The following is a 56,736-nucleotide window of genomic DNA, read 5'->3' as shown; positions in this document are numbered from 1 at the left end:
CCCTGCGGAGGCCGTGCCGGTGCTGCCCGGCGAGGCGGTGTCCACTGGGGCCGACGACGATGCCGAGGGTCCGGCTGAGCTGCTGCTGGGCTGCGGCTGGGAGGGGGTGCAGGCCGCCAGGGACAGCCCTGTGGCCAGGGACAGCCCCGTGGCCAGGACCAGCGTGACGGCCCGCGCCGGCGCCGCGGTGCGTCCGGCAGCGCGGGCCGGCCTGTACAACGGGTCCACGATCATGACTACTCCACGTCTCGGTGGTCCGCCCCCCAGCGTGCGGCCAGTATAGGCAGACGGGTCCGCGCCAGCAGATGGCCCGCGCAGCCGGATGCGGCGCAGGCCGCTCGGCTACCCTGAAGGCATGAAGACCGCGCGTGTCACTGCCGTGTGCCGTGTCCACCAGCTGCTCTCCGACCCGGGTGCGGTGGGGGTCACCGCGATCGACAAGCGGCCCGTCGAGGGACCCGTGCGCGTGCGCCGGCTGGGCCTCCACGGGGACGTGCAGGCCGACCGCGCCAACCACGGCGGCGAGGACAAGGCCGTCTACGCGTACTCCGAGGACGACGCCGCGCTCTGGTCCCGCGAGCTCGGCCGCGACATCCCGCCAGGCCTCTTCGGCGAGAACCTGCGCGTCGAGGGCATCACCGCGAGCAATGCCGTCATCGGCGAGCGCTGGCGGTTCGCCTCGGGGGCGGTGCTGGAGGTGACGATGCCGCGGATCCCGTGCGCGACCTTCGCCCGGCGCATGGGCCAGGACGGCTGGGTGGCCTGGTTCACTCGGGCTGGGCTTTCGGGCGCCTACCTGCGCGCCGTGACCCCCGGCGACGTCGAGGCGGGCGCGCAGTTCACCGTCGAGCATGTCCCCGACCACGGGGTGCGAGTCGGCCAGTGGCTGGCCGAGCCGACCCGCGAGCGCGCCGAGGCGCTCCTCGACGCCGAGGCCGACGGGCAGATCCGCCTCGCGGCGGCGCTCCGCCGCTACGTCGACAGCGCCGCCTCCCGCCCCGCCGTCTGAGGGTCACCTCCTGGGGGTCACGTTCTGAGGGTCACGTTCTGGGAGTCACCTTCTGGGAGTCACCTCGGGTGACCCCCGGAATCTGACCCCCAGACGGGGCGCGGCGAGGGAGGCCGGGAGCGCTCGACGGCGCCCGTGCCTGACCCCTGTGTGCAACCTCACCGCCGCCCGGACGACGGCGGTGACCCGGCGGCGTCGTGCGTGCCGTATGATGGATGTATCCCCCACTTTCCGGAACTCCCTTTTTCTGCCCAATTCTTGAGGCAGGACAGTACGCGTGTTGGGGCCCGCCGAGCGGGCAATCGCATAGGGGACACTCCGGCTGAAGGAAACGCTGTACGGGTGCATGTGGTGCCGAACGCAGCGAGAAGCCATGCCACGGGATTGAGACAGTGCTGGGCTTCGTCCCTGACCGCAGAGCCGGCACGGCTCGCCAGACCCGGAGGACACACGCATGTCTGAAACCGCCATCGCCCCCGACACCACCAACGAAGCCCAGGCCCCCGAGGTCTCCGAGGCCGTTGAGGCGCCCCAGCCCGCTGAGGCCATCGAGCAGCAGCAGCCCGCCGAGACCGAGCCGGCTGCCGAGACGCAGCAGCCCGCCGAGAAGCCCGCGCAGGACGACGAGAAGACCGTCCGCTTCGCCGATCTCGGCATCGACGGCCGCGTGCTCGCGGCGCTCGCAGAGGTCGGCTACGAGAAGCCCTCGCCCATCCAGGCCGCCACGATCCCGCTCCTGCTCGAGGGCCGCGACGTCGTCGGCCTCGCCCAGACGGGCACCGGCAAGACCGCCGCCTTCGCGGTCCCCGCCCTCTCACGCCTTGCCGAGCTGCACGACCTCAACGGCCCGTCCCGCCAGACGCAGGCGCTTGTCCTCGCCCCGACCCGCGAGCTCGCGCTCCAGGTCGCGGAGGCGTTCACGTCCTACGCGAAGCACCTCGACGACTTCACTGTCCTTCCCGTCTACGGCGGCTCCGCCTACGGCCCCCAGCTCGCGGGCCTGCGCCGCGGCGCGCAGGTCGTCGTCGGCACCCCCGGCCGCGTGATCGACCACATCGAGAAGGGCTCCCTGGACCTCTCCGAGCTCCAGTACCTCGTCCTCGACGAGGCCGACGAGATGCTCCGCATGGGCTTCGCCGACGACGTCGAGCGGATCTTCCAGGAGACCCCGGACGGCCGCCAGGTCGCCCTCTTCTCCGCCACGATGCCCTCGCAGATCCGCCGGATGTCCAAGCAGTACCTCAACCAGCCGGAAGAGGTCACGGTCAAGGCCAAGACGGCGACCGCCCAGAACATCCGCCAGCGCTACGTCCAGGTCATGGGCCCGCACAAGCTCGACGCCCTGACCCGCATCCTCGAGGTCGAGGACTTCGACGGGGTCATCGCGTTCGTGCGCACCAAGATGGCCACCGAGGACCTCGCCGAGAAGCTCAAGGCCCGCGGCTTCCAGGCCGCCGCCATCAACGGCGACATCGCCCAGGCGCAGCGCGAGCGCACCGTCGAGGCGCTGCGCGAGGGCAAGATCGACATCCTGGTCGCCACAGACGTCGCCGCGCGCGGCCTGGACGTCGAGCGCATCAGCCACGTCGTCAACTACGACATCCCGCACGACACCGAGAGCTACGTGCACCGCATCGGCCGCACGGGCCGCGCCGGCCGCAAGGGCGACGCCATCCTGTTCATGACGCCGCGGGAGAAGTACCTCCTGCGCGCCATCGAGAAGGCCACCCGCCAGGCCGTCGAGCAGATGCACCTGCCCACCGCGGAGACGGTCAACTCGCTGCGCATGAGCAAGTTCGCGGACCAGATCACGGAGACCCTCGAGTCCGAGGACGTCGCCATGTTCCGCGACCTCATCGCCTCCTACGAGGAGGAGCACAAGGTCCCGGCAGCGGAGATCGCCGCGGCGCTCGCCGTGATGGTCCAGGGCGACCAGCCGTTCTTCGTCAAGGAGCTGCCCGCGACGCCCGAGTTCCAGAAGCGCGACCGGAACAAGGACGGCTTCGGCTCCCGTGGCCCGTCCCGCGGCGTGACCGAGGGGAACGCGACCTACCGGATCGCCGTCGGCCGCCGCCAGCGCGTGATGCCCGGCTCGATCGTCGGGGCCCTCGCGAACGAGGGCGGATTCCACTCGAGCCAGATCGGCGGGATCGACATCCGCGCCGACCACTCGCTGGTCGAGCTGCCGGCCGAGCTCAGCTCCGAGCAGTGGAGGGCGCTGTCCAAGACCCGGATCGGCGGAGAGCTCATCAAGCTCGAGCTGGACACGGGCCGCCGCCCCAACCGCGAGCGCGACGGCGAGCGGTCCGACCGCGGCTTCGGCGGGCGCTCCGACCGTGGCGGCTTCTCCGGCCGCTCCGACCGCGGTGACCGTGGCGGGCGCGGGTTCGGCCGCGACGACCGCGGCTTCGGCGGGCGCTCCGACCGCGGTGACCGTGGCGGCTTCGGCGGCCGCAGCTTCGGCGAGCGGAAGCCCCGCCAGGCGAAGGACGGCGCCCACGGCCGCAAGTGGTGACGCCCAGGCTGTCCTGAGCGACGCGTGACTCGCGAGCCCGCCCCCGGATTCTCCGGGGGCGGGCTCCGCGCTTCCCGGGGCACTCCACGGGATGCGTTTCAATCCTCCGGCTGCGGATAGGGGGCAGGGACATTTCGACGCCGGCTCCCGGCCGGCCCAACACGAAAGGTTCCCCATGGGCTTCCTGGATGATGTGCGCAAGAACATCGAGAACGCGGCCGAGGACGTCAAGGGCCACCTCGACGACGCCCTTCACCGCGACCGGAACGACGCCGGCCGCAACGACACCGAACGGGACGACGCCGGCCGCAACGACACCGAATCCCCGGAGTCGGTCGGGGCGCCGGCCGACCCGACCACCGGATCCCCCGCGGACCCGAGCGTCTCCGAGGCTCCGGTCCAGGCCCCGGAGCCTGCCGCCACGGAGCCTGCTGCCCCCGAGCCTGCCGCCGCCGAGCCGGCTGCCGCCGCGGAACCGGCTGCCGCCGCGGAACCGGCTGCCGCCGCGGAACCGGCTGCCGCCCCTTCCGGCGCGGCTCCGACCGACTCCGCTTCGACCGACTCCGCTTCGACCGGCACGCGCGAGGTCGTGGTCGAGCCCGGGGACACGCTCTCGGGCATCGCCGAGCAGTTCGGCGTGGACCTCGGAGCCCTCATCGCGGCCAACGCGGACACCGTTCCGGACCCGGACCTGATCCACCCCGGGCAGGTTCTCCGCCTGCCCTGACGGCGGGGGAGGGGCGGCGCGGACAGGGGTGCGGCCCGATTTGTTCGCGCGGCCACCCTTCCGGTAAAGTATCTGTCTGTTGCCCCCCTAGCTCAGTGGTAGAGCGCCATCTTGGTAAGATGGAGGTCACGGGATCGATTCCCGTGGGGGGCTCTGTGGCGGTGTAGCTCAGCTGGTTAGAGCGCACGACTCATAATCGTGAGGTCCCGGGATCGAGTCCCGGCACCGCTACGTCAAGGGGTCCGTCGGAAGACGGGCCCCTTACTCGTACCCCGGGTCCATCACGCAGCCAGCCAGGAGCCGCCATGTCCGCGCGAGAACCCGCCTCCCGCTCACGCCTCGTCTACGGCTGCATGGGCCTGGGCGGTCCGTGGGGTTCCTCGCACTACGGCCCGGCCGAGGTGGACCACGCGGCCGCCGCGATCGAGGCGGCCCGCAGCATCGGCATCGACCGCTTCGACCACGCCGACATCTACCGGGGCGGCACCTCGGAGTCGGTCTTCGGCGAGGTCATCGCGCGCAGCGCCGGCCTCCGCGGGCAGCTGTGGATCCAGAGCAAGGTCGGCATCCGCCTCGGCGAGGACGGGCTCGACGCCTACTACGACCTGAGCGCCGCCGCGATCCGGTCCCGCGTCGAGGGCATCCTCGCGCGCCTGCGGACGGACTACCTCGACCTGCTGCTCCTCCACCGCCCGGACCCGCTGCTGGACCCCGCCGAGGTGGGCGCCGCCGTCGTGCGCCTGCTCGAGGAGGGGACGATCCGCGCGATCGGCGTGTCCAACTTCTCCGCCGCCCAGATGCAGGCCCTCGCCGACCACCTGCCCGCGCCGCTCGCCGCCAACCAGCTCGAGCTGAGCCTCGGCCGGCCGGACTTCGTCGAGAGCGGCATCCTCGTCAACCATCCCGAGGGAGCCGCGGTCAGCTTCCCGCACGGGACGCTCGAGCACTGCGCCCGGACCGGCGCCGAGGTGCAGGCGTGGTCGCCCCTCGCGGGCGGCCGCTTCACCGGGCGCACGACGCCGGCCAGCGGCTCCGCTGACGACCGCACCCGGGCGGACCTCGCCACCGCCGATCTTGTGCGCAGGATGGCCGAGGAACGGGGCACTACGCCGGAGGCGGTGGTGCTGGGATGGCTCATGCGCCACCCCGCCCGGATCGCGCCGGTCATCGGCTCGGCCACGCCGGAGCGCATCCGCGCGTGCGCAGGCGCGGAGGACGTCGCGCAGTCGATGAGCCGCCCCGAGTGGTACGCCCTCCTCGCCGCAGCCCGGGGCCGTCGCGTCCCCTGACCCCACCGTGCTGACCCTGCCGCGACGCCGTTCTAGGGTCGTCCGGGCAGCGCCAGCTCGAGGGCGTGCTCGTTGACGTGGTCCAAGGCCCGCCGCACCGCGCCGAGCGCCACGGCGTCTCCGCCGAGCTCGGAGACCTCGACCTGGGCGGGCGTGTCGGTCAGGGACGGCAGCTCGGCCCGGATGCCGGGCAGCAGGGCCGCCGAGGCCCCTGCGACGGCGCCGCCGAGGACCACCAGCTCCGGGTTGAGCAGCGTCGAGAGCACGGCGACGACGCGCGCCATGCGCCCCGCGAGGCGGTCGAGCACGCGCACGGCCGCCGGGTCGCCGTCGTGCGCGGCTGCGAAGACAGCCTCGGCCGTGACGTCCGACGCCGCGAGCCCGCCGAGCCCTCCGCTCGCCGCCGCCTCCTCCGCGCCCCACTCGCGTGCGAGCTGGGCGATGCCGTGCGGCCCCGCGACACCGTCGACGAGGCTCAGGAACGCGAGCTCGCCGGCGCCGCCGCTGCGGCCGCGCAGGAGCCTGCCGGACTCGATCAGCCCTGCGCCGAGACGCTCGCCGGCAAGCAGGACGGCGGCGTCGTCGACACCGCGGGCCGCGCCCCTCCAGTGCTCGGCGAGGGCGGCGAGGTTCGCATCGTTCTCGAGCAGGACGTCCCAGCCGTGGCGCTCGCGCAGGCGCGCCGCCAGCCCCACGTCGAACTGCTCCCAGAATCCACGCGGGGTGGCGATCCGCCCCTCGCGGTCCACGGGGGCGGGCAGGCCCGCGCCGACGGCCAGGACCCGCTCGGGGCCGGTGTCCGCCGCTGCGAGCGCAGCCGCTGCCGTCGTGCTGACGACGTCGATCCTCGCCTCGCCGCGAGCGCCGTCGGGGAATGCCCCGGTCGCCGAGCCGAGGGCCGTGCCGCGCAGGTCGGCGACGAGCGCGGTGGCCTTGTGGGCTCCCATGTCGAGGCCGATCACGACCCCGGCGTCGGACCGGAAGGCGAAGGTGCGCGGCGGGCGGCCGCGGGCAGGGCCCGAGCGCTCGGGCTCGAGCTCGGTGGCCCAGCCGCGCTGGACCAGGTCCTCGCAGACCGCGATCACGGTGGCCCTGGTGAGACCCGTTGCGGCGACGAGTTCGGTCGCGGTCAGCGCGGACGCGCCGGCGCCGCGGAGGCGGCGCAGGACGGCGTCGGCGTTCGCGAGGCGCACGATATGGGGTCCCGCAACGGGGCCGGTCCGCATGCCTTGACCTCCTTCCCGGCCGCGCGAATAATGGACTGCGGCTTTGATTTAGAGTCTAAATATAAATCCCCCGCATGGAACAACCCCCTGTGAACAGGAGGCACGGTGCCCGCCACCGCCCACGAGCACGACCGCACGAACCCCGCCGCCGACTGGTGGCGCCAGGCCGTCGTCTACCAGGTGTACCCCCGCAGCTTCGCCGACTCGAACGCGGACGGGATCGGCGACATCGCCGGCATCACCTCCCGCGTGGACTACCTCGCCCGCTTGGGCGTCGACGCCGTGTGGCTGAGCCCCTTCTACACCTCGGCCCTCGCCGACGGCGGCTACGACGTGGACGACTACCGCAACGTCGACCCCCGCCTCGGCACCCTCGAGGACTTCGACGCCATGGTCGCCGCGCTCCACGGCGCCGGCATCAAGGTCATCGCCGACATCGTCCCCAACCACACCTCAGACCGCCACGAGTGGTTCGCGGAGGCCCTCGCCTCCCCCCGCGGCTCCGCAGCGCGCGAACGCTACATCTTCCGCGACGGGCTCGGCGAGAACGGCGAGCTTCCCCCGAACGGCTGGACCTCGATCTTCGGCGGCCCCGCCTGGGAGCGCGTGACCGAGCCGGACGGGACCCCTGGCCAGTGGTACTTCCACCTCTTCGCCAAGGAGCAGCCGGACCTCAACTGGGACAACCCCGAGGTCCACGAGGACTTCCTGACGACCCTGCGCTTCTGGTCGGACCGCGGCGTCGACGGCTTCCGCGTGGACGTGGCCCACGGCCTCAAGAAGGACATGGACGCGGTCCACGACGACCTCGAGACCATCCACCGCGCGGACCTCTTCTCCTTGGGCGAGCACCCGCTCTGGGACCGCGACGAGGTGCATTCGGTCTACGCCGAGTGGCGGAAGGTGTTCAACGAGTACACGCCGCCGCGCACCGCTGTCGCCGAGGCATGGGTGCACGCCGACCGGCGCGCCAGGTACGCATCCCCCGAGGGCCTCGGCCAGGCCTTCAACTTCGACCTCCTCCAGGCCGACTTCGACGCCGAGCAGTACCGGGCCATCATCGCCAAGAACCTCGCCGAGGCCGCGGCCACCGGAACGTCCTCGACATGGGTCTTCTCGAACCACGACGTGGTGCGGCACGCCACCCGCTATGGGCTGCCGAAGGGCAGCGGCCGCGCCGGCCACGGCGCCGACGGCAAGGACTGGCTGCTCGACGGCGGCGACCCGGCCGAGGTGGACGCGCAGCTCGGGCTCCGCCGGGCGAAGGCCGCCACGGCGCTGATGCTCGCCCTGCCCGGCTCCGCCTACCTGTACCAGGGCGAGGAGCTGGGCCTCCAGGAGGTCGGGCGGATCCCCGAGAAGGACCGGCAGGACCCCACGTACTTCCGCAACCGCGGGGTGGAAGTGGGACGCGACGGCTGCCGCGTGCCGCTCCCGTGGGATGCTGCTCCCGCTGAGGGGTCCTCCTACGGCTTCGGCGGCGACGGCGCGCACCTGCCGCAGCCCGCGTGGTTCGAGGACTACGCCGTGAGCCTCCAGGAGGCGGACCCGGGCTCTACCCTCGCCTTCTACCGCAAGGCGCTGGGCCTGCGCCGCGAGCTCCAGGGCGAGGAGCGCCTCGTCTGGGCCCAGACGGAGGACGACGACGTGCTCGCCTTCGAGCGTCCGGGCGGCTGGCACGTGATCACCAACTTCGGTCCGGCCCCGATTGCGCTGCCCGAGGGCGAGGTGCTCCTCGCGAGCGCCGAGCTCGACGGCGGCAAGCTCCCTGGCGACACCACCGTCTGGATCCGCGTGACGTCATAGGCACTGTTGCCCTTCCGTCCCCGCGCGGCGCGTGCAAGTCTGAAGGCAGCAATGCCCGCGCGGGGAATGGAGGAGCCATGTCTGACCTGAACGTGAGCTACGGGCTCGGTGCCCGCCACGAGGACCACGAGCTCGCCGAGGAACGCTGCTGGGCCCTCCTGGGCGCCTCTGGCGTGGGCCGCTTCGGGTTCGTGCACGAAGGGCGCGTCGCGGTCTACCCGATCGGCTACATCGTCCTGCACGGGTCGATCTTCTTCAGGACCAGCCGCGAGGGTTCGATCGCGAAGAGCCTTCCGCAGGCCGGCGTGTCGATCCAGACCGATTCCACCCAGCCCTCGGTCCAGGCCGGCTGGTCCGTCCTGATCAGCGGAGAGGCCGCAGTCGTCGAGGACAGCGAGGAGCTCACGCGGCTCCACGGCCACATGCAGAACGAGCCGTGGGCGGGAGGGATCCGGGACCTGTTCGTGCGGCTCGACCCGCAGCAGGTCTCGGGCCGTCAGGTGTACCTCGCGAAGTAGCCGTTTCCGACTCGCGAGTAGTTAGTAAATTCGCTTGACATATTAGCGCCGACGGCGTGGACTGGACCTGTCGAGCCTGGCTGGGGAGCCCGATTCTTCGACTGAACGCACGTCAGGAGAGTCACAATGGCTGATGAGGAGTCCTCTGGAGCGGCACGTCCTGCCGAGGCCACGACCGGCGACGAGCGGAAGCTTCCCGAGGGCCGGCGGGACGCAGTGGGACTGCCCGCCGGGATCCGATGGTGGGAGACCTGCGGAGGGTGGTCGTCGCGCTACGCGCTCGGCACCTTCTGAGACCGCCCGACCGGCCGAAGCGGGGGTGGACCGATGTGCCCAGCGGGGCCCGGGCGGGATACCGTTGACCCATGACGTCAACCACTGCCGCCGATCAGACCCGCCAGGCCCGCGAGGGTCGGATCATCAGCCCCGAGATCGCCCGCTCGTGGCTTCTCGTGAACGCGATGAAGACGGAGCTCTTCGACGAATCCGCGGCCTCGCGCGCTGATGCGATCATCCTGGACATCGAGGATGCCGTGGACCCGTCGCAGAAGGACGCCGCGCGCGAGAACGTCTCGCAGTGGCTCGCGGGCGGCGGGCGCGCCTGGGTGCGCGTCAACGATGCGACGAGCCCCTTCTGGGCCGACGACCTCGCGGGGCTCCGCGGGAACCCGGGCCTGCTCGGCGTCATGCTCGCCAAGACCGAGTCTGCGGACCAGGTGACCGAGAGCTTCCACCGGATGGACGGCAAGACCCCCGTCATCCCGCTCGTCGAGTCCGCCGTGGGCATCGAGGAGGCCAACCACATCGCGAAGGCGCAGGGCGCGTTCCGTCTGGCCTTCGGCTCAGGCGACTTCCGCCGCGACACCGGCATGGCCGCCACCCAGGAGGCCATGGCCTACCCGCGCGCCAAGCTCGTGGTCGCCTCCCGCGTGGGCAACCTGCCCGGCCCGATCGACGGCCCCACGGTCGGGACCAACCACCCGATCCTCCGCGAGCAGAGCGCCATCACCGTCATGATGGGCATGACCGGCAAGCTCTGCCTCGCCGTCGACCAGACCACGATCATCAACGAGGTCATCTCGCCGACCCCGAGCGATGTCGCCTGGGCCACGGACTTCATGCACGACTTCGAGGCCAACGGCCGCGTGATCCGCGACGGCTCCGACCTGCCGCGACTCGGCCGCGCGGAGAAGATCATGAAGCTCGCGACCGCCTTCGGCGTCCGGCCGGCGCTGTAGCAGGCCCGGCAGAGAACGTGCTCAACAGCTTCTGGGAGACCGCGTCCCCGCTGTACCGGAAGGTCGTGCTCTCGGGCATGGCCTTCCTCGGCGTGGGCATCGTCCTGAGCATCATCGCGAACCTCGGCCACATCATGTGGCTCCTCTACGCCTCGATGGCGATCATCGGCGTCGGACTCGTCACCCATCTCGTGGGGCTCGGGATCCGCGCCCGTGACGCCCGCCGCCGGATGCAGCGCTGACCCACCCTCTGAAGGTCACCTCCTGGGGTTCACCTCCTGCGGGTGGGCGCGTCACGTGACCCTCAGGAGGTGACCCCCAGAGGGTTCTGGGGTGTGCGAGCCCGGCGGACGTGGCTCCTGGCATGCTCGACCGCTTCCTCGAGCATGTCGAAGAGGTGCCGGTGGTGCCGCAGCTCCGCGATGACCCCCACCTTGCGCACCAGTTCGAGGTGCTGCTCCTGCACTCCCTTGAGCAGGACGGTGATCCCGCGCGCCTCGAGTGTGCGGATCACTTCGACGAGCGCCTGCGCCCCGGTCGCGTCCAGGTAGCGCAGCTGGGACAGCCTCAGCACCACCACCTCGACGCCCTGCGCCGCGGCCAGGCCCGTGACGTCCTCCAGGATCCGGTCGGCTGCGCCGAAGAACATCAGGCCGTCCAGGCGGAAGACGGCGATGTGCTCGTCGCCGTCGTGCGCCGGCCCCGCGATGGGCTCCCGCCTCACGGTGCCGAGCTTCGCGAACTGGCGCAGCGTCAGCAGCGCGGCGGCGACGAGGCCGATCTGGATGGCCACGATGAGGTCGAACGAGACGGTGATGACGGCCGTCAGCACGAACGCGATCGCGTCGTGGCGCGTCGATCCCAGGATGCTCCTGGCCGTCCGCACCGAGACCATGCGCGCCGCCGTGACCATGAGCACGCCCGCGAGCGCCGCGAGCGGGATCTGCCCCACGAGCTGCGCCGCGAGGTACACGACCCCGAGCAGCACGAGCGCGTGCACCACGGCGGCGAGCCGGGTCCGGGCTCCCGAGCGGACATTGACGGCGGTGCGGGCGATCGCCCCGGTGGCGGGCATGCCGCCGAAGAGACCTGCGGCGATCGATGCCAGCCCCTGGCCCACGAGCTCGCGGTCCGGGTTGTAGGTCCCGGTCGTGCGCCCGTCGGGGCCCGCAAGCCCCGACGCGACGCGCGCCGACAGCAGCGACTCGATGGCCGCGAGCGCCGCGATGGCGAGGGTCGGTCCCGCCAGCCCGGGCAGGTCCCCGAGGCCGAGCCCGGGCAGCGACGGGGCGGGGAGCGACGTCGGCAGCTCGCCGATGCGCTCGACGTCCAGGCCCAGCAGCGCGACGGCGACCGCGGAGACCAGGATCGCGATCAGGCTCGCTGGGAGCGCCCGGTGGAGGCGCGGCACGAGGAGCATGACCGCCGCGACGAGCACGACGACGCCGACGCTCGCCCACGCGCGCGGCCACGGCGCCGTCGTGATCGCCTCGGCGGCGGCGACGGCGGTGTTCTGGCCCGGTGCGACGTGCGAGGACACGGCGAGCGGGACCTGCTGGAGGAAGATGATCACGCCGATGCCGAGCGTGAACCCCTCCACGACCGGCCAGGGGATGTACGCGACCGCCCGCCCGAGCCGGGAGGCGCCGAGCGCCACGAGCACGACGCCGGCCGCGAGGCTCAGGAGCGCGACCGCGCCGACGCCGTGGGTCGCCACGATGGGGGCGAGGACCACGACCATCGCCCCGGTCGGGCCCGAGACCTGCACGTGCGACCCGCCGAACACGGCGGCGACGAACCCCGCGACGATGGCGGTCACGATGCCCGCCTCGGCCCCGACTCCGGAGCTCACCCCGAAGGCCAGCGCGAGCGGCAGGGCGACGATGCCCACGGTCAGGCCCGCGACGAGGTCCTGCCGCCACGACCGCCCCAGCTGCGCGTAGTCCGAGCGGCGGGGGAGGAGGGCGGCGGCACCGGCGGCGGCCCGGGCCACGGTGCCGGTCCGTGCGGGCGGCGGGACGACGGCGCTCACCGGGCACCGCCGTCATGCGCGGTGGTGGATGCGGCGGCGGGTGCGGTGCTGGACGCGGCGGCGCCGAGCGCCGGCAGGGCGGAGGCGGCCTCAAGCTGGGCGCGCGTGTCGGCGAGGGTGTCGAGGAGGAAGGTGCGGGCGATCGCGAGGAGCTCGGCGATCGTGGGGTGGGCGAGGGAGTAGGTCACCGTGTTGGCCGTGCGGACGCTCGTGACGACCCGGTGGCGCCGGAGGGTCGCGAGGTGCTGGGACAGGTGGGAGGCTTCGAGCCCGGTGCCCTCGAGGAGCTCGCTGACCGGGCAGGACTGGCCGGGCGAGTCCGCGAGGATCTCGAGGATGCGGATGCGTGCCGGGTGCGCGAGGCCCTTGAACAGATTTGCCTTGATCTCGTACAGCGGCGTCTCGCGGGCAGTGAGCATAAACCCTCCAGATGATGGATTGATGAATCCATCATACCGTCATCTAGGCTCTTCCGGCCACCCGATAGGCTTTCCCCATGGCCATCAACCCCGACCTCGCCGGTCGCGTCTACCCGCCCGCGGAGGCGTACGATGTCGCGCGCGAGAAGATCCGCGAGTTCGCCCGCGCCGTCAAGGCAGAGCACCCCGCCCACTACGAGGTCGCCGCGGCGCGCGCCCTCGGCCACGCCGACCTCGTCGCGCCTCCGACCTTCGCGATCATCGTCGCGCAGCGGGCCGACGCCCAGCTCATCGCCGACCCGGAGTCCGGGATCGACTTCTCGCGGGTGGTCCACGCCGAGCAGCGGTTCACCCACCACCGGCCGATCGTCGCGGGGGACCGGCTCACCGCGGAGCTCCACGTCGACCAGGTCCGCGCGATGGGCGGCGGCGCGATGATCACGACGCGCGCCGAGATCACCGCCGACGGCGCCGCGGGTGCCGTCGAGAAGGTGGCCACCACCGTGTCGTCCATTCTCGTGAGGGGAGAAGGCCAGTGAGCGCCGAGAACGCTGCCGCCGGGAGCGCCGCCGTCATGCCCGTCTTCGACCAGCTCGAGAAGGGCATGGAGATCGGCCGCCGCGAGATCGCCGTGACCCGCGCCGACCTCGTGAAGTACGCGGGCGCGTCGGGAGACTTCAACCCGATCCACTGGAACAACGACTTCGCGACCTCGGTCGAGCTTCCGGGCGTGATCGCGCACGGCATGTTCACCATGGGCGCCGCCGTGCAGCTCGTCACCGACTGGGCCGGGGACCCGGGCGGAGTCGTGGACTACCAGACCCGCTTCACCAAGCCGGTCCCCGTGGCCGACACCACCGGCACCGACGAGCCCGGCGCCGTCCTCGAGGTCGTCGGGACCGTCGGCGCGCTCGACGCCGAGGCCCGCACCGCCCGGATCGACCTCACCGTCACCGCGGGAGGGCAGCGGGTCCTGACCAAGGCCCAGGCCGTCGTCCGGCTCGCCTGAGCAGCCCCACGTGCTCCGGCCACCCGCCGTCCGGGCAGTGCCCACCGAGGTCCGACACTGGCACCTCGCCGTCGTGGCAGCCTACGCCGCGAGCGGCATCGCGTTCTCGAGCTGGGTGTCGCGGGTCCCCGCGCTCGCCCAGGACCTCGTCCTCACTCCCGGCGGCGTCGGGCTGCTCCTGCTGTGCATGACGCTGGCCTCGTTCGCATCGGTCTCGGCGTCGGGCCTCATCGTGATCCGGCTCGGCTCGGCGCGAACCATCCAGACCGGGGCCGCCCTCGTCGGAGCGGGCCTGACGCTGCTCGGCCTCGGGGCGAGCGTGCTGCGCTCGCCCGTGGCGGCCGCGATCGGCTTCGCCGTGGTCGGCCTCGGGACCGCGAGCTGGAACACGGCCTCGAACGTCGAGGGCGCCGCCGTCGAGCGGGCCCTGAGGCGGTTCATCATGCCGCGGCTGCACGGGTCGTTCAGCCTCGGCACCGTGGCGGGCGCCGTCGTGGGCGCGTGGGCGGCGGCCGCCGCCGTGCCCCTCGTGTGGCACCTCGGCGCGGCCGGCGTGGTGGTCGCCGCCACCGTGGTCACCGCGGGGTTCTTCCTCCGCGCCGATGCCGACCGCCGGCCCTCCGCGGCGCACGACGCCGCTTCCTCGCCTGCCGCAGACGGCTCGCCGGACGGGGCTCCCGCTGAGGCTCCGGCCCCGGCGGCACCCGGGGGCCGCGCGCAGGTCGCCGCGGCCTGGAAGGACCGCCGCACGGTGCTGCTCGGCGTCATGGTGCTCGGCCTTGCCCTGGCCGAGGGGGCGGCGGGGGACTGGGTCGCACTCGCGCTCGCGGACGGCTACGGAGTCTCGCACGCTGTCGGAGCCGCAGGCTACTCGTGCTTCGTGGCGGCGATGGCCGCGGGCCGCTTCCTCGGCACGCCCGTGCTCAACCGGCACGGCCGCGTCGTGTCGCTGCGAGCGTGCGCGGTGCTGGCCATCCTCGGCCTGGCGCTGTTCGTGCTCGCCCCGGCCCTGTGGCTCGCGTTCGTGGGCCTCGTGGTCTGGGGCCTCGGAGCGTCCCTCGGCTTCCCCGTGGGCATGTCTGCCGCCGCAGACGACCCCGTCCACGCCGCGGCCCGCGTCTCGGTCGTCTCCACCATCGGCTATGGCGCGTTCCTGTGCGGGCCGCCCCTGCTGGGCTTCGTGGCCGAGTTCACGGGCGTGCGGTACTCGCTGCTGACCGTGCTGCTGTTCGTCGTCCTCAGCCTCGTCCTGGCCGGCCAGGCAGCCCAGCGCACGGTGGCGCGCCTCGCGGGGTGAGTCCCCGGCGTCGTGCGCGGCTGTCGCGGCCCTCGCCTAAGCTGGACGGGTGAGCCAGACCCTGCTGTCCTCCCTGACAACCTCCGCCGTGGGCGGCCCGGCCGCCCGCTTCGAGGAGGCCCGCTCCGAGGCCGAGATCATCGAGGCGGTCCGCGAGGCCGATGCCGCGGGCGAGCCGCTCCTGATCATCGCGGGCGGATCCAACCTCGTCATCTCGGACGACGGCTACCCCGGCACCGTGCTCAGGATCGCCTCCGAGGGCATCTCCGTGGACACCGCGGACACGTGCGGGGGCGCCTCGCTCTCCGTGCAGGCCGGGCACCCGTGGGACGAGGTCGTGGACTACGCCGTCCACCACGCGTTCAGCGGCCTCGAGGCCCTCTCCGGCATCCCCGGCTCGACCGGTGCGACGCCCGTGCAGAACGTCGGCGCCTACGGTGCGGATGTCTCGCAGACCATCTGGCAGGTGCGGACCTGGGACCGGGAGGCCGGCGCCGTGAAGACGTTCGTCCCCTCGGAGCTGCGGTTCGGCTACCGCGACTCGCTCCTCAAGCAGACCACGGTCAACGGGTCCCCCCGGTACGTGGTGCTCCGTGTCGACTTCCAGCTCCCGCTCGGGCGCATGAGCGCCCCCATCCGCTACGCAGAGCTCGCCCGCGGCCTCGGGGTCGAGCAGGGCGAGCGGGCCCACGCCCTCGATGTGCGCCGCGAGGTGCTGCGCCTGCGGGCCTCCAAGGGCATGGTCCTTGACCCGGCCGACCGGGACACGTACTCGACCGGCTCGTTCTTCACGAACCCCATCCTGGCCGAGGCCGACGCCGCGTCCCTGCCCGAGGGGGCGCCGCGCTACCCGGCGGGCGAGGGCCTGGTGAAGACGTCGGCGGCATGGCTCATCGAGCGCGCCGGCTTCCCCAAGGGCTACGGTCTCGAGCCGGACAGCGTCACGGGCGGCCGCGCGTCGCTGTCCACCAAGCACACCCTCGCGCTGACCAACCGCGGCGACGCGACGGCGAAGGACCTCCTCGCGCTCGCCCGAGAGGTGCGGGACGGCGTCAGGGCACGCTTCGGGATCGAGCTGCACAACGAGCCGCTGCTCATCGGGATGGAGCTGTGAGCCGCGGGACCCGGCCGTGACCGGCGGGACGGACGCGGTGGCGGGCCAGGCGCGGCACCGCCTCGACGTCGCTGCCGCCGCCGTCCGGCTGTACGCCGAGCAGGGCTATGAGGCGACGAGCGCGGACCAGATCGCCGCTGCGGCCGGCCTCTCGCGCAGCACATTCTTCCGGCAGTTCCGCTCGAAGGAGGACGTGGTCTTCGCCGACCACGACACGCTCCTGGGCCAGGCCGAGGACTTCCTCGCCGAACGCCACGATGACCCGTGGGACGCGGTCTGCCGCGCCGCTGAGCTCGTGTTCGCGCATTTCGCCTCGCTCGGGGACCTGGCACAGCTGCGCTACCAGGTGGTGACGCGGGAGCCCGGCCTGCGCGACAAGGAGCTCGTCACGACCTTCCGGTACGAGCGGCTCTTCCAGCGCTACCTCCGCCGCGTCGTGCCCGGCGTCGACCCCTTGGACGCGGTGCGCTTCGCCGCAACCGTGATCGCGACCCAGAACTACTGCCTGCGCGGGCTCATGCGCGGTGAGGACGGCTTCAGCGCGGCGCGGCTGCGCGCCGAACTCGACGCCGTGCGCCGGCTCTTCGGGGTCGGACCGGGCGGCGCGGTGGCGCAGGACGCCGGCGCGGTCGCCTTCGGCGGGACGCGCGCCGCCGGCGGAACGGCCGGCTCGGGCGACGACATCGTCGTCGCCGTGTTCCCCCGGTCCGCCGCGCCGGCCGACGTTGCCCGGACCATCGAGGACGCGCTCCGGCGACGGTCATGACACTCCGTTCCACTTGACCTGACACTCAGTTTCACGATTACATGGTGGCGTGCCCCACACTGCCGCTCCCTTGCCCGCGCCCCGCGCATCCGCCCCCCGCCCGCGCCCGCTCCGCGCCATCGGCGTCGTCGGTGCCGGGCTGATGGCCAGCCAGCTCGCCACGCTCTTCGCGCAGCAGCTCCGCGTCCCGGTGACCATGAGCGACCTCTCCGCCGAGCGGGTCGACGCCGCGCTTGGCGCCATCCGGGCCCGGCTCGAGCGCGCCGAGGCCAAGGGCCGCCTCGCCCCCGGGGACGCCTCCGAGGTCGCGTCCCTGATCAGCGGCACCACGGACCCGGCCGACTTCGCCGGGTGCGACGTGGTCATCGAGGCCGTCTTCGAGGAGCTGTCGGTCAAGCGCAGCGTCTTCGCCGCTGCGGAGGCCGCGGTCGACCCGCACGCCCTCCTGCTGACCAACACCTCCTCCCTCTCCGTCGCAGCCATGGCCGAGGGGCTCGCCCACCCCGAGCGCGTGGTCGGCTTCCACTTCTTCAACCCCGTCGCGGTCCTGCCGCTGCTCGAGCTCGTCCGCACCCCGTTCGCGTCCGAGGACGCGATGTCGGCTGCCGCCGGCCTCGCCGCCGCACTCGGCAAGACGGCTGTCCCGGTGGCGGACGCGCCAGGCTTCGTCGTCAACCGCCTCCTCACACGGCTCTTCTCCGAGACCATGGCCGAGATCGAGGCGGCGGCCGCAGCGGGCGGCGACCCGCTCGCCGTCGACCGCGCGCTCGCCCCGTGGAACCTGCCGATGACCCCGCTCACCCTCATCGACTACATCGGCACCGGAGTCCAGCAGCACATCTGTGCCACCATGCACCGGGCCTACCCGGAGCGGTTCCCGCTCTCGCCGTGGCTCGCCGCAGCTGCCGGCTCCGGCGTTCGGCGGCTCCTCGCGGACGACGGCGCGCTCTCGCCTGAGGCGGCCGCCCTCCTGCCGCCGCCGGTCGGGACCGCGGCCGGCGCCGCTGCCGTCGACCAGGCCCGGGTCCTCGAGCGCGTCCGCGCGGCCCTGGCCGAGGAGGTCGGCATCATGCTCGCCGAGGGCGTCGTCGCGTCCGCCGAGGACATCGACCGGTGCATGGTCCTCGGAGCCAACTACCCCGCCGGCGGGCTGAGCCCCCTCCTCGCCCCGGTCCCGGCCCGCTGATCCCCCACCCACCGCCCGAAAGAGATGGCCATGCCCGACTACGACGTCTCCGCAGCCCTCGACACCGACTACTACTCCGTGTTCTCCGCCTTCGGCACGGTCAGCGCCGAGGACCGCGCTCACTGGGAGCGCGCCCGCGCCTTCATCGACGAGGCCCTGCCGCAGATGAACGAGTACTGGGACCGCGCCGAGTACCCCCTCCACCTGGTCAAGCGCATGGGCGAGCTCAACCTGCTCGCCGACGGCATCGAGGTCCCCGGCCTCGAGCCCATGAGCCCCCTCGCGGCGGGCCTCGTGAACATGGAGATCTCCCGCGGCGACGGCTCCCTCGGCACCGTCGTCGCCGTCCAGGGCGGCCTGGCCCTCCGCTCGATCGCGTTCCACGGCTCGGAGGAGCAGAAGGAGCGCTGGCTCGGCCCGCTCGCGCGCGGCGAGGAGCTCGGCTCCTTCGCGCTCACGGAGCCGGACCACGGCTCGGACTCGGTCTCCCTCGAGACCACCGCGCGCCTCGACGGCGACCACTGGGTCCTCGACGGGGAGAAGAAGTGGATCGGCAACGGCGCATCCGGCGGCGTGACGGTCGTGTGGGCCCGCGACGAGGAGGGCGACGTCCGCGGCTTCCTCGTCGAGCAGGACGCCCCCGGCTACGAGGCCGAGGTGATCGAGGGCAAGGGCTCGCTCCGCGCGATCCACCAGGCCAGGATCCGCCTCGAGGGCGTCCGCATCCCGAAGGACAGCGTCCTGCCCGGTGCGCGGACGTTCAAGGACACCTCCGCCGTGCTCGTGGCGACCCGCCTCGGTGTGGCCTGGTCCGCGCTCGGCCACGCGACCGCCGCGTACGAGGCTGCGGTGAACTACGCCGGCCAGCGCGTCCAGTTCGGCAAGCCGCTTGCGAAGTTCCAGCTCGTCCAGGACCGCCTGTCCCAGATGCTCGCCGAGCTCACGAGCATGCAGCTGCATTGCGTCCACCTCGCGCGCCTCGACGCCGCAGGCCAGATGCGGCCCACCCAGGCGTCCATGGCCAAGTACCACAACACCCGCAAGGCCCGCTTCATCGCCTCGACCGCCCGGGACCTCCTCGGGGGCAACGGCATCCTGCTCGAGAACCACGTGGTGCGCCACATGATGGACATCGAGTCGATCCACACGTACGAGGGCACCGAGAGCGTCCAGGCCCTCCTGATCGGCCGCGACGTGACCGGCGTGGGCGCGTTCGCCTGAGTCTGGAGGACACCTGATGCAGGCCAACTTCTCAGCCCTCAGCCCGCTGCGCTTCCTCGAGCGCTCCGCCGCGGTCTTCCCCGACAAGGTCGCCATCGAGCACGGCTCCCGCCGCTACACCTACGCCGAGTTCGGGGCCGAGGCCCAGCGCCTCGCGAAGGCCCTCGCCGCGCGGATCCAGCCCGGCGACCGGGTCGCGTTCCTCGCTCCCAACGTCCCCGAGCTGCTCATCGCCCACTTCGCCGTGCCGCTGGCCGGCGGGGTGCTCGTGGCGCTCAACACCCGTCTGGCCGCCCACGAGGTGAAGTACATCCTCGAGCACTCCGAGGCCGCGCTGCTGTTCGCCGACACGGAGCTGCTGGCCACGGTCGACGGCGTCGGCCAGCTGGGCGGGCCGGCCGCCGAGGTGCCGGTCGTCGTCGTGCCCGATACTGAGGTGCCCGGCGCGCCCGAGGCCGCGGACGCCGTCGTGCGCGGTGGCCAGGGCCGGAAGCGCGAGCTCTACGCGGACCTGCTCGCCGGTGCGCCCGACGGGCCAGACCTGCCGTGGGGCGTCGACGACGAGCAGGCCCCCATCACGCTCAACTACACCTCCGGGACCACGGGCAAGCCCAAGGGCGTGCTCTACTCCCATCGCGGCGCCTACCTCAACGCGCTCGGCGAGGCGCACCACCAGGGCTTCGACGGGAACACCCGGTACCTGTGGACCCTGCCGATGTTCCACTGCAACGGGTGGTGCACCCCGTGGGCGGTCACCGCGGCGGCGGGCACGCACGTGTGCCTCCGCGCCGTGCGCGCCGAGGCGGTCTGGGACGCGCTCGACGACGGGGTGACCCACCTGTGCGGCGCCCCGACGGTGTGCTCGATCATCGCGGACGCCGAGCAGGCGCACGCGCTCGAGCGGCCGCTGAAGATCACCACGGCGGGCGCGCCCCCGTCGCCGACCATCATCCGGCGGCTCGGGGACCTCGGCGTGACGGTGGTGCACGTGTACGGGCTCACCGAGGTCTACGGGCCGTACACCGTGTGCGAGTACCAGTCCGCGTGGGACGCGCTGCCGGCCGACGAGCGCGCCGCGAAGCTGTCCCGCCAGGGCGTCGGCATGGTCCAGGCCGAGACGGCGCGCGTCGTGGAGGTCGGCACCGGCCCCGAGCTGCGGGACGTGCCCGCGGATGGCGAGACGCTCGGCGAGATCGTGCTGCGCGGCAACAACGTCATGCTCGGCTACTACAGGGATCCCGAGGCCACCGAGCGCGCCTTCGAAGGCGGCTGGTTCCACACCGGCGACCTCGGCGTCATGCATTCCGACGGCTACATCCAGCTCAAGGACCGGGCGAAGGACATCGTCATCTCCGGCGGCGAGAACATCTCCACGATCGAGGTCGAGCAGGCCATCGTCTCCCACCCCGACGTGCTCGATGTCGCCGTGATCGGCGTGCCGGACGAGCGGTGGGGCGAGCGGCCCGTCGCGTTCGTGGTGCGCGGAAGGGGCTCGGAGCTCACAGCCGAGGTCCTCTCCGGCCACGTGCGCGGGCTCCTCGCCGGATTCAAGGTGCCGCGCGAGATCCACTTCACCGACCAGCTGCCCAAGACCTCCACGGGCAAGACCCTCAAGCACGAGCTGCGCGCCCTCGCCGCAGTGGAAGGAGCACGATGACCGAGACCCACGCCTCCGGCCCGGATGCCCAGGGACATGACCCCTCAACGCAGGGACAGGACCCCTCAACGATGAGGGGTCATGTCCCTGCGAGACCTACCCCGGCCGATGTCGTCATCGTCGGCGCCGCCCGCACCCCGCAGGGCAAGCTGCTCGGCCAGCTCGCCGCGCTGAGCGCCGTCGAGCTCGGCGGTGCCGCGATCGCGGGGGCGCTCGGGCGGGCGAGGGTTGCGCCCGAGGACGTCGACGCCGTCGTGATGGGCCAGGTGCTGCAGGGCGGGGCGGGCCAGAACCCCGCCCGGCAGTCCGCCGTCGCCGCCGGAATCCCGCTGACCGCGCCCGCGGTCACCGTGAACAAGGTGTGCCTCTCGGGGCTCTCCGCGGTGATCGAGGCGGCGCGCATGCTGCGACTCGGCGAGGCGTCCGTGGTGGTGGCCGGCGGGCAGGAGTCCATGAGCCAGGCCCCGCGCCTCGTGGCCGGGACCCGTTCCGGGTCCGCGTACGGGTCCATGGAGCTCATCGATGCGACTGCCCACGACGGCCTCACCGACGCCTTCGACCACGAGGCCATGGGGCTGGCGACCGACAGGGCCAACGCGGCGCTCGGGCTCACGCGGGAGGAGGCCGATTCCGTCGCGGCCGCCTCGCACGTGCGCGCGGGCGCCGCCGCGGCGGCCGGCGTGTGGGCCGAGGAGATCGTGCCGGTCAAGGTCCCGCAGCGCAGGGGAGCCGTGGCCGAGGTGGCCCAGGACGAGGGCATCCGGCCGGATTCCACCCCCGAGACCCTCGCACGGCTGCGCCCCGCGTTCTCGGCGGAGGGGACCGTGACCGCGGGCAACGCCTCGCCCATCTCCGACGGCGCCTCGGCCGTCGTGCTGACGACCCGCGCCGAGGCCGAGCGGCGCGGGCTGGAGGTGCTCGCCGTCGTGCGTGCTCACGGGCAGATCGCAGGGCCGGACACCACGCTGCCGGACAAGCCGGCGAAGGCCATCTCCGCGGCGCTCGCACGCGAGGGCTGGTCGGCGGACGATCTGGACCTCCTGGAGGTGAACGAGGCGTTCGCCTCGGTCGCCGCGCATTCCGCGGCGCTGCTCGGCGTGCCGATGGACCGCGTGAACGTCCACGGCGGCGCGATCGCCATCGGGCACCCCATCGGGGCCTCCGGCGCGCGCGTCGTCGTGACGGCCGTGCACGAGCTGCTGCGCCGCGGGTCCGGCCGGGCCGCCGTGGCCCTGTGCGGGGGCGGCGGGCAGGGCGACGCCCTCCTCCTGGAGCGCTGACCCCGCCTTCCGTCTGGGGGTCACCTCCTGGGGGTCACCTTCTGGAGGTCACCTCACGTGACCCCCAGAAGGTGACCCCCAGGCCGGGGAGAGGACGCGGGCTGTCCGCATCCGGGGTGATCATGGGAAGCGTGGAACCTTCCGAGCCGCGCCCCGTACGCACGACGACGCTCGCGCGCCTCAGGCTCGCGGCGCAGGGCCTGCTCCCGGTCGCCTCGGTGGGGGAGCGGCTGGGACTGGCCGCCGACCCGGCGGCGGCCGTGCGCAGGATGGCAGCCCTGCAGAGCCAGGACCTCCAGTCCGGACTCCTCGCCGTCGGGCTCCGCACGAGGGCGGCCACGGCGTCCGGGGTCGCTGCCGCGCTGGCGAGCGGCGCCGTCGTGCGCACGTGGACCATGCGCGGCACCCTGTTCACCGTGGCGGCAGGGGACGTCCGGACCTTCCTGGGCCTCGCCGCCGACAGGGTCATGCGGCTCGCCTCGGCCCGCCACCGCGAGCTCGGGATCAGCGAGGAGGACGTCGCGGTGGTCCGCAAGGCTGCCGAGGAGCGGCTCCCGGGCCGGGGCATGACCCGTGCCGAGCTGTTCGACGTGTTCGAGGCCGCGGGGCAGCCCACCGCGTCCCAGCGCGGCATCCACCTCGTCTCGATCCTCAGCCATCGCCTCGTCCTTGTGCAGGGTCCCCTGCGCGGGAGGCAGCAGGAGTTCCGCCTCGCCGATGAGTGGCTGCCGCCCGGGCCCGGCCTCGCTGGGGACGACGCGCTGGAGCACCTCGCGGCGCGGTACATCGCCTCCCACGGCCCCGTCGACGAGCGGGACTTCGCGTGGTGGCTCGGCCAGCCGCTCGGCGTCGTGCGCGGTCCCTTCGCCGCGGCCGCCGCGGGGTTCGACGCCGTGGTTCTGGACGGGCGGACGCTATGGTGCGTGCCGGAGGTGGCGTCGCTCGCGGATTCCCGGGCCGGGGCGCGCGCCGTGGTCGCGCTGCCGGCCTTCGACGAGCTCGCGATCGGATACCCGGACCGGTCTGTGGCCATACCCGACGGTTACCTGCAGCGGATAATCCCGGGCACCAACGGCGTCTTCAAGGCGATGGTCGCGGTCGGAGGGCGGGCGGTCGGGACATGGACCAAGGGTGGCCGCGTGTCTGCGCCCCGGGTCGAGCTCAAGCTCTTCGAGCCTCTCGGGCCGGCGGCGTCAGCGGGCGCGGCCAGGGCCGCGGCGCGCATCGAGGCCTTCTGGGCTGGATAGGGCGCCGGCCCGTCCGGCCGTGAGTGGGCCCAGAGCAGCAGCCAGTCCTCACGTGCTGCCGTGACCCGCTCCTGCTGCGTCAATTGACTCAGCAGATGCGGCCGAGGGCAGCACATGCTCGGGATAAGGAATGGGGAGGCTGGGTTATCCACAGCGGTTCCGTTCCCGTTGCGGGCTCTGCAGGCCGTAACGAGGATCGGACCATGGACAGACCCACAGCCGAATCGCTGTTCGGCGCTCGTTGGCCGGCCTCATCCCTTGCGACGACCGCGGCGCTGCGCGATGCCGGCATCACCGACCGACTCCTGGCGCACGGTGTGCGGCTCGGAGTGGTCCTGCGTCTGCGGCGCGGCGTCTACATGCCGAATCATCGGTGGGTTTCGCTGAAGCCCTGGGAGCGGGACCGCGTACGACTCGAAGCCCATATCGCGGGTACAGGCGGCAGCTCCGTGTACTGCCACAGCAGCGCTGCTATCCTCCACGGGCTGTCGGTGTGGAACCCGGGACCTGCCATCCACGTCGCCACCACGTACTCCGGAGCGCGTTCCAGTCGGTCACCCGATACCCAGACCCATCAGCTGGATCTCGCCCCGGAGGACATCGTCACAGCTCCCGGGAACGGAGCAGTGCGGCTGACTTCGATTGTGCGCACTCTGGTTGACTGCGCACGGTTCCTGCCCTTTGAGCAGGCTGTTGTTATCGGGGACAGTGCCCTCCACCAGAGGCTTGTCGGCCTCGAAGACCTGCGGGGAGCTGTTCTGGCTGCATCTCGCCGAGGCCGTCGGAGGGCGCTGGCCATCCTCGATGCACTCGAACCAGCAACGGAATCGGTGGGGGAGACCCGGGCCCGTCTGCTCATGGTCACGCTCGGCTTTGCCCGGCCGGTTGCCCAGCTGAGGCTCCGCACGGCCGAGGGCGAATACCGGGCAGACTTCGCCTGGCCAGAACTCATGGTCATCATCGAGTTCGACGGGGAGGGGAAGTACATGGACTACGCCCCCACGCCCGACGTCCTGCTTGCCGAGCGCCGCCGCGAGACGCTGCTCATGGAACAGGGCTGGATCTTCGTCCGGCTGCGTTGGGCAGACCTCGACCGACCTGATGAGGTTCGGCGTCGCCTCGCGGCAGCCATCGCCCGCGCCGCCCGTCGGTCAGCCTGAGGGCAGGTGCGCATCGACGGCTGCCCACAGACAAGTGCTGCCCCTGGCCGCTTCTCCTGAGCGAATTTACGCAGGAAAAGCGGCCAAGGGCAGCACTTGTGGGTGGGTCCTCCGCCGGGCGGGCCACCGGGGACAAGTGCCCCGCTGGCCCGCAAACCGGCCGGTCGTCCGGACAGGCCGGTCCTCCCGCCCGGCCTCAGAGGGTGCCGGTGGCGATCTTGAGCATGCGGCGCAGCGGCTCGGCGGCACCCCAGAGGAGCTGGTCGCCGACGGTGAAGGCGGAGATGTACTCCGGCCCCATCTCGAGCTTGCGGATGCGGCCCACGGGGATCTCGAGGGTGCCGGACGCCGCGACGGGCGTCAGCTGTTCCATCGAGGCCTGCTTCTCGTTGGGCACCACGCGGGCCCACTCGTTGTCGGCGTCGAGGAGCTTCTCGATCTCAGCCACGGAGAGGTCCTCGCGGAGCTTCAGCGTGAGCGCCTGCGAGTGCGAGCGCATGGCGCCGATCCGCACGCACAGCCCGTCCATGATGACCGGCTCGATCTCGGAGCCCGCCGCGGTGCCGAGGATCTTGTTCGTCTCGACCCCGGCCTTCCACTCCTCCTTGGACTGGCCGTTGCCGAGGTCGGCGTCGATCCACGGAATGAGGGACCCGGCCAGCGGCACGCCGAACTGCGTCGCGTCGACGCCGCCGCGCTGGGCCGCCAGGACCTTGCGGTCGATCTCGAGGATGGCCGACGCCGGGTCCGACAGCTCCGCGGCGACCTCGCCGTGGAGGGTGCCGAACTGCGTGAGGAGCTCGCGCATGTGCCGGGCGCCGCCGCCGGAGGCCGCCTGGTACGTCATGGACGTGCCCCACTCGACAAGGTTGTTGCGGAACAGGCCGCCGAGCCCCATGAGCATGCACGAGACAGTGCAGTTGCCGCCGACGAAGTCCTTGACCCCGGAGGCCAGTCCCTCGTCGATCACCTTCCGGTTGACCGGGTCGAGCACGATGATCGAGTCGTCGTTCATGCGCAGGGTGGACGCCGCATCGATCCACAGGCCGTCCCAGCCCGCGGCCCGCAGCTGCGGGTGGACCTGCTTCGTGTAGTCGCCGCCCTGGGCGGTCACGATGATGGGGAGCTTCTTCAGCGCCTCGATGTCGAACGCGTCCTGCAGGGCGCCGGCATCGCCCCCGGCAGAACCGGCGAAGGACGGGGCAGCGCCGCCCGCGTTGGAGGTCGAGAAGAACACCGGGTCGATCGAGGCGAAATCGCCCTCATCCTGCATGCGCTCCATGAGGACGGAGCCGACCATGCCGCGCCAGCCGACGAAGCCTACCGAAGAAGTCATGCCTTCCATTCTACGGGGGCCCGGCGGCCGGCGCCTGTGGGCTCCCTCACCCGGCAGCGCCGACGCACGACGCCGCGCGGGCGCCGCCGCGGGCGGCCCTAGCCTCGGCGGAACTCCACGATGCGGTAGGGGACCTCGGTCCGGGAGGTGAGCCACCCGCCATCGTCCGGCTGGACCGACGCGAGCCGCCACTCGCTGCCCAGCTGGGGCGCGAAGGTGTCGCCGTCCACGTCCAGGTCGAGGATGGTCACCACGGCCACGTCGGCCTGCGGCATCGCCTCGGCAAAGATCTCCCCGCCGCCGATCACCCACACCAGCTCGCCGCCCTCGCTGCGGCGCGCCGTCTCGAGCGCCTCGTCGAGGGAATGCACGACGACGGCGCCCTCCGCCTCCCAGCCCGGCTGGCGGGTGACGACGATGTTCGTCCTGCCGGTGAACGGCCGGAAGCGCCCCGGGATCGAGTCCCACGTGCGCCGGCCCATGACCACCGGGTGGCCCGTCGTGGTCGAGGCGAAGTGCTTCATGTCCTCGGGCACGTGCCACGGCATGGTGCCGTCCCGGCCGATGACGCCGCCCTCCTGCGTCTGCGCCCAGATCAGGCCGATCTCGCGCGGATCACTGCTCATACGGCGATGGGCGCCTTGATCGTTGGGTGAGGTTCGTAGTCGCAGAGCTCAAAGTCTTCGAAAGTGTATTCGAAGATGGATCGAGGCGTATTGAGGATTGCCAAGTGGGGGGCCTCGCGAGGCTCTCGGCAGAGCTGCTGGTCCACTTGCTCCAGATGGTTCTCGTAGATGTGGCAGTCCCCACCTGTCCAGACGAACTCTCCCACATCCATCCCGAGCTGATCGGCGACCATGTGCGTCAGGAGCGCGTAGGAGGCGATGTTGAAGGGCACGCCGAGGAACATGTCCGCGCTGCGCTGATACAGCTGGCACGAGAGTTTCGACAGACCGTCGTCCTGCGGCTCGACGTAGAACTGGAACAGCGCGTGGCATGGTGGCAGCGCCATCTTCGAGATTTCGGCCACGTTCCACGCGGAGACGATATGTCTGCGGGAATCTGGGTTGGTGCGCAGCGACTCGATGACTGCGGCGATCTGGTCGATGTGCTCCCCGTCCGGCGTGGGCCACGAGCGCCACTGGACACCGTACACGGGGCCCAGCTCGCCGGCGTCGTCCGCCCATTCGTCCCAGATTGTGACGCCCTGTTCTTGGAGCCAGCGCACGTTCGAGTCGCCTCGCAGGAACCAGAGCAGCTCGAGGGCCACGGACTTGAAGTGCACGCGCTTCGTGGTCACGAGGGGGAAGCCCTCGGCCAGGTCGAAGCGGATCTGGCGGCCGAATACGCTCCGAGTTCCGGTTCCGGTTCGATCTTTTTTGCGAGTACCGTTCGCTCTCACGTCCTCTAGTAGAAGCTCGTAAGCGGAGGACACACGCGTTGCCGTCTGCATGTATCCACCGTAACGGTAAGGGGGGTTGGATTCGCGCATTGTAATAGTGAAATGTGATCGGATTCGCTAGTCATCGAACGGCTTGACCTGCTCGAGCGCCACGACGCGCGGCCGCCCCTCGAGCGGCACGTGGAACACGATGACCTCCCCGGGGGCGAGGTACGGGTCCGACGCGGGGAGCAGGTCGTCTAGGCCCGGCTCGAGGTACTTCCTGAACTCGCCGAGCAGGGTCGGAAGCACCGGCCGATGCGAGCAGAGCACTGCGGGCCTGCGCTTGTCGAAGAGCCGGCCCACGACGTCGGCCGCCTTGTGCGGCTTGCGGGAGTGGCGGTGCTCCGTGAGGTGGTCGACGAGGCGGACCTTGACCTTGACGCCGGAGGAGCGGACGTAGGGGAGGACCGTGTCCACGCAGCGGCGCCAGGGGCTCGTGACCACGCGGGTCGGTTTCCACACCTGCAGGAGCCTCGCGACTGCCTGGGCCTGGCGGACCCCCGTCGCTGCCAGGGTGCGGTCGCCCTCGGCCTTCGTCCACGAACTGCGCGGCTTGGCCTTGGCATGGCGCAGGAGGATCAGCGGGCGCGTCGCGAGCGCGCTGTCCCGCTCCGCGGCGACGAGGGCCTCGAGCGGGGCGACGTCGGTGCGGTTCGACAGGAGCACCTCGGCCTCGTCCGGGGTGCACCAGTGGACCTGGTCCACCTCGTCGCCGTCCGGCACAACACGCTGGGAGGCGTCGACGTGCATGGCCCAGTAGCGCACCGACTTGAGGCCGGCCGCCACGCGGTAGTGGCTGACGCCGAGCGGCACCCCCAGCGGAGCGTCGAGCCCGATCTCCTCCCGGATCTCCCGGGACGCGCACTCGTGGAGCGTCTCGCCCGGGTCGAGCTTGCCCTTGGGCCAGGACCAGTCGTCGTAGCGGGGACGGTGGATGAGCAGCACCTCGAGGCGGTCGCCCGCCCTCCGCCAGGGGATGGCCCCGGCGGCCCTGACGGCGACGTCCTCTCCCGGATGCGCGGTCTGGTCGTCGACGGGGGTGTCAGTCATCACCGCAGGCTCATGGCTCGCTGCCGGGCCCGCGAGGCCAGGAGCCAGGACTGCACGTCCTCGAGCGGGCGCCCTTCGGCGTCGAGGTGGTGGCGGGTCCAGTGCCCTTCGCGGTCCAGGTGCCACGAGGACGTCCGGTCGTCGAGGTAGCGGTCGAGGAGCGCGATGAGCTCCGCGATGTCGTCGCGGTTCCGCAGCTGGACGAGCGCCTCGACGCGGCGGTCGAGGTTGCGGTGCATCATGTCCGCGGAGCCGATGTAGACGACCGGGTTGCCGCCGTTGGCGAACGCGAAGACCCGCGAGTGCTCGAGGAACCGGCCCAGGATCGAGCGGACCGTGATGTTCTCGCTCAGGCCCGGGACCCCGGGCCGCAGGGCGCAGATGCCGCGGACGATGACGTCCACCTGCACGCCAGCCTGCGAGGCACGGTAGAGGGCATCGACGATGGCCTCGTCGACCATCGAGTTGACCTTGATGACCACCCGGGAGCGCAGCCCGGCACGCGCGTTGCGGATCTCCGTCTCGATGCGGTCGATGAGGCCGGACCGGACCGAGCGGGGGGCCACGAGCAGCCGCTTGAACGTGGACTTCGGCGCGTAGCCCGAGAGCTGGTTGAACAGCTTGGAGAGGTCCTCGCCGACCTGCTCGTCGCACGTGAGCAGGCCGAGGTCCTCGTAGTACCTGGCCGTGCGCGGGTGGTAGTTGCCCGTGCCGATGTGGCAGTACCGCCGCAGGCCGTCGTTCTCCTGGCGGACCACGAGGGAGAGCTTGCAGTGCGTCTTGAGGCCCACGATCCCGTAGACCACGTGCACGCCGGCCTGCTCGAGCTTGCGCGCCCACGAGATGTTGGCCTGCTCGTCGAAGCGGGCCTTGATCTCCACGAGCGCGAGGACCTGCTTGCCGGCCTCGGCCGCATCGATGAGCGCGTCCACGATCGGCGAGTCGCCCGAGGTCCGGTACAGGGTCTGCTTGATCGCCTGGACCTTGGGGTCCGCCGCCGCCTGCTCGAGGAAGGCCTGGACCGAGGTGGAGAACGAGTCGTACGGGTGGTGCAGGAGGATGTCGCGGCGGCGCATCGCGGCGAAGACGTTCGCGGCCTTCGCCGTCTCCGACTCGTTGAGGAAGCGCGACGTGTGGGCGAGCTGCTTCGGGTAGTGCAGGTCGGCGCGGTCGATGCCCGCGATGACGCTGAGGCCGCGCAGGTCCAGCGGCGTGGGCAGCTGGTACACCTCGCTCTCCTCGACGCCGAGCTCCCGGACCAGCAGGGCCAGGATGTTCGGGTTGATGTCGTCCGTCACCTCGAGGCGGACCGGCGGCCCGAAGCGCCGGCGCAGGAGCTCCTTCTCGAGGGCCTGCAGGAGGTTCTCGGCGTCGTCCTCCTCGACTTCGAGGTCCTCGTTGCGGGTGACCCGGAACGTGTGGTGCTCGAGGACCTCCATGCCCGGGAAGAGCTGGTCGAGGTGCACCGAGATGAGCTCCTCGAGGGCGATGAAGCGGGCCGTCCTGCCCGCGACGGCGCCCGCGCGGGGCCCGTCGATCGAGATCAGGCGGGGGAGCTGGTCGGGGACCTTGAGGCGGGCGAAGAGCTCCTTCTCGCTGACCGGGTTCCGCACCACGACCGCGAGGTTGAGCGAGAGGCCGGAGATGTACGGGAACGGGTGGGCGGGATCGACCGCGAGCGGGGTCAGGATGGGGAAGACCTGCTCGGAGAACATCCCGCGAAGCCGGGCATGCTCCTCGTGGGTGAGGTCGTCCCAGTGGACGATGTGGATGTTCTCCTTGGCGAGGGCGGGGCGGATCTGGTCCGCGAACACGCGTGCATGCCGCTCCTGCAGGCGGTGCGCTTCCTCGGAGATCTGCTCGAGGACCTCGATGGGGCTCAGGCCAGCCGCCGAGGGCACGGCGATCCCGGTCGCGATCCGCCGCTTGAGCCCTGCGACGCGGACCATGAAGAACTCGTCGAGGTTGGAGGCGAAGATCGAGAGGAAGGTGACACGCTCGAGGAGGTAGAGGTCCGGGTCCTCGGCAAGCTCGAGGACGCGGGCGTTGAACGCGAGCCAGCTGAGCTCCCGGTCGAGGAAGCGGTCGGGGCCCACATCGCCTTCGGGGACCTGCTGGGGGGCGAACTCGGGGATGTCGATGCGGTCCTGCGTCGCCCGCGCCGCGGGCACCTCCGACGACCCGAACACGGGCACAGCGCGGGGTGCGACGGCCGCGGTGGGCGCGGCGGCGCCGTCGTGCGCGGACAGCGTCGAGGGGATGGGGTCAGTCTGCGGCTCCGTTGCTGCACTGCTCTGGTTCTGGGCGGCTTCAGTCATGGTTCCTCCGCAGGAGCTTGGTGTGTCGGGTCAACACTACTAGGGCGCCGCCGCAGGGGCGCGGGCTAGGCGAGGGAGTAGAGGACGTCCCGGTCCCAGAGCGTGAACCCGAGGCGCCGGTACATGGCGACCGCCGGCAGATTGTCCGCGTCGGTGTACAGCATGATCGTCGCCAGCCCGAGCGAGTGGAGGTAGTCGATCCCGTGCAGCGTCAGTGCCCGCCCCAGCCCGCGCCCCTGCGCCTCCGGCACGACGCCGACGACGTACACCTCGCCGAGGGCGCGGTGCTCGCCGTGCGCGGGGTGCACCTTGGTCCAGTGGAATCCGAGGATGCCGCCGTCGTCGTCGACCGCGAGGAAGAAGCCGCGCGGATCGAACCAGTCCTCCGCCATGCGCGCCTCGAGGTCGCTGCGGCGGAGGGAGCCCTGCTCCGGATGGTGGGAGAACGCGGCCCGGTTCGTGGCCAGCCAGGCGTCCTCGTCGCGGCCGGGCTCGAACGTGCGGATGTGGACGCCCTCGGGGAGGGGCTCTGCGGTCTCGTGGGGGTGGCGGACGAGGACCATCTTCCACAGCTGGCGCTCGGGCACGAACCCGTAGTGCGTGGCGAGCTCCGCCGCGGCCTCGTGGTTGCCGTGGGACCAGGCCTTCAGCCCCTTCAGGCCGGTGGCGCCGCGCAGCTCCTTGATGGCCTCCACGAGCCTCATGCCCACACCCTGGTTGCGGTAGTTCGGGTGCACGGCCAGCTCCGCGACGCCCGCGCCGTCCTCGCCGAACGCAATCGCGGCGAGGCCCGCGAGGTCCTCGGGCGCCGAAGAGCCCGACGTGTCGTCGAGGGCGTGGACGGCGACCGTCACGATCTCCTCGGACCGGGTGTCGGGCGACTTCATCAGCACGGTGGTCTGCTCGGAGAGGGAGGGGTTGCCGTCGGACTCCTCGGCGGCCTCCAGCAGGGCCTGGATCTCGGCCCAGAGAGCCTGCGGGACGCGGCCTTCGACAACGGTGACGGGCCAATCCTGCGGGTATGCGCTGGTCATGTAGGCAAGGCTAGCGAAAAGGCCGCCGATTGGGGTGTTTCGCACGACGGCGCCCGGCTGGCGCGTGTTTTGACGCCGCGGGCCGCCTCGGGTACTGTCAATGTCCTGTCGCCGGGCGCACCGGCGGCCGAGGGGGATCCACCAGTGGGGTGGCTTTGATACGTTCGACCCGTATGTCCTCCACCCTTCCCGAGGGCCCCGCACCCACCGTGCGGGGCCCTCGGCGCGTCCGCGCGGCCCCCACGTTCGTCTCGGGTACGCGAAACGCGCCCCCAGGGCGTTTCGGGTACGCGAAACGCGGTCCTAAGTCGGTTTCGGGTACGCGAAATAAGGCCTCGCTGGGTCTCGGGTGCGGCGCGCACGACGCCGGGTGCGCACCGAGCGTGAGCCGGCTCGCCGCCGTCGTGCGCCAGCCGAGCGTGGGCCAGGCCCGGCGCGTACCTGAGACGCCCAGCGGCGCGAGTTGGCGTACCTGAGACGCCCAGCGGCGCGAGTTGGCGTACCTGAGACGTTCAGCGGCGGGAGTTGGCGTACCCGAAACGCTGCGGGGGCGGCGGCGGTGCGGGTCAGGCCTCGCTCAGCTCGTCCTCGTTGAGGCGCGTGAGCGTGAGCCGGTAGCCGACGTTGCGGACGGTGCCGATGAGCCCCTCGTGGTCGGGCCCCAGCTTCGCCCGGAGCCGCCGCACGTGCACGTCGACGGTGCGGGTGCCGCCATAGTAGTCGTAGCCCCACACCTCGGTGAGCAGCTGCTGGCGGGTGAAGACCCGGCCGGGGTGCTGCGCGAGGTACTTCAGGAGCTCGAACTCCTTGAACGTCAGGTTCAGGGCCTCCCCGTTGACCTTCGCCGTGTAGCTCGCCTCGTCGATCACGACGCCGGCCGCGCGGATCTCGGTCTCCGGCTCCTCGGCGGCGGACGTCTTCGAGATGGCGAGCCGGACGCGGGCCTCGACCTCGGCCGGCCCGGCTGAATCCAGGATGATGTCGTCCACGGTCCAGGCGGAGGACACCGCTGCCATCCCGCCCTCGGTCAGGATGAGGATGAGCGGCGCGCCGAGCCCGGTCGCACGCAGGAGCTGGGTGAGCGAGCGCGAGCCGACCAGGTCCTTGCGCGCATCGAGGAAGATGACGTCGGCGGGATCGGCGTCGAGCAACGCGGTCGGTTCAGCCGGGAGGATGTGGACCCGATGGTTCAGCAGCTCGAGGGCCGGGAGGATGTCCACTGACGAGCCGTTGGCGTTCGTCAGAAGCAGGATGTGCGACATGGTTCCTCCCGAGGATCTGGCTGCACGGCGTCGGGCAGGGGTACCTTTGACGCCGATTATAGGCGCGGCCCGGCCCGGACCCGCCGAATGCAAGTCACACACCGGTGCCATGGTGAGGCAGGATGGCAGGGTGATGAGCGCACAGACGGGAACAGCGCGGCCCGCGGCCGCGACCGGCCGGGAGGCGCAGGCGGGGGCGGTGCGGTGAAGTCCTGGGTGAGGTCCGTCGCGGGAGGTTCGATCGCGATCGCCGGCACGGCGCTCGCGGTCGGGTCGAGCTTGGGCGGCCCCGTCGTGCAGCTCGCCGGGGTCGCGGCCGTGGCCGTGGCCGTCGGGTTCGGCTGGCCCCACTTCCTCGGGATTCCGGCCCGCAAGACCAACGGCGCCGTCATCGCCCTGGCCGGCGTGGCGTCGGCGGCGGCGGTCACCTTCACGCCGGGACCCGAGCTCCTCTCCTGGACGCCCCTCGCCACCGCGGTCGGGGTCATGGCGGTCGTCGTCGTACAGCTCCTCCGCGGCACGGGCCAGAGCCACCGGCTCGAGTCCGCATTCGGCGCGAGCGCGGGCGTCCTGCTGTGCTGCCTCGGGGCCGGGTGGATCGGCACGGCTCGGCTCACCGGTGCGGGCTCCATGCTCCTCGTCGCCGGGATCAGCACGGTCGTGGCACTCCTCATCGGGATGATCCGCTGGCCGGACACGATCGTCGCCCCGCTCGCCATCGTGTTCGCGGGCCTCGCGGCGCCGCTCGCGGGCCTGGTCCTGACGGGGATCTCGGTGCTCCCGGCGACGATCGCCGGGGTCGTGATCGGTGCGGTTCTCGCCGCGTTCCGCAGGCTCAACAGCACGCGCAGCATCCGGCTGGCCCCGTTCGGCGTGGTCGCGCTCGGGCTCGCGCCCGCGTTCGCGGTGGGGTCGATCGCGTACTTCCTCGACCGGATGCTCGTCGTCTAGCACAGCGTCCCTCCCGCGGCCGGCACGGGGTCCGGTCGGCGGGTGCTGTGGCCAGCCTCACGGGCAGTGGGCCCCGCCCGAGGCGCTACGATGGGCCGTATGAGCGTTGTTGCCTTCGAGATCTTCTTCCTTGTCCTCCTCGCCGTCGCGGGTATCTCCATGGCCTGGTTCGCCGGGCTCGTCGTGTGGAAGCTGTTCAAGGGTCAGCGCTGACCCGTCGGCAGCGGCCGCGCTGCCGAAGGAAGACCGCACCGTAGCACCGAAGAAGGAGCCCAGTGCCCATCGAGATCCCGTCCGGCCTGACCCCCGAGCTTGTCCCGCTGTCGTGGCTCATCGGGGAGTGGGAAGGGCGGGGTCGTCTCGGTGCGGGCGAGGCCGGAGACGAGCACTTCGTCCAGCACGTCGTGTTCGCCCACAACGGCTTCCCCTACCTCCAGTACACCGCTGACAGCTGGCTCTCTGACGAGAACGGGAACCGGCTGCGGCCCCTGTCCACCGAGACGGGCTTCTGGCAGCTCGACAGGCCCCTGCAGGACGCCGACGGCGGCCCGGGCCTGACCCCCGCCGACATCGTCCCGGCCTACAAGTCCGCCGACGAGGTCGAGACCCTGCGGAACAGCCAGGACGGGTTCGACATCACCGTCACGATCCTGCATCCGGGCAGCATCGCCGAGCTCTACTACGGCCAGATCAAGGGCCCCCAGATCCAGCTCAGCACCGACGCCGTCCTGCGCGGCGCGCACGCCCGCGACTACAAGGCCGCGACCCGGATCTTCGGCCTCGTCAACGGCGACCTGTTCTGGCGCTGGGACGTCGCCGCGGGCGAGTCTCCGCTGGCCCCGCACGCGTCGGCGATCCTGCACCGGACCTCCTCGCCGTCCGCCGCGCAGCCGCCCACCGAGTGACCTGCGGAGGGTGTGGAGTGAAATCGGCCCCCGAGGCGTTGGAACGGATATGACTTCTTCATCCCCCCTGCTCGCCCGTCCCGGTGCGGTCGAAGCCGGCGGCGCCGACGCGGGCGTCGCGGCGCACTACGGCGATCCGCTGCGGGAGCAGCGGGAACTCGCCGCAGGCCGCGCCGCCGTCGACCTCTCCCACCGCGGCATCGTCACCGTCTCCGGCCCGGACCGCCTCTCGTGGCTGACGACGCTCTCCTCCCAGCAGGTCGCGTCCCTGCCCCCGGGTGTGTCCAGTGAGCTGCTCCTCCTGAGCGTCCAGGGCCGCATCGAGTACGACGCGCGGATCGTCGACGACGGCGAGCGCGCGTGGCTCCTCGTCGAGGACGCCGAGGCCCCCGGCCTCGCGGCCTGGCTCACCTCGATGAAGTTCATGCTCCGCGTCGAGGTCGAGGACGCGACCGACGCGTGGGCCGTGCTGGCCGGCACTCGCCGCTTCGCCGCGCTCGACCCCTTCGGCCCCGGCGGCGCGCCGCTGACCTGGGCAGACCCCTGGCCGCACGTGGCCCCCGGCGGCTACTCCTACGCCGTGGTCGGCGAGGACCGCCATCCCGGCCTCGACCGCCCGTGGTTCGAGCACGTCGTCGAGCGTGCGCGGCTCCAGGACGCGGTCGCCGCGCTGGAGGCCGACGGCGTCGGGCTGGCCGGTGCCATGGCGTCCGAGGCGCTGCGCATCGCCGCATGGAGGCCGCGCTGGGGCCTCGAGACCGACGAGCGCACCATCCCCCACGAGCTCGACCTCCTCCGCACCGCCGTGCACCTGGCGAAGGGCTGCTACAAAGGCCAGGAGACGGTCGCGCGCGTGCACAACCTCGGCCACCCGCCGCGGCGGCTCACGATGCTCCAGCTCGACGGCTCCGGGCACACGCTCCCGGCCGTCGGCAGCCCCGTGTTCGCCTCGGCAGGCGGGGCGGCGAACGACGCCGGCGCGCGCCAGGTCGGGCAGGTCACCTCGGCCGCGCTGCACTACGAGATGGGGCCGATCGCCCTCGCCGTGCTCAAGAGGTCCGTGGACCCGGCAGCGACCCTCGTGGTGCGCGGCGAAGCGGAGGGCGAGGACTACGCGGCAGCCCAGGAACTCATCGTCGCCCCGGACGCCGGCCAGGTCGTCGGCCGGCCCACAGGACTCCTCAGGAGGAACGCATGAGCGAGAACAACCACGCCCCCGCGCCCGACGACGACGTCATCGCCCTCGCCAGCGGGCTCTTCGATGCAGCACGGGCCGGGGACGAGGCCACGCTGCGCGCGTACCTCGACGCCGGGGCGCCGGCGTCGCTCGCCAACCAGTCCGGCGACACGCTCGTGATGCTGGCCGCCTACCACGGCCACGCGGGCGCGGTCCGGCTGCTGGGGGAGCGGGGCGCCGACGTCGAGGCCGTGAACGACCGCGGCCAGACCCCGCTCGCGGGAGCGGTGTTCAAGGACTACGGGGACGTCGTGGACGCCCTGCTCGCCCTCGGCGCGAGCCCGGATGCGGGCACTCCGTCCGCGCGCCAGGCGGCCCACATGTTCGGCCGGTCCGACCTCCTCGACCGGTTCGGGACGGCCGGCTGACCGGTTCCCCGTCCTCCCCGGTCTGCCCTCGGGCCCGGGGCATGGGGAGTTCTCCCCGTCGGCTGGGGACGCGCCGGACAGGTGCGCTACCCTCGGGGGGTGCCGCTGCGCCTCTCGGGGAGGCCCGGCGGCTGACATCTCGCGGAACCGGGACCAGTGCGCCGTGCGCTGGCCGGCGCGACTGACGGGGGGACCGCTTTGCGACGAGCCGGGGGGCTGCGCCAGCACGCGCCGCGCATTGTGACTGCCATTGCGATGGCGTGCGTGGGGGCGGTCCTCGTCACCGCCGCGATCCTGTACCCGGGCTTCAGGTCCGTCTCCGCGGACCTCAACGACGGCGGCGTCTGGGTCACCAACGGCTCCATGAACATGGCAGGCCACCTCAACTTCTCCTCCAAGGTCCTCGACGGCGGCGTGGCCGCCCGCTCCAAGACCTTCGACGTCGTCCAGCAGGCACGCTCGGTGGCCGTCCAGGACAAGGGCGTCGCCACCCTGAGCCCCGTCGACTCGGCCGAGGTGCGCCTCAGCGGTGACCTCCCGTTCAGCGGCACCGGGACCGCGGCGTTCGGGAGCACGACGGCGGCGCTCGCCGACCCGGGCACGGGCCGTGTGTGGGCCCTCCCGCTCGAACGGCTCTCGGGGTTCAACCCCGAGTCGACGGAGCCCAGCGCGCAGGACGTCCCCGGCGCCGTCGCGACTGTCTCGTCCGAGAACGAGGTCGTCGCGGTCTCGCCGGCCCGCAGCGAGATCGTGCGCATCCCCGAGGGCCGCGAGGCCACGTTCACCACGGTCGACGGCCTGGCCCCCAACGCGAAGGTGCAGATCGCCACCGTGGGGAGCGACGCCGTCGTGCTCGATCCCGGCAGCGGGACGCTCCTGCTCCCCGGCGGGCAGAAGGTCCAGCGCGACGACTTCCGCAACGCGCAGCTGCAGCAGTCCGGGCCCGCGGCCGGAAGCGTCGCCGTCGCGACGGCGAAGGCCCTGGTGCTCATGCCGCTCGGCGGGGGTGCCGGCCGGCAGCTCGACGCCGCCCAGGGCCGGCCCGGCCTGCCAGCGCGCCCGGTCCAGCAGGGCGGCTGCGTCCACGCCGCGTGGTCCGGGACGGGCGTGTACGTGCGCGACTGCGGCGGCCAGACCGAGACCAAGGACATCCCCTCCGCCAAGCCGGACTCCGAGCTCGTGTTCCGGGTCAACCGCGACATCGTGGTGCTCAACGACGTCCGCGGGGGCAACGTGTGGCTCGTGACCGAGCAGATGCAGCTCGTGAACAACTGGCAGGAGATCGTCCCGCAGAAGCAGACCAAGGACGGGGACAAGGAGGACTCCGCCGAGATCATGCTCCAGAAGGAGCTGCCGGACCGGACCGAGGAGAACAGGCCCCCCACCGCCATGCCGGACGACTTCGGCGTGCGCCCGGGCCGGACCGTGATCCTCCCCATCCTGCTGAACGACACGGACCCCGACGGGGACGTCCTCACCGTTCGGCCCACGGGCACGGCGGCGCGGATCGGCCAGGTGCAGCCGATCTTCAACGGGGCTGCCCTGCAGATCGTTGTCAACGCCGGCGCCACGGGCAGCGACGCGTTCGAGTACGAGGTCGCCGACGGCCGCGGGGGCGCGGCCTCCGCCCGGGTCAACCTCACGGTGCGGGACGGGTCGTCGAATGCCGCGCCCCGCCAGCTGCGCGCGAACACGATCGCCGTCGAACAGGGCAGCACGGTCTCGCAGAACATCCTCGGGGACTTCGTCGACCCCGATGGCGACGAGCTCTTCCTCGCTGGCGCGAGCACCCCCGCCCCCGGGGACTCGGTCCGCTTCCAGGCCGACGGCACGGTCGTCTTCACGGACGGCGGCCTGGGCCTGGGCAAGAAGGAGATCCGCGTGCGCGTCTCCGACGGCCGCGACGTCACCGAGGCCACGATCTCCGCGGACGTCCGCGCAGTCGGGAGCCTGCCCCCGCAGACCACGCCGGACCACGTCCGCACCGGAGTCGGCGAGCCGATCGTGGTCTCCCCGCTCGCGAACGACATCGACCCCTCCGGCAAGGGCCTGCGGCTCCTGCGGGTGGAACCCGTCGCCGGGCTCGATATCGTCATGAACTCCGAGGACGGCACCTTCTCGGCCCAGGCGGCCGAGCCCAAGGTGTACTACGCCGTCTACCTCGCCTCGAACGGCTCCGCGACGGCGCAGGGCCTCGTGCGCATCGACGTCGAGGCGGCGAAGACCGACGGCGGCGCGCCCGTGGCCGTGCGCGACGTCGGGCTCCTGCCCACGGGCGGGAGCGTGCTCGTCGACCCGCTCGCGAACGACACCGACCCCGCGGGAGGCGTCCTCGTCGTGCAGTCGATCTCGCTGCCCTCCGACGCGCCCATCACGGTCTCCGTCATCAACCACGCGATCCTGAAGATCACGGACACCCGCGGCCTCAAGGAGCCCCTCTCGATCGGCTACGTCGTCTCCAACGGGGACAAGACGGCGAGCTCGACCGTGACCGTGACGCCCGTGCCGCAGCCGGCCAAGCTCGAGCCGCCCGTGGCGAAGGGCGACGAGGTGGTGGTCCGTGCGGGAGACACCGTGACGATCCCCGTCCTCGCCAACGACTCCCACCCCAACGGCGCCCCCATCACCCTCAGCCCGAAGCTCGTCGAGGTCCCGGACGCGGCCACGGGGCACCTCTTCGTGGACCAGGACACCCTGCGCTTCTCCGCCGGCCCGAACCCCGGGACCGTCTACGGCATCTACGAGGTCGTCGACCCCGCGGGCCAGAAGGACTCCGCGAAGGTCACGATCACCATCCGCGCGGACGACCCCGCCCAGAACGCCATGCCCGTGCCGAAGAACCTCACCGCCCGCGTCCTCGCCGGCCACACCGCGAAGGTCGCCGTGCCGCTGGACGGCGTGGACCCCGACGGCGACTCCGTCACCATCACCGGCATCGAGAAGCCGCCCGCCCTCGGCACCGCGATCGTCAAGGACGGGTACATCGAGTACAGTGCGGCGAACAACGCCTACGGCAAGGACACCTTCACGTACGTCGTGGAGGACCGCTACGGCGGCCGCGGCGTCGCGACGGTGCTCGTCGGCGTCGCCGCCACCCCGAACAGGAACCAGGCTCCGATCCCTGGGGACGACAAGGTCTCGGTCCGTCCCGGCCGACCGGTGTCCGTCGACGCCCTGGCCAACGACACCGATCCCGACGGCGACACGGTCCGCCTCGTCTCCGACGGCTTCGAGGTCCCGGACGGGGCGGCCGCACGGGCCGACCAGGGCCGCGTCGTCGTCACCGCCCCGGCCGTGCCCGGCACGGCTACGGTCCGCTACACGGTCGACGACGGGCGCGGCGGCCGCGCGATCGGCAGCATCATCGTCGACGTCAGCCCCGAGGCGGAGCTCAAGGCGCCGATCGCCCGGGACGACCGGGTCAACGCCATGGACGTCGCGGGCAGGACGACGTTCGCCGTGGACGTCCTGAAGAACGACGAGGACCCCGACGGCGTGGCAGGCGACCTCAGGGTCGAGGTCCCGGCCAGTGCAGCCGCGGCCGGGACCACCGTGAACGGGCGGACCGTGAACGTCGCGCTGGCCCAGCAGCCGCAGGCCATCCCGTACACCGTCACGGACGTGGACGGGCTCTCCTCGACGGCCATCATCTGGGTCCCCGGCCTGCGCGACCAGCGCCCGGTCCTGAAGACCCTGACTCCCGTCCACGCCAAGGCCGGCGAGCCGATCGAGCTGAAGCTCGGCGACTACGTCACGGTGCGTCCCGGCCGCGCGCCGCGGATCACGACCGAGGCTGGGGTCACCGCCATCGCCTCCGACGGGCAGCCGCTCGTGAAGGACGCCGGCACCCTCCGGTACGCGGCGCGCAAGGACTACGGCGGCCGGGCCTCGATCACCTTCGAGGTCACGGACGGCTCCGGCCCCGACGACCCCGAGGGCCTCAAGAGCGTCCTGACCATCCCGCTCGATGTCGAGCCGACCGCCGACAAGCCCAACACCGCGCCCACATTCGCGACGAGCGTGCTCGAGACGGCGCAGGGCGAGGAAGGGGCGCGGCTGGACCTCCGCGCTGCCACGACGGACCCCGACCCGGGCGACATGGACCGCATGTCCTTCCGCCTCACGGGCGGCGCGCCCGAAGGGGTGGACGTCAGCCTCGACGGCTCGGTCCTCGTCGCCAAGGCCGGGAGCGCCCAACGCGGCGCCGCGGGGCAGGTCGGCGTCGAGGTCGACGACGGCCGCGGCGGCAAGGTCTCCGGGGCCGTCGAGGTGCGCGTCGTCCGCTCGACGCGGCCGCTCGCCGTCGCCAATCCCGACGCGGTGCCTGAAGCGCAGGCCGGCAAGCCGGTCGACATCCCCGTACTCGCCAACGACGCCAACCCCTTCCCGGACAAGCCGCTGCGGCTCCTGAACGCCGCTGTCGGCTCCGGTGGGGGGAGCGCGCGGGTGGACGGCGACCGCGTCGTCGTGACCCCCGCCGCGGGCTTCCACGGCCAGCTCACTGGCTCCTACCGCATCCAGGACGCCACCGGGGACGGCGACCGCGAGGTGGAGGGGCAGTTCACGGTCACCGTCCGCGACAGGCCCGACGCGCCGAGCGCGCCCGTCGTCGACAGCATGTCGAGCCGTCAGGTGGTCCTCCACTGGGCTCCGCCGGCCAACAACGGCGCCGAGATCACCGGCTACAAGGTCGGCTTCGCCGGCGGGAGCCAGGACTGCCCGACCAACACGTGCACCATCGGCGGGCTGACGAACGGGACCCAGTACACGTTCACGGTCATCGCGGTCAACGCAGTCGGGCCCTCCGCGCCCGGCCCTGCTTCCGCCCCCGTGACTCCGGACGCCAAGCCCGCGGCCCCTGCGGCGCCCGTGCTGACGCGCGGAGACAGGACGATCTCGATGGCCTGGACGGCCCCCGCGAACGAGGGCACCCCGATCCAGAGCTACACCATCGAGCTGTCCTCGTCGCAGGGCCTCCAGCGGAAGACCGTCGGCCCGGTCACCCAGCTCACGTGGGACGGCCTGACCAACGGCGTCGAGTACCGGGCACGGATCCAGGCGAAGAACGGCGCGAAGGACCCGTCGGACTGGTCCGCGCTCTCGGCCGCCGCCAAGCCGGCCGGGCCACCGCTGGCGCCCGCGGCACCCCAGGCGGCCCGCACGACGTCGGCCGTCAACGGCGGCGCCGTCGACGTCACCTGGGCCTCGGAGCCGCTCAAGAGCAACGGCGAGCCGGTCACCGGATATGCCGTGAAGGTCTACCGGAACGGAGTGCTCGAGAAGACGACCGCGCAGACTGCGCAGACGTCCCTGCAGGTCACCGGCCTCGACAACTCGTCCAGCTACACGTTCTCCGTCGTGTCCTCGAACAAGGTGGGATCCTCGCCGGAGGGGGCACGGAGCAACGCGGTGACGCCCTACGGCCGGCCCGGCGCCGTGACCACCTTGTCGGCGACGCCCTACGACACCACCGGCGACGGGCATCAGGTGAAGCTCGCCTTCACCGCGCCGGCCGACAACGGCGACGCGATCTCCGGCTACCAGTACGCCGTCAACGGCGGCGGCTGGCAGAACCTGGCCGCGAGCCGGGTGGTCGGGGGCCTGGCGAACGGGACGAACTACTCGTTCATGGTGCGCGCCGTGAACTCGGCGGGTCCGGGCCCGAACGGCAACAGCGACGCAGCCAACCCCTACGGCCGGCCGCAGACGCCTGTCGCCAGCGCCGCCCAGAACGGCATCCGGGTCAACATGACGTGGAACACCGGCGGCTACGACAACGGGCGGCCCACGAACGTGACGGTGACGATCGACGGCGGCCAGGTCGCCAACGACGGCGCCGCGACCGTGGGCAGCGGGCCGGACGAGGCGCACTCGATCACGGTCAGGGCCTGTGTGCAGGGGGAGCCCACGAACTGCTCCACGAAGTCGGACTCGGCCCGCACGGCGTCGCCCTCGGCGACGCTGGCTCAGGGCCCACGGGCCAACGACCCCCAGTGCACGTCCAATGCGTGCTGGTACTTCGACGTCACGGGCCGGAACTTCCACCCCAACACGAGGGTGCACGTGCAGTGCTACATCGACTCCGCGCCCAACCCGCACGTCTTCGCCGAGTACTGGGACACCACGGACGGCAACGGCTACTTCCGCAACAACCAGTACTGCTTCCTGGGCAAGGACTCGATCAACCCATGGTCCAACGGCTGGGCAGTGGTCGACGACGGCAAGGGCGGGCGCGCGAGGACCAACAACAACACGTGGTAGCTGTGGTTCTCGCCACGGGCGAACTCTTGAGGACACACACTGTCCTGAAGAAGTGAGACCCTTGTCCGGTGGAAAACGTCGAACGGCCGTGGGCCGCCCTCTGGTCCCTCGTCATCGGGTTCTTCATGATCCTCATCGACACGACCATCGTGTCGGTGGCGAACCCCGCGATCATGCGGGCGCTCGGGGCGGACATCAACGCGGTCATCTGGGTCACGAGCGCCTACCTGCTCGCGTACGCCGTGCCGCTGCTCATCACCGGCCGCCTCGGGGACCGGTTCGGCCCGAAGAACATGTACCTGGGCGGGCTCGTGGTCTTCACCCTCGCCTCGCTGTGGTGCGGCCTCTCGGGGAGCGTGGGCTCGCTCATCGCTGCCCGCGTGGTGCAGGGGCTCGGCGCGTCGCTCATGACGCCCCAGACCATGGCCGTCATCACGCGCATCTTCCCGCCGGAGCGCCGGGGCTCCGCGATGGCGATCTGGGGCTCGACGGCGGGCGTCGCGATGCTTGTCGGCCCGATCCTGGGCGGCCTCCTCGTGGACGGGGCCGGCTGGGAGTGGGTGTTCTTCATCAACGTCCCGGTCGGCGTCGTCGGCTTCCTCCTCGCGGCGCGGCTCGTCCCGCGCCTGGCGACCCACGCGCACCGCTTCGACTGGCTCGGCGTCGTGCTGAGCGGCGTCGGCATGTTCCTGCTCGTCTTCGGCATCCAGGAGGGCCAGACCTACTCGTGGGGCGCGATCTCCGGGCCGCTCACGGTCTGGGAGCTGATCGTCGCCGGCGTGGTTGTCATGGCGCTCTTCGTCGTGTGGCAGTGGCGCAACCGGGCGGAGCCGCTCGTGCCGCTTGGCCTGTTCAGGGACCGCAACTTCACCCTCGCGAACGTCGGCATCACGACGGTGGGCTTCGCTGTGACGTCGTTCGGGCTGCCGACGATCTTCTACTACCAGCTGGTGCGCGGCATGACGCCGACCCAGTCGGCCCTCATGATGATCCCGCTGGCGGTGCTGTCCGGAGCGCTGGCACCCGTCGGGGGCAAGCTCGTGGACCGCGGGTACGCGAAGATCATGAACATCGGCGGGATGCTGGTCTTCGCGTTCGGACTCGTGCTCTACGCCGTCCTCCTGACCCCGGACATGCCGATCTGGGCTCTGCTCATCCCGAGCGCGGTCGTCGGCCTCGCGAACGCGGGGCTGTGGGGACCGCTCGCGACCCTCGCCACGCGCAGCCTCCCGCCGCAGTTGGCCGGCGCGGGTTCCGGGATCTACAACACGACCCGCCAGATCGGGGCAGTCCTCGGGTCCGCGGCGATCGCGGCCCTCATCCAGGCGCGCCTTGCGGCCGAGATGCCCGGCGGCGGCCAGTCCGGCCCGGCCGGTGATTTCGCCGGGGCGGCGCTGCCGCCCATGCTGCATGCGCCCTTCTCGGCGGCGATGGGCCAGTCGGTGCTCCTGCCGGCAGCGGTGGTGCTCGTCGGGTTCGCCGTCGCGTTCTTCTTCGTCAAGGTGCCCGCAGCGCCGAAGCCGGCTTCGGCGCCGAAGCAGCCCGCCCCGCGCTGACGCCACGCCGCCGAGGTCACCTCGTCTGCGCCCGAGGTCACCCCGTCTGTGCCCGAGGTCACCGGATGTGGCGCCGAGGTCACCCTTACTGGGCTCGAGATCGCTCCACGAGGGGTGATCTCGGCGCCAGTGGGGGTGACCTCGGCGGGTCAGGGGGTGCGGGGTCCGAGCCGGACCGAGGCCAGCTGGCCCGCAGGGGCGATGCCGAGCGAATCGACGAGGCGAAGCGCCGCCGTCGTGTGCGACGGCACCGCCACTTGGACCACGAGGCCGTCGGCGAGGGCCTCGTGCGCCGCGATCGAGGCGACGAGCCGCCCCAACCCGCGCCCCCGGTAGGCCGGTGCCACGAGCACGGACAGGTCGGCCAGAAGCCCACCCTCCTCGCCGTACGCGGCACAGGCCGCCGGGCCATCGGGGAGCATCAGCGTGAAACGGTGCTCCCGCCGGGTGAGGCCCGCGGAGCTCACGTCGTCGGGAGGGCACCGCATCTCCAGCTCGATCGCCTCGGGTGCCCCCCGGGAGACCTCCGGCTCGACGTCGGGCTGCTCGAGCGGGAGATCGTCCGCGAAGCCCAGGACGGCGGTCCGCAGCCCGTGGGCCCCGTGCCCGGCGAGCCGCAGGAGCGCGCTGCCGGATACGAGGTCTTCCGGCGGCCACTCGGCGGCCGCCTCCACGAGTTCCGTCGGCCCGGCGATGGCCAGCTGCCCGAAGAGCACGACGGCGACCAGCTCCTCGGCGTCGTCGCGGCACCCGAGCAGCCGCGCGCCGTCGTCCGCGAAGGCCAGGTCGGGGAGACCCAGCCGGCGCGCCCAGACGAGCCGCACGATGTCGCGGCTCCCCTGGTGGAATGTCTGTGCAGTGCCCACGTCTCAGCCGAAGAGGACGGCGGCCTCGTCGTAGCGGTGCTGGGGGACGGTCTTGAGGCGGCCGAGGGCGGCGTCGAAGCCGACGTGCACGATGTCGGTGCCGTCGAGGGAGACCATGGTGCCCCATCGGCCCTCGACGACGGAGTCGATCGCGGCCATGCCGAGCCGGGTGGCCAGGACGCGGTCGAACGCGGTGGGGACGCCGCCGCGCTGGATGTGGCCGAGGATCGTCGCGCGGGTCTCGATGCCTGTGCGGGACTCGATCTCGGGGGCCAGCTGCTCGGCGATGCCGCCCAGTCGCGGCCGGCCGAAGGTGTCCAGGCCGCGCTCGGAGTGCGGGGCGCTCATGCCCTCGAGGACGAAGCCCTCGGCGACGACGACCAGCGGGGCGCGTCCGCGTTCGTGGGCCAGACGCACCCACGTGGCGACCTGGTCCATGGTGACCCGCTGCTCGGGGATGAGGATCGCGTGGGCGCCGGAGGCCATGCCGGCGTGGAGGGCGATCCAGCCGACGTGGCGGCCCATGACCTCGGCGATCATGCAGCGGTGGTGGGACTCGCCGGTGGTGCGGAGCCGGTCGATCGCCTCGGTCGCGATCTCCACGGCGGTGTCGAAGCCGAAGGTGTAGTCGGTGGCGTCGAGGTCGTTGTCCACGGTCTTGGGGACGCCGACGATCTTCAGCCCGGCGTCGGTGAGCCTCTTCGCAGCGGCGAGCGTGCCCTCGCCGCCGATCGCGATCATGGCGTCGATGCCGAGCCGGTCCATGTGGCCCTTGATGACCTCGGGGCCGCCGCCGTTCTCGAACGGGTTGGTGCGGGAGGTGCCCAGGATCGTGCCGCCCTGCTTGGCGATGCCGCGGACGCTCGTGCGGGGGAGGTCGACGATGTCGCCCTCGACGACGCCGCGCCACCCGTCGCGGTACCCCACGAACTCCTGCCCGTGGACGGCGATGCCCTTGAGCACGGCTCCGCGGATGACTGCGTTGAGGCCGGGGCAGTCGCCGCCGGAGGTGAGGATGCCGATCTTCATGCAGGGCCTTTCCGTGGTGGGTACGGCCAGCCCCGCAGGTGCGAGGGCCGCCGTGCTTGCTCGAGGCGCCCCGTTGAGCCCACGGCGATTGTATCGGCGGCCTCTTCGTGATGCACACCACAGCCGAGGCCGGGTGTCACGGTTCCGCGCGTTCCTCCGGTGTTCCGGCGCCGGCCGGTCCGCGGCGGCCTCGGGCGGCCGCGACCGCGCCGCCCACCACGAGCCCCAGGCCCCCGACGAGGAGCAGGACGACCGCGACCATCCCTGGGTCGACGGCGAACCACCCGAGGCGTCCCGCCACGATCAGCGCCGCGAGGGCGACGACGACGGCGCCCCAGATGACCGTCCCCAGGCTCGGTCCCTGCCGGTATTCACGCTCGGTGCTGGGCTGCGTGCTCATCTCACCGCTCCTGTTGGATCTCGATGCTGCTCATGGTCGCGTGCACGCGCACGACGAGGGCGGAGCCTGCCAGGTCGGCGTTGTACGTCTCGGAGTCCTTGGCCGTGATGCCCGAGAGGGACTTGGACCCGAAGTTCACGGTGCTCAGGACGGAATCCGCCTCCACCCGCACGGGAACATCCTTGGGGACCGTGATCTTGAGGCTGCTCATCGTCGCGTCCACCGGAACCACCGCATCGGAGGCGAGGGGGCCGGCGGTGTCCAGTGCCCGCAGGTCGAGCTGCCCCGAGGCGCCCGTGAGCGAGTAGCCGGCGGTCGCCTGGGCTACTGTGCTGGGCGAGAGGTCCACCGCCCCGGGTGTCTGGCTCAGCTGGTAGGCGGGCTGCGTGATCGCGGCTCCCGCCAGGGCTACGACGGCGAAGAAGGAGAGGATGCCGCTGGAGCGCCCACGCAGCCCGGCGACGATGATGCCGATGCCCACCACCGCGGCCGCGACGGCCCAGATGGCGCCTGAGGCCGGGTCGACGAGTGGGTTCCCCGCGAGCTGGAAGGCGAGCAGCACCGCGGCGACGATGACCGCAAGCCCGACGACGACGGTCGCGTACGGTCCGCCGGGCCCGGGCCGGGAGGGGCGCACCACGGTCGGGGCCGGGGCGCCGGGCGCGTGCCCGGACGGTGCTGGCGCCGTTCCGTACGCCGGGCCGTATGGAACGGCCGAGGCGTAGAGCGGCGGCGGCACGGCGGTGTCGGGCGGCACGGTGGTGTCGGGCGGCACGGTGGTGTCGGGCGGCACGCTGCCCGGCCGCCGCGAGCGGGCGGAGCGGGCGATGCTGGTCACGATCAGGACGGCGACGGCCAGCCAGAAGACGCCCCACACGGCGCCCCAGACGGGCCCGCCACTGCCGGCCTCGTAGGCCAGGCCGGTCCGTGTCCCGCCCAGGCCGAGGACCGAGGCCACGAGGGCCCCCGTCATGCCCCCTGTCCAGTGGCCATGGATGGCCTGCTGGAGGTGGATGCGGCCGTCGGGCTCGGGAAGCAGGAGCCAGAGGACCCCGTAGACGAGGAGCCCGGCTCCGAGGAGGATCGACGCGACGACGAAGAGGCCCCGCACGAGGATCGGGTCCACGCCCCATCGATGGGCGAGCCCGCTCGCGACGCCGCCCGCCCAGCGGTCGGTCCCGCGCGAGATGCCCAGCGTGCGGACCCAGGTGAAGAAATCCGTGCCGGCGTGGCCGGTGGGCTGGATGGGAGCCCCCGGGGCTCCTTGGGCTGGATGGGTGCTCATGACTCGGTCCTTTCAGACACGACGCGGCGGGCTGGGCCGCTGATTCCAGTGTCCGGCCGGGCCACCGTCCCCTCTAGAGGCCTTGGGCCTCTGCCTGCGGCCAACGGCAGAGGCCCGGCCCCTCACGAGGGGCCGGGCCTCCAGGGCCGGGCTTTCAGCCGCGGTCAGGCGCAGCGTCGGTTCAGCTCATGCTGTCGGGCCTGTCCCGACGCCGGGCCCCGAGGATCCGCCCTTCCCGATGCTCCTGTTGTTCAGGAAGTCCTCCAGGATGATGCGGTCGTCCTGGCCGGGGATCAGGATCCACGCCACGAGGTAGGCGAGGAAGGCGGGCCCGGGGAGGAGGCACAGGAGCAGGAAGCCGATCCGGACGAACGCGACGTCCACGTTGGCCCTGGCCGCGAGGCCTCCGAGCACCCCTCCCAGCATCCGTCGCGGTCCGCGCTTCAGGCCGCTCGAGCGGATGGCGGCAAAGAATTTGTCCATGGTTCCTCCTGGTCTCTCACTCGGTCGCGTACGGGCTGGCGCCATGGGGACCACCCTCGGAAGGATGCTCGCCCGCGGGGGAGGCGCCGGCGTCGTCCGCCGTACCCCGCCTCCTGCGTGAGGCGAGCAGCCCGCCGATGACGAGCCCCAGCCCAGCCAGGAGGAGCACCCCTGCGGCCGCGAAGCCCGGGTCGACAGTCAGCCATCCCAGCCGGTTGGCCAGCATGAGCGCTCCCACTGCTATCACGACTGCCCCCCATACGATGGTTCCCACGGCGGGCCCCTGCTTCTCCATGGGGCCGGTCTGCACGCCGGCGGATGCGCCGCTCGCGCCGTAGTCGGTGCTCATGTCAGTTCTCCTTGGTGACCTTGACGTCGCTGAGGTTCGTGTCGAGGGCCAGGACGAGCGTTCCGCCCGGCCGGTCGGCGTTGTAGCTCTCCGAGCCCGACTGCCGCAGCCCCGCGATGCTCCTGCTGCCCAGCTCGACGCTGCTCAGGGTCGTGTCGGCGCGGACAGTGACGGGGACGTCCTTGGGGATCTCGATGGTGAGGTCGCTGAGGCTCACGTCGATCGGGACGGTCCTGTCCGAGGCGAGGGGGCCGGCGTCGTCGAGCGCGCTGAGGTCGATGCGGCCCTGCGCCGCGGTGACCTGGTAGCCGTGCTCGGCCTCGGTGACGGTCGACGGCGTGTAGGCGACCCGGGCCGGGCCGTCCGAGCGCCAGGGGAACCCGTCCGCGTGCAGGGCCCTCTCGATCCCCAGCGACAGGGCGGCGGAGACGAGGGCGATCACCGCAAAGAGCGACAGGATGCCAGCGGTGTGCCCACGGAGCCCGGCCACCAGGATGCCCGCGCCGATCACCACCGCGGCGGCGGCCCACATGGCGCCCCCGGAGACGGTCACGGCACCGGAGAGGGTCAGCGCGAGGAGGATGCCGGCCGCGAGCGCAGCGATCCCGACGACCACGGTGGCGAACCCGGCTCCCGGGCCGCGCCTGCGCGGCCGCGGGGGCAGCGGCGGGGGTGTGGGGACCGGCGCCCAGCCCCCTGCCTGCTCGCTTCCTGCCGGCGGCGCGTACGGGCCCGCGTACGACGGCGCGCTGGTCGCCTTGGCGTAGTAGGCGTCGCCCGGCTCGGGCAGCGAGGCCCCGGCGTAGTGCGCGGCGGGGGCGGCGGTGCTTCCCGGGACACCGCCGGGCGAGGCGCCCGCGGGCGGCACACTCCCCGGCGGCACAGCCCCGGGCACAGCATGCCGGCGTCGGCTTCCGCGCACGAGGCTGTAGACCGCGAACGCCACGACAGCGAGCCAGAACAGCCCCCAGAAGGCGCCGCCGAACCCGCGCTCGCCGAACCAGAACCCGGCCCTGGCGCCGCCGAGGCCGAGGATCGTGACGATCAGGCCGCCGGTCATGCCGCTGGTCCAGTGGCCGCGTCCCGCTTCCTGGAGGTGGATGCGCCCGTCGGGCTCGGGCAGGAACAGCCACAGGAGGCCGTAGGCGAGGACCCCGATGCCGAGGAAGATCGCGGCGACGATGAACAGGCCGCGGATGAGGATCGGGTCGACGCCCCAGCGGTGGGCGAGGCCACTCGCGACGCCGCCCACCCAGCGGTCCGAGCCGCGCACGACGCCGAGCCCGCGCACCCAGGTGAATAGATCCGTGCCGCTTTGGCGGGGTGGCTGGGAGGGGCGGCCCGCGGGCGGCGGGTAGGCGCCGGGCTGGGGGCCGGGGGCGTGTGGGCCCGGCTGGGCGCCAGCCGGCTGGGGGCCGGGGGCGGGGTCCGGATCAGGGTGAGGGGACTGGGATTCGGTGCTCATGCCTCAATCCTTCCGTTGTGCGCGCCGCCCTCCCATGGGGGCCTCCCCTGAGCGGACCCTGAGCGGACCCGGGGAAGCGGCTCGGAGCGTCCCTGAGGAGGCCGCAGCGTGCTTGGATGAATGCATGAGCACCGTGCCCGTCCGCCCAGCCCTGGTCAGGGGCGAGGACCGCGTGGTGGCAGGCGTCTGCTCCGGCCTCGCCCGCCATCTGGGCCTGCGCGTGGACCTGGTCCGCTGGGGCATGGTGGCGGCGGCCTTCCTCGGCGGAGCCGGGATCGTCCTGTACGCGTGGCTGTGGATCATGGTTCCCACGGCGGCGGAGGCCGCCCGTCGCGCAGCCCGCCGACCGGCGTCGCCCATCGCACCGGCGGTGGCGGCCGCCCCTCCGGCGGAGCCCGGGCCCGCGCGCCCCCGCCAGCTGCCCCGCTACACGCGGGAGATCCTGCTCGGGGTGGTGCTCGTGATCGGGGCCCTCGTGCTGGGCGGCCAGGTATTCGGCGTGGACGTCCCGGTCGACACGGTGGTCCCGATCGCGGCCATCCTCGGCGGCGTGGCGCTCGCGTGGATGCAGCTCGACGAGTCGCGCCGGCAGAGCCTCGTGCGCGGCGCAGGGGCCGAGCGCTGGACGGGCTGGCTGCGGCTCGGCGCTGGGCTGGCCCTGGTCGTCGCGGGCGTGGTGCTGGCTGTCTCCGGGGGGCAGTGGAGCGTCATCGGGACGGCGCTCGTCGCGTCGTTCGCGGTGATCGCGGGCGTGGCGCTCGTCCTGCTCCCGTGGGGGCTCAAGTTCTGGCGGGAGTACGGCGCCGAGCGCGCCGCCCGCGTGCGCGAGGAGGAGCGCGCCGAGATCGCCGCCCACCTGCACGACTCCGTCCTGCAGACCCTCGCCCTCATCCAGCGGCGCGCGGGGAGCGAGGCCGACGTCGTGCGGCTCGCCCGCGCCCAGGAGCGCGAGCTGCGCGAATGGCTGTACCGGGACGCCCGGACGTCGGGCGGGTCGTTCGAGGACCGCCTCACGGCGCTCGCCGCTGAGGTCGAGACGGCGGTGGGCGCGCCGATCGACGTCGTCGTGGTGGGCGTGGCGCCCGACGCCGCGGGGTCCGGCGAGCAGGGCAACGGTGCCTATGACGCGCTGCTGCAGGCCGCCCGCGAGGCGATGCTGAACGCGTCCCGGCACGGCGGCGGCGGTCCGGTGTCCGTGTACGCAGAGTCCCGCGGGGGCGCGGTGGAGGTGTTCGTGAGGGACCGAGGCCCCGGCTTCGACCTGGAGGCGGTGCCGGCCGACCGGCTCGGCGTCCGGGAGTCCATCATCGGCCGGATGCGCCGCCACGGGGGCGAGGCGACGATCGCGAGCGGCCCCGGCGGTACCGAGGTGCGGCTGCGGCTGCCAGGAACGGAGGAGACATGAGCGAGAACGCCGTGGGGGGAGTCCGCCCTGCGCCGGTGAGCGTGGTCATCGTGGACGACCACACGATCTTCCGGTCCGGCCTCAAGGCGGACCTCGGAGAGGCGGTCGAGGTGGTCGGCGAGGCGGGGACGGTCGAGCAGGCCGTCGAGGCGATCGAGCGGCTCCGGCCGCAGGTGGTCCTGCTCGACGTCCACCTCCCGGGCGGCCTGGGCGGGGGCGGGCGCGAGGTCCTCACCCGCTGCGCGCCGCTCCTCGGCGAGGTCCGCTTCCTGGCCCTGAGCGTCTCCGACGCCGCGGAGGACGTCGTTGCCGTCATCCGCGCGGGCGCCCGCGGCTACGTGACGAAGACGGCGTCGGGGCCGGAGATCACGGACGCGGTGCTGCGGGTGGCAGGCGGCGACGCCGTGTTCTCGCCGCGGCTCGCTGGCTTCGTCCTCGACGCCTTCGGCACGTCCGCCGTCGCGGACGACGACCTGGGGAAGCTCTCGGCCCGGGAGCTCGACGTCATGCGGCTCATCGCTCGGGGGTACTCCTACAAGGAGACCGCCAAGGAGCTCTTCATCTCGGTCAAGACGGTCGAGACGCACGTCTCCGCCGTGCTGCGCAAGCTCCAGCTGGCCAACCGCCACGAGCTCTCGCGCTGGGCCGCCGACCGCCGGATCTGGTGACCTCCCCCGTCCCCGCCGAGGTCACCCCGTGTGGGCGCGAGGTCACCCCGTGTGGGCGCGAGGTCACCCCGTGTGGGCGCGAGGTCACCTTCACGGGACGCACGACGTCGCGTGGCGGCCTGGGCGCCGAACTCACGTCAGGCGACCACTCGCCGTCGTGCGCCCGGAACAGCGTGGAGGAGGCCGGCTTGGACGAAGAGTGCCCGTGCCATCCATAAGTTGAGCAAACCGCCACTCATGGATGACACGGGCACTTCTGGTGCGGCCGGAGGTTCTTCTCCCGATCGGAGTGCCGGCACGCGGTGACTTCGGGCCCACACGGGGTGACTTCGGGCCCACACGGGGTGACCTCGGGCCCACAAGGGGTGACTTCGGCGGCTTGGGCGTGCCGCCCTGCCGCAGGCTACTTGGCGGTGCCGATGAGCTCCTGGATCCGGCCCACGCCCTCGGCGAGGTCGGCGTCGCCGAGCGCGTAGGAGAGGCGCACGAAGCCGCTCGGGCCGAAGGCCTCGCCGGGGACGATCGCCACCTCGACCTTGTCGAGGATGAGCGCCGCGAGCTCGGCCGAGGTGGCGGGGCGGACCCCGGCGATCTCCTTGCCCAGGAGGCCGCGGACATCCGGGTAGACGTAGAAGGCGCCCTTCGGCGTCGGGCAGTTGACGCCGTCGATCTCCGAGAGCATCTTCACCATGGTCTGGCGGCGGCGGTCGAAGGCCGCCTTCATCTCCTGGACCGCGTCCAGCGGTCCGGACACCGCGGCGAGAGCGGCCATCTGCGAGACGTTCGCGACGTTGCTCGTGGCATGGGACTGCAGGTTCGTGGCGGCCTTGATCACGTCGGCGGGCCCGACCATCCAGCCCACCCGCCAGCCGGTCATCGCGTACGTCTTGGCGACGCCGTTGAGGATCACGACCTTGTCGCCGAGCTCCGGGGCGGCGGTCGCGATCGAGGTGAACGGGACGCCGTCGTACGTGAGGTGCTCGTAGATCTCGTCCGTGACGACCCAGAGGCCCTTCGAGGCAGCCCACCGTCCGATCTCCGCCACCTGCTCCGGTGAGTACACGGCGCCCGTCGGGTTCGAGGGCGAGACGAAGAGGAGGATCTTGGTGCGCTCGGTCAGCGCGGCCTCGAGCTGGTCCACCGTGACGAGGTAGCCCTGCTCGGGTCCGGCGAAAACCTCCACGGGCACGCCGCCGGCGAGGCGGATGGCCTCCGGGTACGTGGTCCAGTACGGGGTGGGGAGGAGGACCTCGTCGCCCGGGTCGAGGAGCGTGGCGAACGTGTTGTAGACGGCCTGCTTGCCGCCGTTGGTCACGAGGACCTGGCTGGCGGCGGCCTCATACCCGGAGTCGCGGAGCGTCTTCGCGGCGATGGCCTCGCGGAGCTCGGGGAGGCCCGCGGCGGGGGAGTAGCGGTGGTACTTGGGCTGGCGAGCCGCCTCGATTGCGGCATCGACGATGTACTGGGGGGTCGGGAAGTCCGGCTCGCCCGCGCCGAAGCCGATCACCGGGCGCCCGGCCGCCTTGAGGGCCTTCGCCTTCGCGTCCACAGCAAGGGTGGCGGATTCGGCGATGGATCCGATGCGCTGGGAGATGCGGGCGGAGGTCATGGGGGCATCCTTTGTGAGCGGTGGCGGGGTCGCCCTCTACTCTAGGCGGTACCGGCCTCCCGCGCCGCGCGCGTGGCGAGGCGAGTTCGACGCCGGCCCGGAATATGCGTAGACTTGATCCTCGGCGCTGGAACTCCTGGGGCCACCTGCCTTCCGCGGACCGATGCGCGTCCGAGCCCGGAAGCTTGGTATGGTGGTCCACGGTGATTCCGCCGTCGAGGCGGTGAACCGCCATAGGGTAGTGGCGCAATTGGTAGCGCAGCGGTCTCCAAAACCGCAGGTTGCAGGTTCGAGTCCTGTCTACCCTGCGCAAGGAATAGCCCGGCTGGTCCGGGCTTTTCCAGCACCCACAGAACGGATCCGGCGGGGATGTCCTGCGGGCGATAAGGGAGTAAGCGAGGAATCGGTGACCGAAACAGCTGCGAGCAGCTCGGCGGGCCGCCCCAAGCAGGCCAGGAAGCTCGGCTTCTTCGGCCGCATTGCCCTCTTCCTCCGCCAGGTCATCGGCGAACTCCGCAAGGTCGTCACGCCGACGCGCCAGGAGCTGCTCAACTACACCCTGATGGTGCTGGGGTTCGTGGTCGTCATGATGGTCGTCGTCTCCGTCCTGGACTTCCTCTTCGGGATCGGCGTCGGCTGGGTCTTCGACGGGACGTCCCCCACCGACAGGTAGGCCGGGTCCGCAGACCGTGGCCCGGGTGCTGGAACGAGATCCGGCACCCCGGACCGGGGTGTGCGGATGACGCATTTAAGTCGCAGATGAGGAAAGCAGGAGACTAAGTGTCTGAGCACGAGCTCGAGGATCGCGGAACCGAGCACGAGGAGACGGCCTTCGAGCCGGCCTTCTCCGATGCCGCCGACTCCGCGGCTGCCCCTGCCGCCCCCGAGGACGAGGCCACCTTTGAGGACGAGGCCTCGGCTGAGGCCGAGACGGACGACGACGCTTCGGCTGAGGCCGAGACGGACGACGACGAGGCTGTCGCCACCGAGGCGTTCGGCGCCCCGGGCGTCCACATTGAGACCGAGGACGAGCTCGCCACCGAGGGCACCGACGAAGCCGAGGCCGATGAGGTCGAGGCTGACGAGGCCGAGGCCGAAGAGGCCTCCGAGCCGGAAGCGCCGGTTGACCCCGCTGAGGCCGCTGCCAAGGCTGCCGAGGAGTTCCGCGCCAAGCTGCGCCGCCAGCCGGGCGACTGGTACGTCATCCACTCGTACGCAGGCTACGAGAACCGCGTGAAGGCCAACCTCGAGACCCGCATCCAGACGCTGGACATGGAAGACTACATCTTCGAGATCCAGGTCCCGATGGAGGAAGTCGTCGAGATCAAGAACGCCCAGCGCAAGGTGGTCAACCGCGTGCGCATCCCGGGCTACGTGCTCGTGCGCATGGACCTCACCGACGCCTCGTGGGGCGCCGTGCGCCACACCCCGGGTGTGACCGGCTTCGTGGGCAACGCCCACAACCCGGTGCCGCTGACGCTCGACGAGGTCTTCTCGATGCTCGCGCCCGTGTTCGAGCAGGAGCAGGCTGCCGAGGCGAAGGCGGCGGGCAAGGCCGGCCAGCGGGTTCCCTCCGCGCCGGTCGCGGTCGACTTCGAGGTCGGCGAGTCCGTCATCGTCAAGGAGGGCCCCTTCGAGACCCTTCCCGCGACGATCTCGGAGATCAAGCCCGAGTCGCAGACCCTCGTGGTGCTCGTCTCGATCTTCGAGCGCGAGACCCCGGTCACCCTCGCGTTCAACCAGGTCTCGAAGATCTAGGGCCCCGCCCGCGCAGCCCAGCGTGGGGCAGGACAACTGAAGATTTCGCCCTGAGGCTGGACGCCTTTCCGGCCGCGGGGCGGCGGACTGCCTGGCCATGGCAGTCACCCCCGGTGCGGCGCTCCTGCTGCACCGGGAACCAGAAGAAGAGAAGGACCCTACATTGGCTCCCAAGAAGAAGGTCACCGGCCTCATCAAGCTGCAGATCCAGGCAGGCGCCGCCAACCCGGCCCCGCCGATCGGTCCCGCGCTTGGCCAGCACGGTGTCAACATCATGGAGTTCTGCAAGGCGTACAACGCCGCGACGGAATCCCAGCGTGGCAACGTCATCCCGGTCGAGATCACGGTCTACGAGGACCGCTCGTTCACGTTCATCACCAAGACCCCGCCGGCCGCTGAGCTGATCAAGAAGGCTGCGGGCGTCGGCAAGGGCTCGGCCACGCCGCACACGGTCAAGGTCGCCAAGCTCACCGACGCGCAGGTCGAGGAGATCGCCAAGACCAAGCTCGAGGACCTCAACGCGAACGACGTCGAGGCCGCGAAGAAGATCATCGCGGGCACGGCCCGCTCGATGGGCATCACCGTCGAGGGCTAGTCCCTCCTGACCGGGGTTTCGGCTCCGCTCAACCACCGGGGCGATTGCCCCACCTGAGAAGTCCGTGGCAGGGCCTAGCGCGGCCCACAACGACCACACCTGCACAAGGAGATCAAGAGCAGCATGGCAAAGCGCAGCAAGGCATACGAGGCAGCAGCCGCCAAGATTGAGGCCGGCAAGCTGTACAGCCCGGCCGAGGGCGTCGCCCTCGCCAAGGAGATCAGCTCCTCGAAGGCGGACGCCACCGTTGAGGTCGCGTTCCGCCTCGGCGTCGACCCCCGCAAGGCGGACCAGATGGTCCGCGGCACCGTCAACCTCCCGCACGGCACCGGCAAGACCGCCCGCGTCGTCGTGTTCGCGACCGGCGACAAGGCCGCGGCGGCTGA

At 72.1% G+C, this 56,736-nt stretch carries 51 protein-coding genes and 3 tRNA genes (2 of these 54 running past the window's edge); 35 read left to right on the top strand and 19 right to left on the bottom strand.

The window, feature by feature from the left end; all coding sequences use genetic code 11:
• On the bottom strand, nucleotides 1-228 hold the 5' portion of the coding sequence (locus tag CGQ25_RS12255; protein ID WP_208710077.1) for a hypothetical protein. 591 nt of this gene lie to the left of the window's left edge; only the first 228 of its 819 coding nucleotides appear in the window; its start codon is at nucleotides 226-228; its stop codon lies beyond the left edge, outside the window.
• Nucleotides 229-355: 127 nt separating this feature from the next.
• Here CGQ25_RS12255 and CGQ25_RS12250 point away from each other — a divergent pair, with 127 nt between their 5' ends.
• The 6 genes from CGQ25_RS12250 (at nucleotide 356) to CGQ25_RS12225 (ending at nucleotide 5,540) form a co-directional block, all read left to right on the top strand.
• The gene (locus CGQ25_RS12250) at nucleotides 356-1,009 is read left to right on the top strand and encodes an MOSC domain-containing protein (protein WP_208710074.1); all 654 of its coding nucleotides are present in this window, start codon (nucleotides 356-358) and stop codon (nucleotides 1,007-1,009) included.
• A 454-nt stretch (nucleotides 1,010-1,463) separates the two neighbouring features.
• Nucleotides 1,464-3,524: a DEAD/DEAH box helicase gene (locus CGQ25_RS12245; protein ID WP_208710071.1), complete on the top strand. Its 2,061-nt coding sequence runs from the start codon at nucleotides 1,464-1,466 to the stop codon at nucleotides 3,522-3,524.
• Nucleotides 3,525-3,699: 175 nt separating this feature from the next.
• Nucleotides 3,700-4,251 (top strand): LysM peptidoglycan-binding domain-containing protein, encoded by a 552-nt coding sequence (locus tag CGQ25_RS12240; RefSeq protein WP_208710068.1) that lies wholly within the window; start codon nucleotides 3,700-3,702, stop codon nucleotides 4,249-4,251.
• Nucleotides 4,252-4,332: 81 nt separating this feature from the next.
• A tRNA-Thr gene (locus CGQ25_RS12235) sits at nucleotides 4,333-4,404 on the top strand.
• Between the two features lie 4 nt (nucleotides 4,405-4,408).
• A tRNA-Met gene (locus CGQ25_RS12230) sits at nucleotides 4,409-4,482 on the top strand.
• A gap of 74 nt (nucleotides 4,483-4,556) precedes the next feature.
• Nucleotides 4,557-5,540 carry an aldo/keto reductase family oxidoreductase gene (locus CGQ25_RS12225; protein ID WP_208710066.1) on the top strand — a complete coding sequence of 328 codons (984 nt, stop codon included), beginning with the start codon at nucleotides 4,557-4,559 and terminating at the stop codon, nucleotides 5,538-5,540.
• Nucleotides 5,541-5,572: 32 nt separating this feature from the next.
• Here the strand turns inward: CGQ25_RS12225 and CGQ25_RS12220 are convergent, their stop codons facing one another.
• Nucleotides 5,573-6,766 (bottom strand): ROK family protein, encoded by a 1,194-nt coding sequence (locus CGQ25_RS12220; protein WP_208710062.1) that lies wholly within the window; start codon nucleotides 6,764-6,766, stop codon nucleotides 5,573-5,575.
• A 105-nt stretch (nucleotides 6,767-6,871) separates the two neighbouring features.
• Between CGQ25_RS12220 and CGQ25_RS12215 the strand changes: the two genes are divergently transcribed.
• From CGQ25_RS12215 to CGQ25_RS12195, 5 genes are all read left to right on the top strand, one after another.
• Nucleotides 6,872-8,572 (top strand): glycoside hydrolase family 13 protein, encoded by a 1,701-nt coding sequence (locus CGQ25_RS12215; protein WP_208710059.1) that lies wholly within the window; start codon nucleotides 6,872-6,874, stop codon nucleotides 8,570-8,572.
• A 77-nt stretch (nucleotides 8,573-8,649) separates the two neighbouring features.
• Entirely contained in the window at nucleotides 8,650-9,090 is a 441-nt protein-coding gene (locus CGQ25_RS12210; protein WP_208710056.1) for a pyridoxamine 5'-phosphate oxidase family protein, read from the top strand.
• 126 nt (nucleotides 9,091-9,216) lie between these two features.
• Nucleotides 9,217-9,384: a hypothetical protein gene (locus CGQ25_RS12205; protein WP_208710054.1), complete on the top strand. Its 168-nt coding sequence runs from the start codon at nucleotides 9,217-9,219 to the stop codon at nucleotides 9,382-9,384.
• Between the two features lie 71 nt (nucleotides 9,385-9,455).
• Complete coding sequence (locus tag CGQ25_RS12200; RefSeq protein ID WP_208710051.1) at nucleotides 9,456-10,328, top strand: CoA ester lyase; 873 nt, start codon at nucleotides 9,456-9,458, stop codon at nucleotides 10,326-10,328.
• A 17-nt stretch (nucleotides 10,329-10,345) separates the two neighbouring features.
• The gene (locus CGQ25_RS12195; RefSeq protein ID WP_255405293.1) at nucleotides 10,346-10,570 is read left to right on the top strand and encodes a DUF4337 domain-containing protein; all 225 of its coding nucleotides are present in this window, start codon (nucleotides 10,346-10,348) and stop codon (nucleotides 10,568-10,570) included.
• 62 nt (nucleotides 10,571-10,632) lie between these two features.
• Here CGQ25_RS12195 and CGQ25_RS12190 read toward each other — a convergent pair whose 3' ends face one another.
• Nucleotides 10,633-12,321: a SulP family inorganic anion transporter gene (locus CGQ25_RS12190; RefSeq protein ID WP_208713064.1), complete on the bottom strand. Its 1,689-nt coding sequence runs from the start codon at nucleotides 12,319-12,321 to the stop codon at nucleotides 10,633-10,635.
• Between the two features lie 35 nt (nucleotides 12,322-12,356).
• The gene (locus CGQ25_RS12185) at nucleotides 12,357-12,779 is read right to left on the bottom strand and encodes a metalloregulator ArsR/SmtB family transcription factor (RefSeq protein WP_208710050.1); all 423 of its coding nucleotides are present in this window, start codon (nucleotides 12,777-12,779) and stop codon (nucleotides 12,357-12,359) included.
• A 77-nt stretch (nucleotides 12,780-12,856) separates the two neighbouring features.
• Between CGQ25_RS12185 and CGQ25_RS12180 the strand changes: the two genes are divergently transcribed.
• The 11 genes from CGQ25_RS12180 (at nucleotide 12,857) to CGQ25_RS12130 (ending at nucleotide 24,716) form a co-directional block, all read left to right on the top strand.
• Complete coding sequence (locus CGQ25_RS12180; RefSeq protein WP_208710047.1) at nucleotides 12,857-13,318, top strand: MaoC family dehydratase N-terminal domain-containing protein; 462 nt, start codon at nucleotides 12,857-12,859, stop codon at nucleotides 13,316-13,318.
• A 35-nt stretch (nucleotides 13,319-13,353) separates the two neighbouring features.
• Entirely contained in the window at nucleotides 13,354-13,788 is a 435-nt protein-coding gene (locus CGQ25_RS12175) for a MaoC family dehydratase (protein WP_208713063.1), read from the top strand.
• 10 nt (nucleotides 13,789-13,798) lie between these two features.
• On the top strand, nucleotides 13,799-15,085 hold the full coding sequence (locus CGQ25_RS12170; RefSeq protein ID WP_208710045.1) for a sugar MFS transporter: 1,287 nt from the start codon (nucleotides 13,799-13,801) through the stop codon (nucleotides 15,083-15,085).
• A 49-nt stretch (nucleotides 15,086-15,134) separates the two neighbouring features.
• Entirely contained in the window at nucleotides 15,135-16,199 is a 1,065-nt protein-coding gene (locus CGQ25_RS12165) for a UDP-N-acetylmuramate dehydrogenase (protein WP_208710043.1), read from the top strand.
• A gap of 16 nt (nucleotides 16,200-16,215) precedes the next feature.
• Nucleotides 16,216-16,965, top strand: coding sequence for a TetR/AcrR family transcriptional regulator (locus CGQ25_RS12160; protein ID WP_255405292.1), 750 nt, complete (start codon nucleotides 16,216-16,218; stop codon nucleotides 16,963-16,965).
• Nucleotides 16,966-17,035: 70 nt separating this feature from the next.
• The gene (locus tag CGQ25_RS12155) at nucleotides 17,036-18,151 is read left to right on the top strand and encodes a 3-hydroxyacyl-CoA dehydrogenase (RefSeq protein ID WP_208710042.1); all 1,116 of its coding nucleotides are present in this window, start codon (nucleotides 17,036-17,038) and stop codon (nucleotides 18,149-18,151) included.
• 24 nt (nucleotides 18,152-18,175) lie between these two features.
• Nucleotides 18,176-19,372, top strand: coding sequence for an acyl-CoA dehydrogenase family protein (locus tag CGQ25_RS12150; RefSeq protein WP_208710040.1), 1,197 nt, complete (start codon nucleotides 18,176-18,178; stop codon nucleotides 19,370-19,372).
• A 16-nt stretch (nucleotides 19,373-19,388) separates the two neighbouring features.
• Nucleotides 19,389-21,029, top strand: a complete 1,641-nt coding sequence (locus tag CGQ25_RS12145; protein ID WP_208710038.1) for an AMP-binding protein — start codon at nucleotides 19,389-19,391, stop codon at nucleotides 21,027-21,029.
• A gap of 71 nt (nucleotides 21,030-21,100) precedes the next feature.
• Nucleotides 21,101-22,309: an acetyl-CoA C-acyltransferase gene (locus tag CGQ25_RS12140; RefSeq protein WP_208713061.1), complete on the top strand. Its 1,209-nt coding sequence runs from the start codon at nucleotides 21,101-21,103 to the stop codon at nucleotides 22,307-22,309.
• 131 nt (nucleotides 22,310-22,440) lie between these two features.
• The gene (locus tag CGQ25_RS12135; RefSeq protein WP_208710036.1) at nucleotides 22,441-23,556 is read left to right on the top strand and encodes a winged helix DNA-binding domain-containing protein; all 1,116 of its coding nucleotides are present in this window, start codon (nucleotides 22,441-22,443) and stop codon (nucleotides 23,554-23,556) included.
• Between the two features lie 203 nt (nucleotides 23,557-23,759).
• Nucleotides 23,760-24,716 (top strand): hypothetical protein, encoded by a 957-nt coding sequence (locus CGQ25_RS12130; protein ID WP_208710034.1) that lies wholly within the window; start codon nucleotides 23,760-23,762, stop codon nucleotides 24,714-24,716.
• A 196-nt stretch (nucleotides 24,717-24,912) separates the two neighbouring features.
• On the opposite strand, the gene asd is transcribed toward CGQ25_RS12130, so the two are convergent.
• From asd to CGQ25_RS12095, 7 genes are all read right to left on the bottom strand, one after another.
• Nucleotides 24,913-26,052, bottom strand: coding sequence for an aspartate-semialdehyde dehydrogenase (asd, locus tag CGQ25_RS12125; RefSeq protein ID WP_208710032.1), 1,140 nt, complete (start codon nucleotides 26,050-26,052; stop codon nucleotides 24,913-24,915).
• Nucleotides 26,053-26,150: 98 nt separating this feature from the next.
• Nucleotides 26,151-26,678 (bottom strand): dihydrofolate reductase, encoded by a 528-nt coding sequence (locus CGQ25_RS12120; protein WP_208710030.1) that lies wholly within the window; start codon nucleotides 26,676-26,678, stop codon nucleotides 26,151-26,153.
• On the bottom strand, nucleotides 26,675-27,505 hold the full coding sequence (locus CGQ25_RS12115; RefSeq protein ID WP_208710029.1) for a thymidylate synthase: 831 nt from the start codon (nucleotides 27,503-27,505) through the stop codon (nucleotides 26,675-26,677). The genes CGQ25_RS12120 and CGQ25_RS12115 overlap by 4 nt, the downstream gene beginning before the upstream one ends.
• A gap of 66 nt (nucleotides 27,506-27,571) precedes the next feature.
• On the bottom strand, nucleotides 27,572-28,549 hold the full coding sequence (locus CGQ25_RS12110) for an NUDIX hydrolase (protein ID WP_208710027.1): 978 nt from the start codon (nucleotides 28,547-28,549) through the stop codon (nucleotides 27,572-27,574).
• Nucleotides 28,546-30,864, bottom strand: coding sequence for an RNA degradosome polyphosphate kinase (locus CGQ25_RS12105; RefSeq protein WP_208710025.1), 2,319 nt, complete (start codon nucleotides 30,862-30,864; stop codon nucleotides 28,546-28,548). The genes CGQ25_RS12110 and CGQ25_RS12105 overlap by 4 nt, the downstream gene beginning before the upstream one ends.
• Nucleotides 30,865-30,929: 65 nt before the next feature.
• Nucleotides 30,930-31,898 (bottom strand): mycothiol synthase, encoded by a 969-nt coding sequence (mshD, locus tag CGQ25_RS12100; protein WP_208710022.1) that lies wholly within the window; start codon nucleotides 31,896-31,898, stop codon nucleotides 30,930-30,932.
• Between the two features lie 566 nt (nucleotides 31,899-32,464).
• Nucleotides 32,465-33,160, bottom strand: coding sequence for a response regulator transcription factor (locus CGQ25_RS12095; RefSeq protein ID WP_208710020.1), 696 nt, complete (start codon nucleotides 33,158-33,160; stop codon nucleotides 32,465-32,467).
• Between the two features lie 216 nt (nucleotides 33,161-33,376).
• Here CGQ25_RS12095 and CGQ25_RS12090 point away from each other — a divergent pair, with 216 nt between their 5' ends.
• The 6 genes from CGQ25_RS12090 (at nucleotide 33,377) to CGQ25_RS12065 (ending at nucleotide 44,438) form a co-directional block, all read left to right on the top strand.
• The gene (locus CGQ25_RS12090) at nucleotides 33,377-34,111 is read left to right on the top strand and encodes a permease (protein ID WP_208710018.1); all 735 of its coding nucleotides are present in this window, start codon (nucleotides 33,377-33,379) and stop codon (nucleotides 34,109-34,111) included.
• Nucleotides 34,112-34,386: 275 nt separating this feature from the next.
• Nucleotides 34,387-35,016 (top strand): FABP family protein, encoded by a 630-nt coding sequence (locus CGQ25_RS12085; protein ID WP_208710016.1) that lies wholly within the window; start codon nucleotides 34,387-34,389, stop codon nucleotides 35,014-35,016.
• A 49-nt stretch (nucleotides 35,017-35,065) separates the two neighbouring features.
• Entirely contained in the window at nucleotides 35,066-36,214 is a 1,149-nt protein-coding gene (locus CGQ25_RS12080; RefSeq protein ID WP_208710014.1) for a folate-binding protein YgfZ, read from the top strand.
• A complete protein-coding gene (locus tag CGQ25_RS12075; protein WP_208710012.1) occupies nucleotides 36,211-36,621 on the top strand; it encodes an ankyrin repeat domain-containing protein in 411 nt (136 codons plus the stop codon). Before CGQ25_RS12080 ends, CGQ25_RS12075 begins: the two co-directional genes overlap by 4 nt.
• 240 nt (nucleotides 36,622-36,861) lie before the next feature.
• Nucleotides 36,862-42,882, top strand: coding sequence for an Ig-like domain-containing protein (locus CGQ25_RS12070; RefSeq protein WP_208710010.1), 6,021 nt, complete (start codon nucleotides 36,862-36,864; stop codon nucleotides 42,880-42,882).
• A gap of 68 nt (nucleotides 42,883-42,950) precedes the next feature.
• Complete coding sequence (locus CGQ25_RS12065; protein WP_208710008.1) at nucleotides 42,951-44,438, top strand: DHA2 family efflux MFS transporter permease subunit; 1,488 nt, start codon at nucleotides 42,951-42,953, stop codon at nucleotides 44,436-44,438.
• A gap of 149 nt (nucleotides 44,439-44,587) precedes the next feature.
• Here CGQ25_RS12065 and CGQ25_RS12060 read toward each other — a convergent pair whose 3' ends face one another.
• From CGQ25_RS12060 to CGQ25_RS12030, 7 genes are all read right to left on the bottom strand, one after another.
• Nucleotides 44,588-45,304, bottom strand: coding sequence for a GNAT family N-acetyltransferase (locus tag CGQ25_RS12060; RefSeq protein WP_255405290.1), 717 nt, complete (start codon nucleotides 45,302-45,304; stop codon nucleotides 44,588-44,590).
• Between the two features lie 3 nt (nucleotides 45,305-45,307).
• Nucleotides 45,308-46,333: a 6-phosphofructokinase gene (locus CGQ25_RS12055; RefSeq protein WP_208710006.1), complete on the bottom strand. Its 1,026-nt coding sequence runs from the start codon at nucleotides 46,331-46,333 to the stop codon at nucleotides 45,308-45,310.
• A 136-nt stretch (nucleotides 46,334-46,469) separates the two neighbouring features.
• Nucleotides 46,470-46,733, bottom strand: coding sequence for a hypothetical protein (locus CGQ25_RS12050; protein ID WP_208710004.1), 264 nt, complete (start codon nucleotides 46,731-46,733; stop codon nucleotides 46,470-46,472).
• Between the two features lies 1 nt (nucleotide 46,734).
• On the bottom strand, nucleotides 46,735-48,018 hold the full coding sequence (locus CGQ25_RS12045; RefSeq protein ID WP_208710002.1) for a PspC domain-containing protein: 1,284 nt from the start codon (nucleotides 48,016-48,018) through the stop codon (nucleotides 46,735-46,737).
• Between the two features lie 186 nt (nucleotides 48,019-48,204).
• Entirely contained in the window at nucleotides 48,205-48,501 is a 297-nt protein-coding gene (locus CGQ25_RS12040; protein ID WP_208710000.1) for a PspC domain-containing protein, read from the bottom strand.
• A 16-nt stretch (nucleotides 48,502-48,517) separates the two neighbouring features.
• Nucleotides 48,518-48,850, bottom strand: a complete 333-nt coding sequence (locus tag CGQ25_RS12035; protein WP_208709998.1) for a hypothetical protein — start codon at nucleotides 48,848-48,850, stop codon at nucleotides 48,518-48,520.
• Nucleotide 48,851: 1 nt separating this feature from the next.
• Complete coding sequence (locus CGQ25_RS12030) at nucleotides 48,852-50,141, bottom strand: PspC domain-containing protein (protein WP_208709996.1); 1,290 nt, start codon at nucleotides 50,139-50,141, stop codon at nucleotides 48,852-48,854.
• A gap of 298 nt (nucleotides 50,142-50,439) precedes the next feature.
• Here CGQ25_RS12030 and CGQ25_RS12025 point away from each other — a divergent pair, with 298 nt between their 5' ends.
• The gene (locus CGQ25_RS12025; protein WP_208709994.1) at nucleotides 50,440-51,720 is read left to right on the top strand and encodes an ATP-binding protein; all 1,281 of its coding nucleotides are present in this window, start codon (nucleotides 50,440-50,442) and stop codon (nucleotides 51,718-51,720) included.
• Nucleotides 51,717-52,388 carry a response regulator transcription factor gene (locus tag CGQ25_RS12020; RefSeq protein ID WP_208709992.1) on the top strand — a complete coding sequence of 224 codons (672 nt, stop codon included), beginning with the start codon at nucleotides 51,717-51,719 and terminating at the stop codon, nucleotides 52,386-52,388. The genes CGQ25_RS12025 and CGQ25_RS12020 overlap by 4 nt, the downstream gene beginning before the upstream one ends.
• 403 nt (nucleotides 52,389-52,791) lie before the next feature.
• Here the strand turns inward: CGQ25_RS12020 and CGQ25_RS12015 are convergent, their stop codons facing one another.
• Nucleotides 52,792-53,997 (bottom strand): pyridoxal phosphate-dependent aminotransferase, encoded by a 1,206-nt coding sequence (locus CGQ25_RS12015; RefSeq protein ID WP_208709990.1) that lies wholly within the window; start codon nucleotides 53,995-53,997, stop codon nucleotides 52,792-52,794.
• Nucleotides 53,998-54,232: 235 nt separating this feature from the next.
• Between CGQ25_RS12015 and CGQ25_RS12010 the strand changes: the two genes are divergently transcribed.
• The 5 genes from CGQ25_RS12010 to rplA form a co-directional block, all read left to right on the top strand.
• Nucleotides 54,233-54,305, top strand: a tRNA-Trp gene (locus CGQ25_RS12010).
• 98 nt (nucleotides 54,306-54,403) lie between these two features.
• Nucleotides 54,404-54,670, top strand: a complete 267-nt coding sequence (secE, locus tag CGQ25_RS12005) for a preprotein translocase subunit SecE (protein ID WP_208709988.1) — start codon at nucleotides 54,404-54,406, stop codon at nucleotides 54,668-54,670.
• Between the two features lie 107 nt (nucleotides 54,671-54,777).
• The gene (nusG, locus tag CGQ25_RS12000) at nucleotides 54,778-55,755 is read left to right on the top strand and encodes a transcription termination/antitermination protein NusG (protein WP_208709986.1); all 978 of its coding nucleotides are present in this window, start codon (nucleotides 54,778-54,780) and stop codon (nucleotides 55,753-55,755) included.
• A 163-nt stretch (nucleotides 55,756-55,918) separates the two neighbouring features.
• The gene (gene rplK, locus CGQ25_RS11995) at nucleotides 55,919-56,350 is read left to right on the top strand and encodes a 50S ribosomal protein L11 (RefSeq protein WP_208713059.1); all 432 of its coding nucleotides are present in this window, start codon (nucleotides 55,919-55,921) and stop codon (nucleotides 56,348-56,350) included.
• A 123-nt stretch (nucleotides 56,351-56,473) separates the two neighbouring features.
• Nucleotides 56,474-56,736, top strand: the start of a protein-coding gene (rplA, locus tag CGQ25_RS11990) for a 50S ribosomal protein L1 (protein ID WP_208709984.1). It continues 445 nt past the right edge of the window; only the first 263 of its 708 coding nucleotides appear in the window; its start codon is at nucleotides 56,474-56,476; its stop codon lies off the right edge, out of view.

Origin of the sequence: Sinomonas sp. R1AF57 (genome assembly GCF_002224485.1) — a bacterium.
GTDB lineage: Bacteria > Actinomycetota > Actinomycetes > Actinomycetales > Micrococcaceae > Sinomonas > Sinomonas flava.
Note: the sequence above shows the minus strand (reverse complement) of the source record. Positions and strands in the feature narration are given on the sequence as shown.

What these genes read in the sequence shown, in the direction of transcription:
- CGQ25_RS12250 (WP_208710074.1), top strand. Translation starts at nt 356, where the DNA reads ATGAAGACCGCGCGTGTCACTGCCGTGTGCCGTGTCCACCAGCTGCTC.
- CGQ25_RS12245 (WP_208710071.1), top strand. Translation starts at nt 1,464, where the DNA reads ATGTCTGAAACCGCCATCGCCCCCGACACCACCAACGAAGCCCAGGCC.
- CGQ25_RS12240 (WP_208710068.1), top strand. Translation starts at nt 3,700, where the DNA reads ATGGGCTTCCTGGATGATGTGCGCAAGAACATCGAGAACGCGGCCGAG.
- CGQ25_RS12225 (WP_208710066.1), top strand. Translation starts at nt 4,557, where the DNA reads ATGTCCGCGCGAGAACCCGCCTCCCGCTCACGCCTCGTCTACGGCTGC.
- CGQ25_RS12220 (WP_208710062.1), bottom strand. Translation starts at nt 6,766, where the DNA reads ATGCGGACCGGCCCCGTTGCGGGACCCCATATCGTGCGCCTCGCGAAC.
- CGQ25_RS12210 (WP_208710056.1), top strand. Translation starts at nt 8,650, where the DNA reads ATGTCTGACCTGAACGTGAGCTACGGGCTCGGTGCCCGCCACGAGGAC.
- CGQ25_RS12205 (WP_208710054.1), top strand. Translation starts at nt 9,217, where the DNA reads ATGGCTGATGAGGAGTCCTCTGGAGCGGCACGTCCTGCCGAGGCCACG.
- CGQ25_RS12200 (WP_208710051.1), top strand. Translation starts at nt 9,456, where the DNA reads ATGACGTCAACCACTGCCGCCGATCAGACCCGCCAGGCCCGCGAGGGT.
- CGQ25_RS12185 (WP_208710050.1), bottom strand. Translation starts at nt 12,779, where the DNA reads ATGCTCACTGCCCGCGAGACGCCGCTGTACGAGATCAAGGCAAATCTG.
- CGQ25_RS12180 (WP_208710047.1), top strand. Translation starts at nt 12,857, where the DNA reads ATGGCCATCAACCCCGACCTCGCCGGTCGCGTCTACCCGCCCGCGGAG.
- CGQ25_RS12175 (WP_208713063.1), top strand. Translation starts at nt 13,354, where the DNA reads ATGCCCGTCTTCGACCAGCTCGAGAAGGGCATGGAGATCGGCCGCCGC.
- CGQ25_RS12150 (WP_208710040.1), top strand. Translation starts at nt 18,176, where the DNA reads ATGGCCATGCCCGACTACGACGTCTCCGCAGCCCTCGACACCGACTAC.
- CGQ25_RS12145 (WP_208710038.1), top strand. Translation starts at nt 19,389, where the DNA reads ATGCAGGCCAACTTCTCAGCCCTCAGCCCGCTGCGCTTCCTCGAGCGC.
- CGQ25_RS12140 (WP_208713061.1), top strand. Translation starts at nt 21,101, where the DNA reads ATGAGGGGTCATGTCCCTGCGAGACCTACCCCGGCCGATGTCGTCATC.
- CGQ25_RS12130 (WP_208710034.1), top strand. Translation starts at nt 23,760, where the DNA reads ATGGACAGACCCACAGCCGAATCGCTGTTCGGCGCTCGTTGGCCGGCC.
- asd (WP_208710032.1), bottom strand. Translation starts at nt 26,052, where the DNA reads ATGACTTCTTCGGTAGGCTTCGTCGGCTGGCGCGGCATGGTCGGCTCC.
- CGQ25_RS12120 (WP_208710030.1), bottom strand. Translation starts at nt 26,678, where the DNA reads ATGAGCAGTGATCCGCGCGAGATCGGCCTGATCTGGGCGCAGACGCAG.
- CGQ25_RS12115 (WP_208710029.1), bottom strand. Translation starts at nt 27,505, where the DNA reads ATGCAGACGGCAACGCGTGTGTCCTCCGCTTACGAGCTTCTACTAGAG.
- CGQ25_RS12105 (WP_208710025.1), bottom strand. Translation starts at nt 30,864, where the DNA reads ATGACTGAAGCCGCCCAGAACCAGAGCAGTGCAGCAACGGAGCCGCAG.
- mshD (WP_208710022.1), bottom strand. Translation starts at nt 31,898, where the DNA reads ATGACCAGCGCATACCCGCAGGATTGGCCCGTCACCGTTGTCGAAGGC.
- CGQ25_RS12095 (WP_208710020.1), bottom strand. Translation starts at nt 33,160, where the DNA reads ATGTCGCACATCCTGCTTCTGACGAACGCCAACGGCTCGTCAGTGGAC.
- CGQ25_RS12080 (WP_208710014.1), top strand. Translation starts at nt 35,066, where the DNA reads ATGACTTCTTCATCCCCCCTGCTCGCCCGTCCCGGTGCGGTCGAAGCC.
- CGQ25_RS12075 (WP_208710012.1), top strand. Translation starts at nt 36,211, where the DNA reads ATGAGCGAGAACAACCACGCCCCCGCGCCCGACGACGACGTCATCGCC.
- CGQ25_RS12055 (WP_208710006.1), bottom strand. Translation starts at nt 46,333, where the DNA reads ATGAAGATCGGCATCCTCACCTCCGGCGGCGACTGCCCCGGCCTCAAC.
- CGQ25_RS12050 (WP_208710004.1), bottom strand. Translation starts at nt 46,733, where the DNA reads ATGAGCACGCAGCCCAGCACCGAGCGTGAATACCGGCAGGGACCGAGC.
- CGQ25_RS12045 (WP_208710002.1), bottom strand. Translation starts at nt 48,018, where the DNA reads ATGAGCACCCATCCAGCCCAAGGAGCCCCGGGGGCTCCCATCCAGCCC.
- CGQ25_RS12040 (WP_208710000.1), bottom strand. Translation starts at nt 48,501, where the DNA reads ATGGACAAATTCTTTGCCGCCATCCGCTCGAGCGGCCTGAAGCGCGGA.
- CGQ25_RS12035 (WP_208709998.1), bottom strand. Translation starts at nt 48,850, where the DNA reads ATGAGCACCGACTACGGCGCGAGCGGCGCATCCGCCGGCGTGCAGACC.
- CGQ25_RS12025 (WP_208709994.1), top strand. Translation starts at nt 50,440, where the DNA reads ATGAGCACCGTGCCCGTCCGCCCAGCCCTGGTCAGGGGCGAGGACCGC.
- CGQ25_RS12020 (WP_208709992.1), top strand. Translation starts at nt 51,717, where the DNA reads ATGAGCGAGAACGCCGTGGGGGGAGTCCGCCCTGCGCCGGTGAGCGTG.
- CGQ25_RS12015 (WP_208709990.1), bottom strand. Translation starts at nt 53,997, where the DNA reads ATGACCTCCGCCCGCATCTCCCAGCGCATCGGATCCATCGCCGAATCC.